This window comes from Peribacillus sp. NPDC046944, assembly GCF_050272735.1.
Taxonomy (GTDB): Bacteria; Bacillota; Bacilli; order Bacillales; family DSM-1321; genus Peribacillus.
The window spans coordinates 287573-344460 of the sequence record NZ_JBNNML010000001.1 but is presented as its reverse complement, the minus strand read 5'-3'; the positions used below and the strand labels follow the sequence as shown (position 1 = coordinate 344460).

The window sequence follows — 56888 nt, the reverse complement described above, 5'->3', positions numbered from 1 at the left end:
ACTTCTAACACCGTATATGGAGTATTAAACTCCATGCCTTTTTCCTGAAGCTTTGCCGTTAAATCGAAATTCCACAATACTCCGAACCCTTCACTTTTTAAATTTTCCTCTAATGAGGCAATGGTTTGTTCTAAGCTTTTCTCTGTTGAAACCGTATAATCGAACATCATTCACCCTCCGTTTCCTAATGGAAAAATAGTAGTTTTACATTCATTTATGGTATTCCCTATAGCGAAATTCATAAACGGGGAAATAGTCAGCTCCATTTAACTATTCATGAGGGGAATCTATGATTGTTGCTCTTTCTTCTAATGTTAAAGGATTGACATTCCTGCCAAGAATTCCTCGTCACAAATCCTTCTCCCGGGCATTAAATAACAGGGAGATGCCTAATTGAAAAAGGTTTGACACAGTGGGACAATCCGACTATACTAGCTAGTAATTACAAAACATAGTAAACTAATAAGAATAATTAGCTGATTGGAAAACCAAAGGCATCGTCTCATATTATTATATGGGCGATTTGCGTTTGGTTTTTTTTATTTTAAAAGGGGGATAAAGGCATGGAGGTTTTTTGGTTTTTACCGACGGCGGGAGAAGGCAGGTATTTGGGTACGGAGCATGGAAAGCGTGAGGTCACGTTTGATTATATTGAGCAGGTGGCAAAGGCTGTCGACACGCTCGGATTTGACGGTGCACTGCTGCCTACGGGGGTTGCTTGTGAAGATTCATGGGTGATCGCGTCGAGTCTTGTCCCAGTGACGAAACGGATGAAATTCCTGGTAGCGGTCCGCCCCGGATTCGTCGCTCCGCCCGTTGCTGCGCGGATGGCGGCAACTCTTAATAAAATTTCGGGAGGACGCCTCCTGCTGAATATCGTACAGGGTGGGGACCCCAAGGAATTGGCAGGGGACGGTCTCCATTTGACTCATGATGAACGCTATGAAATGAGCGGCGAGTTTTTATCTATATGGAATCAATTATTTAAGCAGGAATTCGTAACCTTTAAAGGGAATTATTTTAATATTGAGAATAGTCAACTCCATCCTTCCACTCCAAAGCAATCTCCGGCCTTATACATTGGCGGGACATCAGCTTCTGCTTATGAAGTGGCGGCGAAGCATGTCGATCATTATCTGACATGGGGTGAACCGGTCGATGTGGTCAAAACAAGAATCGACACGGTAAGGGAGTTGGCGAAACAACAAGGGCGAGAGGTGAAGTTTGGCATAAGGCTTCATGTGATCGTCAGGGAGACGGAGGAGGAAGCGTGGGCCGCAGCGGATGAACTAATCAAGTATGTAGATCAACATACAATTGATGAAATGAGAAAGAAGATGGCTGGCTTCGATTCCAATGCGCAGAACAGGATGAGCGATATCTCGTACAAAAACAGGGATTCGCTTGAAATCAGTCCTGGACTTTGGGCAGGAATCGGTTTGGCCCGGGAAGGGGCAGGAACGGCTTTGGTGGGAGATCCCGACCAAGTGGCTAGCAATATGAAAAAGTACCAGGAAGCGGGTGTAGACACTTTCATTCTATCTGGTTATCCACACCTGGAAGAATCATATAGGGTTGCGGAATTGCTTTTTCCAAAATTAAAGGATTGAAAAGAGAAGAAAGATAGGGGGGAATCACATGAAAAGAAAGTTTTCGGTTTTATTTATATGTATGATGATGGCGGTCCTTGTCATCGGATGTTCTTCGAAAAGCTCTACAGACGACGGCGGGAAAACGACAATCAGCTTCATCCACTGGCGTGGGGAAGACAACAAGGCCTTCAAGGAGCAAATTTCTAAATTCGAAAAAGAAAACCCGGATATCAAAGTCAATATGACGGTATACCCGTCCGAGGAATACCAATCTACTGCCCAGACCATCCTGAAGGACGGCTCGACGGGGGATGTCTTCACGGCGTTCCCGGGATCGCAATTTGAGATTCTGAAGAAAGCCGATCTATTCACGGATCTTAGCGGTGAAGAGTTTGTTGGGAAATTCAATGAAAGCCTGATTGAAGCCGGACAGGATGACGGGAAGCAATTGGCGCTTCCGCTTCAGCTTGTCTTCAACCAGCCCGTTTACAATGTCGGCCTTTTTGAAAAATTGGGACTAGAACCTGCCAAGGACTGGGATGGCTTCCTTGCCCTATGCGAAAAGTTGAAAAAGGCGGGCTACCTGCCCATCGCTTTCCCAGGAGCCGATATTGGCCCAGGTCAGCTGATCAACTCGATGGTCATGAACAATGCTCCGGACGAAGAAGTTTTCACAAAATTAGTTAATGGCGAGAATGAGCTGACTGAAGAATGGTGGGTCAAAACCCTGTCGCAATTTAAGGAGCTAGTTGATAAAGGATACATTTCAAAAGACTCCTTAAGCGTGAAGCATGACGGTGCCATTGCCTTGGTGGCACAGGAAAAAGCGGCGATGCTGGGGACTGGGTCCTTCGCGATGGCGAACATCCAGGCACTCAATCCGGATATCAAGCTGAAGATGCTGGCACCGATTACGGTTTCCGAGGATGAGGCAAAATTCGAAGGCGTCCATACGACAACCTTCATGCTGGCGGTGAACAGCAAATCGAAGAAACAGGAAGCAGCCAAGAAGTTCATCGACTTCTTAACAGAGCCTGAAAACGCGTCGGCCTATGCCAATGAAACGGGCCAGCTTTTAACACTGAACGATGTCGAGTATGAGTCCGATATTCTGAAGGATTCAACGGAATGGATGGATAAAAATACAAGATTCCAGCCAAGATATACCATCACCAACGCGAACGTGGAAAAAGCCGTCCTGTCTTCCATCCAGGCAGTCATCGGCGGCACGGAACCGGATAAAGCGGCAAGTGACGCCCAGAAAATCGTCAAACAAAATATCGATGAATGAAAAGCGTACGGAGGGAGAAGATCTTTCTCTCTCTCTTTCTTTTGTCTGTTAGGGGAGGTTGTGCATCGTGCTGAAGAAGAATAAACGATTGTTCCTGTTTATTGCACCAGGTTTACTTATGTATCTCATCTTTTTCATCTATCCTACGCTTAGCGCCCTTTTCTATTCCTTCACAAACTGGGATGGCATCACACCCGATTATCAGTTCGTCGGGTTCGATAACTATGTGAAGCTAGTGACCGAGGACAGCATTTTTGCGAAGGCCTTTACGAATAACATCAAGTTCATGCTGTTCGTCGTGATTTTCCAGACGATCCTGTCGCTGCTGTTCGCCTTATTTTTGATCAAAAACACGAAGGCCAATGTGTTTCTCCGGGCGTTATACTTTTTCCCGACGATCCTTTCCTCGGTATCGGTCGCGTTCATCTGGACCTTCATTTATGACCCGAACATGGGGTTATTATCAAGCCTGCTTTCTGGCCTGAACCTCGAGTCTCTTTCACAGAATTGGCTGGGAGATGAGGATATCGCCATCTTCTCGATTGCAGCCGTTCAAGTTTGGTTCCATACGGGGCAGATGCTGATCATCTTCGTCGCCGGACTTCAGGCGATTCCAAGCGAATTGTATGAGGTGGCAAAAATTGAAGGGGCCAACCGCTGGCAGACGTTCCTTACTGTCACCTGGCCGCTAGTCGCACCGGCAGCGACCATCGTCATTGCCTATACGACGATTCAGTCGTTCAAGGCGTTCGACTTGATCTTCGCGATGACCAAAGGGGGGCCAAACTACTCGACGGAAATTCTGGCAACCTTCATCTATACCACGGCGTTTCGTAGCTTCAAGTTCGGTTACGCTTCAGCTGAATCGGTCCTGTTCATGATTCTGATGGCAGTTATTACATATATACAATTCAAAGCCTTACGGGCCGATCGAGTAAACTATTAGGGGGGAGACCGCAGCTATGAAACTTTCAAAAACGGTACTGATGCTTCTCTATGCGTCATTGATCATCATTCCGATCCTGACGATCTTCCTGTCGACGTTCAAGCCAATGTCTGAAATGTACAGCAATGTGCTGGGGTTGCCGGAATCCTTTCAGTTCGATAATTATGTCAATGTGTTCATCGACCAGTCGATGGGAACCTACTTTAAGAACAGCTTGACCGTCACGTTGGTATCCGTCATCCTGACCTTGTTTTTTGCCAGCCTGATTGCCTTTTCAATTGTGAGGATGGGTGGCTGGGCCGGTGGGCTATTGTTCAGTTTCTTCGCACTTGGAATGATGGTCCCTGCCCAAACGAACATGATTCCGCTTTATCAGCTCATGTATGATTTAGGATTGACGAACAGCCTTGTCGGGTTGATGATTGTCAATATAGCGGTGACGATGCCAGTCGGGGTGTTCATCCTGACCGGATTCATGAAGTCCCTGCCGAAGACGATATTCGAGGCAGCCATCATGGACGGTGCTGGCAACTGGCAGATGTATACCCGCATTGTCTTGCCACTATCCCTGCCGTCCTTATCGGCAACGGCGATCTTCCTGTTCGTGATGCACTGGAACGATCTCTTATATCCGCTTCTGTTCATCACGCAAGACGAGTTCAAGACCCTGCCGCTTGCCTTACTGGAATTCCAGGGTGAATACATGACGAATTATCCGCTTCTGTTTACGGGAGTCATCATTGCTTCAGCGCCAATGGTCATTATCTATGTATTTTTGCAAAAGTACTTCATCGCCGGCATGACGGCCGGAGCGGTGAAAGGCTAATAAATAGGAAGAGGTGTCGGTTATGGAACGAGTTACACTGCAAGAAGGATTGTCTTTTTCAAGAATCGTCCACGGGCACTGGAGGGCGGCGGACTGGAATAAGTCCACACAGGAATTCTTAACTCTGACCGAGCAATGTCTCGAGTTGGGAATCACTACCTTCGATAACGCGAATATTTACGGTGATTACACATGCGAAGGGCTTTTCGGCAAGGTGCTGAAAGCGAAACCCGACCTTCGGGACCGAATGGAAATCGTGACGAAGTGCGGCATTAAGCTCGCCAATGGCAAAAATGGCTTCTCGCTCAATCACTATGATTCAAGCAAGGAGCATATCATCGAGTCGGCCGAGCGATCCTTAAAGGAACTGAACACGGACTATATTGATGTCCTCTTGTTGCACCGCCCGGATGTGCTCCTTGATCCTGATGAAGTAGCGGAAGCCTTTACACTTTTGAAAAAACAAGGGAAAGTCAGGCATTTTGGCGTATCCAACTATCTTCCATCACAGGTGAACATGCTTCAGGCATCCTTGGACATGCCGCTTGTGACGAACCAGGTAGAGCTTTCCGTCATGTACCGAGACAACTTCGAGAATGGCGTACTGGACCAGTGCATCGAGAAGAAGATGCCGCCAATGGCCTGGTCGCCGCTCAATCAGGGACTTATCTTCACCAGTGAAACGGAAAAGGCAATCAGGGTGCGAGACGCCCTGAAGAAAACCGCGGCTGAAATCGGGGCGAACGATATGGACGAAGTCATGTACGCATGGTTGATGAAGCATCCGGCTGGCATCATGCCAATCGTGGGATCCGGACGGATTGAACGCATTCAATCAGCGGTTAATAGCCTATCGCTTAAGATCGACAGGCAGCAATGGTATGAAATCTGGGTCAGCTCTCGTGGCCGGGATGTGGATTGATGCAAAAAAAAGGCAGGCGCCTCAATCGGTGCCTGCCTTTTTATTATGGTTAAAATCTGGTCATCAAGAACCAAGTGCCGATAGCCACAACGACAATGGCTAGTAATAATAACCCGTAGCCGAGTGGAGCGGATTTAAACTGTTTAAGATTTCCTTTATATAAAGATATCTGGTTGATCGTTCCAGCCGGGTCACACTTGATGAATAAGGTTCTGGCCTCTTCCGATTCTTTCATATAGTATCTCAAATACTTCTTATCATCCGTCAACGTAACCTCTATGTCTTTGTAACCCAACGATTCTAGAAAAGAAAGGAGATACTGCTTATTATAAGGCTTGTTTTTAAATTCTTTCACGATTATTTCGCGTCTGTTCATGCTCACTCTTCTCCTATCTAGCTCAATCAAAATACGTATTGAATATATACCCAAGAATAATAGTAAAACTCTTGTTGCCGTTTTTCCATACTTTTTGCAAGAAGTTTGAAATTTTGAGTGTGAAGGTACAAAGAAGTCAGGCAGGAGTGGGGGAATGGTCTTGGTTTCGAGGAGGGACTAACATCCTAAAAAATTCCGTTGACAATCAGTTTTAGTGTATGTTAACTTTAGTACATTAGTAAACTAAAGCATAGAGAACAACAATCAGCCAAAGGTGGTTTTTCTGAAATGAAACGTTCAAGTATATTCATATTAACGATAATCGCAATGTTTTCACTTCTTGCAGCCTGTTCCTCCAATTCCGAGGAAAAAGAAGACAAGCTGGTGATTGGAATCGATGATAAATTTGCCCCGATGGGATTCCGTGATGAGGATAATGAAATTACTGGTTTTGACATCGATTATGCCAAAGCCGCCACTGAAAAAATGGGTGTAGAAGCTGAATTTCAACCAATTGACTGGAAAACGAAAGAATCCGAGTTAAGTAGTGGACGTATCGACCTTATCTGGAACGGATACACCATTACGGATGAGCGTAAGGAAAAGGTCCTTTTCACAAAACCTTACTTGGAAAATGCACAGGTGGTCGTGACGCTTGAAGATTCCAAGTTGACTAAGCTTGATGATTTAGCAGGTAAAGTCGTCGGTCTTCAATCGCTTTCTTCCGCATCAGATGCATTGAATGCTAATCCGATTAAATCCGAGGTCAAGACGATCACGGAATACTCCGATAACGTCTTGGCCCTAAGTGACCTGAAGGCTGGCCGTCTGGATGCCGTAGTCATTGATGAAGTGGTCATTGATTATTATATGTCCAAAGAAGAAGCTACATTCAAGGTACTGGATGAATCACTTTCTCCGGAGCAATATGGAGTAGGCGTGAAAAAAGGAAAGGAAGATCTTCTGAAAGACCTTCAAAAAGCACTGGATGAAATGAATGAAGATGGCACTGCCGCTAAAATCTCTGAGAAATGGTTTGGCGAAAATAAGGTATTAAAATAAGAACGAACAATATTAGGCAAACAGGATTTCCTTTTGGGAACCCTGTTTTGTTTTTGGGGGAATCGATTCATGTCTATAGATTATCTTACTTCCATACTGAAGCCCATGCTAGAAGGGGCCCAAATAACGGTCCTCTTGTTTTTGATTGCCATTGTCGTTTCCATTCCACTGGGCTTCCTGCTAACCCTTCTTGTCAGGAGTAAATTCAAGCCTGTCGCCTGGCTTGCTGAGGGTTACATATATTTGATGCGCGGTACGCCGCTATTGCTACAATTGTTATTTATCTGCTTTGGATTGCCGATGCTGCCCGTAATTGGTGAATACATGGTGTTGGATCGTTTCGTTGCGGCTTGTTTAGGTTTCATCTTGAACTACGCAGCTTATTACGCCGAAATCTTCCGCGGCGGTCTGTTGGCAGTTGAAAAAGGTCAATATGAAGCCGCCCAAGTGCTTGGATTGAATAAATGGCAAACGATGAGAAAAATCATCCTGCCGCAAATGTTCCGTGTCGCACTTCCTTCGGTCTCGAATGAATCGGTCACACTGGTCAAAGATACCGCGTTGCTCTATGCCGTGGCTGTACCGGAATTGCTACACTTTGCCCAGACTGCGGTGAACCGTGACTTTACGATCGTTCCGTTCTTCTTGGCAGGGATCATTTATCTGTTGATTACACTCGTATTAACGATGTTCTTTAAATGGCTCGAAAAACGATACAAAATCGAATAGAAGGAGTGGTGAATGTGGCTATCCTTGAAGTGTCCAACCTCAAAAAGTCATATGGCAAGCTAGATGTACTAAAACGGATCACATTGGATGTGAATAAGAACGATGTAGTCGCCGTGATCGGTCCCTCGGGATCCGGGAAAAGCACGATGCTCCGCAGCCTCGTCCATCTTGAAGAAATAAATGGTGGCAGCATCGCTGTCTCCGGCGAATATATGGTGAAGGATGGGGTTTACTCGAATCCGAAAGAACTCAAGCAAATCACCTCCAAAATGGGGATGGTGTTCCAGCATTTCAACCTGTTCCCGCACTTAACGGTCAAAGAAAATCTTGAAATCGCTCCAAAAATGGCCAAAAAGGAATCTTATGACGTCATCCAGCAACGAAGCACCGAGTTATTGGGGAAAGTGGGGCTCTCGAATCGATCATCGGCACTTCCGGCCCAGCTTTCCGGTGGTCAAAAACAAAGGGTAGCGATTGCCCGGGCTCTGATGATGAATCCTGAAATCCTGCTGTTCGACGAACCGACTTCCGCCTTGGATCCGGAATTGACAGGCGAAGTATTGAAAGTTATGAAGGACCTGGCTGAAGAGCACATGACGATGGTCGTCGTCACACATGAAATGGAATTCGCCAAAGAGGTGGCCAATCGGGTCATCTTCATGGACAATGGGGAAATCATCGAATCCGGACACCCGGACGACGTCTTGACGAACCCACAGCATGACCGGACGAAAGCCTTCCTGAAACGCAGTTTTAAATAATTCATAGTATCGATCAGGGGCGTTTCCGATGGGGAGCGCCTTTTTCATGAACAATTTGTCCATCTTTCACATGCGATTATGCAGGATTTCTTATTTTTGAGTCGAATGAAACACGGGACAAACATAATAAGGAGCTTTTGCCGATGATCAAAGGGTTATTTGAAGCACATTTACCCGTTCGAGATTTAAATCGTTCCATTGAATTTTATGAAGGACTTGGGTTGGAGTTCGACCATAGAGTCGAAGATAGCTTGGCTTTCTTATGGATCGAAAAGGATAAAAGCTGGTTGGGATTATGGGAAACCGAGAAGGTGGAAGTGGAGTATCATCCTTCCATAAGGCATATCGCTTTTGAGGTATCCTTAGATGGATTAAAAGGATCGGTTGCTTGGCTGAAGAATAAGGGATACGAGCCAAGGGAGGCTTTTGGGTTTGAACCCATCGAACCTTTTGTGATGCCTCATAAAGATTATGCTCATGCCAAAATCCATTTCAATGATCCGGATGGAAACAGCCTGGAGTTTATTTGTAAGATAGGCAATCCCCAAGGAATTATGAAGCGAATGTACCTAAGTGAATGGGAACGGCTAAATTTGAAATAGAAGTACCCCATTCTTTAGTGACGGAAATCATTTTTTGCACATTTCTACATTTTATCTTCCCATCTCGGAATTTTATCTTCGGTTTCTACGATTTATCTACGCAAACCGAACTTTTATCTGTGGATATCGGCAATATATCGATTTTTCGACAAAAAACGATCAACCAGAAGTGTCCTCATATAAGGAGCAGTCCAAACAAAAGGTCATATCAACGACAATGGTATCCAACTGTCGTTGACATGACCTTTCCTTATCCATTATTTCTTTCCTCCACTATCATCCTCAATCCACTCTTTGGTCTGAGTGTAAGCAAGGGCAGGGGTTTTACTTCATGATGGTCAGGTGCGAGCTTGATACGATATTGTTGGGCAATGCAGGCCAGGACCAGCACGGCTTCCATCAAAGCAAAGTGATTGCCGATGCACACCCTCGGCCCTCCGCCGAATGGAAAGTAAGCGAACGGGGGAATCGTTTTCAAATAGTTGTTTTCAAAACGCTCAGGAATAAAGGATTCGGGTTGATCGAAATACTCTGGATTATGATGCATGACATAGGAACTTAACAAAAACATCTCGCCTTTTTTAAAATGGTAGTTTCCGATGGACACATCTTCTGCAGCTTTCCGTGATATGACGTAGAGTGGTGGATAGATGCGAAGCGATTCCCAGATAATATTCTGAGTGTATGTTAATTTCATGAAATCATCAGGAGTGGGGGTGCGGTTTCCGATTACGGTATCTATTTCATGGAAAAGCTTAGCTTCCACTTCAGGATTCTGCGATAGTAAGTAGAGTGTCCAGGAAAGTAAGGTAGCGGTCGTATCGTGACCGGCAAGGAAAATCGTCATTACTTCATCGCGTACTTGCCGATCTGACATCCCTAAACCATCCACTTCATCTCGGGCTTCCATCAGGATTCCCAACATATCTTCATGACTCTTTGCATCTTCTCTACGTCCTTCAATTATGCTATATATCACGGTATCCAGTCGTTCGAGCACCTTTTTATATTCCCGGTTGCTTTTTGTTGGAATCCATAGAGGCAATTGAAAGAGATTCCTCATTCTTTTGACAGCAACCTTCATCACTTCATCTATCGGCTCCCCAATCAGGTTATATCCATCTTTGAGTTCCGTGCTGAACATGGTCTTGCTGACTATACCAAGAGCAAGGCTCATCGTGTCCTCGGTGATTATTCTTTCTTCCCCGTTTTTCCAGGTTGAGATATATTCCTTGGTTATATCAATCATATCTTGTGCGTAATTGCTAATATGGGTCTTTTTGAAAGATGGTTGAATAAGCCTTCTCTGGCGCATGTGAAAATCTTTATCACTCGTAATGAGCCCTTCTCCAATGAGCGGCTTTAAGCTATCGAAGTCTTTTGATTTCAAAAACGACTTTTGTTTGGTTACAAGGATTTGTTTAATTAAATCCGGATCTGAAATGAGGTAAACGTTTTGGAAAGGCCCCAACCGAAGTTTTGCAACGTCCCCATATTCTTTAGCTAGCCGTGTAAGAAAACCAATTGTGTCTGATTGAAACTCCTTTGTATGACCAGTTATTATTTTCCCTTTTGGGCCAGTGGGAGAATCATGAGCATCTTTATCCAACAATGATTTGTTTCATTCCTTTCTATATAAGTAGTTATAATCATTCTATGTGGATTGCGCATATTGGTTTGGACAAGTATGCGAGAGGGCTAGCGTTTTTTACATATTAATAGAAGGAAAACCGTTAAAAATCGCGATCATAGGCTCTTCATTCCTTTTTTTAAACTCTAATTGTTTAATATTGGTAAAGTAAGGGTAAAAAGACTGGAACTTGAAATGAAATGAGTGCATCCATTTTCCTAACGGGAGCTATAAATAGCATACTTATCCCTATTTATCTCTCGGACTATATTCCTTATAATAAGAAAATATGAAAAATATGACAAATGGTAAAGCCGTTAACGAATGATGAGGTGATCCTGTTGGGACTTGTAGATGTAATAAGCGATTATAGCTCGGCATTTTCTAGTGGAATAGCTAATTTGGAAGAGCAAATTAGCCGATTGAAGCAGGCGAAAACACAAATCAGCAATGAACAGGAAGCAAGTCTTATAGAAATCAAAGAAATAAAAAAACCCGAGTTAGGAAAAAGTTGGACTGGTAATCGTGCAACGGATTTTAACGAGTCAAGAAGTGGTGCATACAAGGTCATGCTGACAATCGTTCAGGATGAGTATGATGACTATCAAGCGAAAATTGAAGAGAAAATCAATTCCTTGGAGAGGCAAAAAGCCATACTGGAAGCAGCCGTAGCTGCTGCCCGTGAAGCGAGCAACCTGTTGAGTAAAGGGGAAGAATTCCTTGACCAAGTGGAAAGTAAAGTATCGGATTTAAAGAAGTGGGTGTTTTAAATGACGACAATTAAACTGAATCATGCAGTCGTGACAAAACAAGTAAGCCAGGTAAAAACGGCCGTGGATGGGACGACAATCGGAGCACTGCCGGCCGACCAGCTCGGCAATAACGATCTGAGCTTCACATCGAAATGGGAAGAACGGGAGACCAATCTGGAAAAGACCTTCAATCAATACCTGACGATCGTCAAAAAGAACCTGGAAGACACCCAGGCGAACGTGGATTTACTGAAAGAGCAGGATGAAGCCATCACCCATACTGCACAGGGGTATCAGCCATTATGACAATCTTCGAAGCCAAACCTCTGAAGTCAGCAGTCAAGTCACGGGCCAAGCAATATGAAGACCTATTGGGGCAAGTAGAGACACTGAAAAAGGAATTTCAGGGAATCGTCGATTTGGATGAAGAGCTGGCCGGAGCCGGGGCGACGGCCATCAAGAACTTTTATCGAGCACAAGTAGAGGTGGCCAATGCCTGGATCGAATTATTCACGACCCAAATCAGCTTTCTGAAAGGGATTCCGGCCATATTGGAAGACGCCGACCTATCCGGTGAAACCGTGGTCGAGGTGCCGTTTTTAGAGGGGGAAGTGACCCACGGTCTCTCCAACGCCAAATCGATGGTGAACCAGCAGTCCACCGATCTCCAAAAGATATTCCAGAACATTGATGATATCCTCTCACTACAGGTGTTCGACCAAGGCGATTTCCATGAGAAAATGGAAAAGGCCGAAAAAGAAAAGAACGATACCATCAAGAAAGTGCACGAAGTAGATAATAAATTAGTAGAAGAATACCAAGTGACCGAAGCCCAGGAAAGTGTAGCCATTAGCCTTTTCCAGGCCTTACTTGAAGCCACCAGTCAGGATGGCACCGTTTCCCCGATGAACTTCAACCAAAGTGCCTTTCAAGCGAGTCAAGCTTATCAAGTGAAGGATGAAGTGGCCGAGAATATGCAAGGATACCGGGACTTCAAGAAGCAAGAAGAGGAAGCGCGGAAACTCGAACAGGAAATGGAAGAACTCGAGAACCGCCCATGGTATGAAAAAGCCTGGGACACGACAAAAACCTTTACAGGGGAAATCACGGGGTATTATGATTCAGTAAGAGCGACAACGGGAGTCGATCCCGTAACAGGCCGTAAACTTTCCGAAGCTGAACGAATCGCCGCGGGCGCGATGGCCGCGGCCGGATTCATCCCCATTGTCGGCTGGGCTGGGCGTGCGATCAAGGGTGGAAGTGCCGTCTACAAAACGGTGAAGGGACTCAACGCTGCAGACCATGCATTGGATGCCTATAAATCAAGTAAAGGGCTGGATGTCCTCAAGCAAACCGAATACGGTCTATACGGATTAACAACCGCCAACGGACTCAGCGAAGCCGTCACCGGCAAAGATATGTTTGGAAACGAACTCACGGATGAACAGCGCCAAAACAGCCTGATGAACGCCCTTGGTATCGCCGGAGTTGCGGGGGCAGCCAAGGTCGCAGACAAAATGGCAAGCGGAACAAAACTCATCCCCTACAGCAAGGAATTTGTGCAAAATCAAGTCCAGAAAGCCCAAGACTCGATCAAGGATATGGGCAAGGCCATCGGGAAAGTGGAAGTGCCAACTGGAGTTAAGGTTAGGACAGTCGCGGATACAACTGGAAATACTTACAAAAATATCTCGGTTGATAAGACGACGATAAAGGATCTTGCGCAGAAGATAACGGCGAAGGGTGAAGGTAGTAAGGGTACGGGTAATATTGGTAAGATAACTGAAATAAAAGAGAAGGATCTTGGGAAGCAAATTATCAAAGGGAAAAATGGAAGGAAAGAACTTGCGCCCAACGTACGCTATGTTACAGAGGATGGTTATAAATATACAACAGATGAAATTGGTAGAATAGTAGATGTTGAGGCAGAAGGATTGATACTTCAAAAAGGTACACGAAATCCGGGAATGCAAGTGGCAGCAGGCCGGGAAGATAGGTTAATGGATGATGATGGTGGGCACTTGATTGGAACCCAATTTCATGGCTCTGGGGATATTGACAATTTAGTAGCTCAAAATAGACAAATTAATCGCTCGGGTGGAGAGTGGTATAAAATGGAGAATGAGTGGGCAACTGCTTTGAAAGAAATTCCACCGAAAAAAGTATCTGTAAAAATTGAGCCAATTTATTCAGGAGAGTCACTAAGACCAAGTTACTTTGAGATATTATATGAAATTGAAGGAAAAGGGATATTTGAGAAAACGATTAGAAATAGTGCTGGGAGTTGATTGAAAGTGGAAAAAGAAATGAATAAATTATATAGAGAAATAGCAGAAACAGTTAATGAAATGATTCCAGAAGAATGGGATAAATTTTATTTTTATTCACAGATATCAGAAACCGGTGGAGGAACTTATTTTTTTTATAATACTCCTGAAAATAAAGAATTTTTTAATTATAGTGTGGAAATTCCATTTAACTATTCTATTGATAAAGAAGAATTCAAAAAGAATAAACGAAAGCTGTTTGAGTTGTGCGATGAACTAAGGAATATCTTTAAAAATAATCAGCAAGAGCTTTGGTACTCTTTTACAATGTCTCTTGAGAATAGTGGGAAATTTAAAATGCATTATGATTATACAAATTGGTTCGATACTGAATATAGTTTTAGTGACCAAATGATTATTTGGAAAAATAAATACTTAGATGAGGTGCCAAATGATGAAAATTATAAAGCATTAATCGAGAAGTACCATAATGAATTTCCAGATAATCCGATTTAATTAGAGAAGGATAGTAATACATCAGGAAGAGAAATGGCGGAATTCAAAAAAGAAATTAATTGCAAGAAAATTAGCTTGAGATGATGAAATGCTTATACTATCGATTCAAACAGGCATACAATTAATTGAAATTGTATGCCTGTTTAGAGTTAGGGAAGTACCGGATACGAAATACTTACAAACATATCTCGGTTGATAAGATGCCGATAAAGGATCTTGCGCAGAAGATTACGGCGAAGGGTGAAGGTAGTAAGGGGTCGTTAGTACCTGTTAAAGGACCCCAAGAAATTATAAAAGTGAAATATGGACAGCATTATACAAGAGATAAAATGAAGAAAGTACTAAAACCGAATGTTGAATATACATCACCTGGAGGTCACGTATATAAAACGGACGAAAAAGGACGGATATCAAGTGTCGAAGGTTCGCTTGACTTAGGCAGTGGTAAACGTAATAAGTATGCGCAACGCATTGCTGGAAGAGAAGATCGTTTACCTGATGATCAAGGGGGACACTTGATTGCTACAGGACAACTAGATAACCTTGTCCCTATGAATGCAAATCTAAATATGGGAGAATGGAAGAAACTTGAAAGTTCTTGGGCTAAAGCTTTAGATAGTAATCCTCCGAAAACAGTTGAGGTAAAAATAAGCCCTGTTTATAAAGACGACTCGATGCGTCCAATAAGCTTTAAAATAAATTATAGAATTGATAATAGTCGTTGGGAGAGAAGGGCATTTGAGAATAAACCAGGAGGTTAAAAAGAATGAATGAATTAAATCTTAATAGTATTTATCAAAAAATTGCCCAAACTATTAATGAGACTATACCAGAGAAATGGTCCAAAGTATTAATGTATGGTGAAATAGGCGAAGGAACGGGCACGGCTTTCTTTTTTTATTATCCTATTAATAATGAAAATCCTTGTTATAGTCATGATATACCGGAAATATATAATGTTTCTGAAGAGGAATATGATAAACTTTGGTATCAATTATTAGATGAATTAAAAGAATTACTTGCAGAGTTTTAAAAAAATAATCAAGATCTATGGACCAATTTAACATTTACTTTAGATAGTACAGGGAAGTTTAAGATTGACTATGATTATGAAGATTTATCTGAAGCAGATGATCATGAAAGAAGAATCATTTGGGAATATAATAGTTTGAATCTTTTACCTGAGTCTGAATATGATAAGAGTATTTTAGAAGAATATCTAAGAAAGAAAAGTGAAGATGTAGAGTAATGCTTTTCAATAATTAGGTTATATATGAGACTGTTCCAAGGGGAAATTAAGTAGGAATTGAATAAATAATGAAGGGCAGAAACGTTGTTTTTTTAACAGCATTTCTGCCCTTTAATTTTGGGGTTAATTTACTTTGATAAGTACTTATGAGACAGCACCTTTTTAAATGGAAATGAAATATATGAATTTAAATATTTTTTAAAGCAAAAGAAGAATGCTGGCCGTTACCGGCATCAGCCGACTAAAGGGGCTCAACGCTGCGGACCATGCGCTGGATGCCTATAAATCGACAAAAGCCATGGACATTCTCAATCAAACCGAAACCGGCCTCTATGGACTAACCGCCGCCAACGGCAAAGACATGGAAATAATCCAAACCCTAAAAAAGAGGAAGTAATAAATTATATGATTGAATTAGATAAGAAATATGGTGATAGTTTTAATTCACCAGTGACAAGGTGAGAATGGAGTGGGGAGAGAAAATTAATGATATTATATTTTTTAGAACCAGAAGTATCAGGTGGTCATGGTAAACATACCATTTATGGATCACAAGCGGATATTGCGTTAGAGGGTATATCAGGAAAGGTAAAATATTTACACTATGAGTTTGAAGGATGGCTAGTTAGAGTCAACACCAGCATTTATTGTTTCAAGTAAACTAGAAAAAGAATTAGAAAATAGTGATTTGAGAGATTACAAATTAGAAAAGTGTTTAATTACAAAGTCTGACGAATTTAAAGAAATGTATCCAAATAAAGAACTGCCTACATTCAGTAGATTTATTCCGCTAGGCAAAATTGAAGTAGAAGGAGAGAACTTCAAAAATTGGTCAGGAAATTCTTTCTGTTTATCACCAAAAGGTGAGTTAGTTGTTACTCAAGAAGCAATGGATTTTTTAAAGAAAAAAGTTTCATTAGAGAATTGTTATATTACACCACTAACAAAGGAATAAAGATGGATTAATCCCCAATTTACACCCTGTAATTCAGTTAAGATATGATTCCATGCCAAAAGAGGTTATGGATTCGTATAACTTTACAAAAGGTGCGGGCTCACATGCTGAAGTAAAAGCTTTGAACGCTGCGTTAAAAGCAAACCCTAATGCTAATTTAAATAATTTTACGGTTAATGTAATACGTACTGGTCAAAGTAAAATAAAGCCGGCTGGAACAATTTTTCCAAGGTGTCCTCACTGTGCTTATCTTACAGATGGATTTGAATTTATTACGGAGGTACCTAAAAATGTCAAATGAAATCTTATCGAAAGAATATATAATAAAAAATGGAGTTGAGTTTGAAGAATATTTAGGATATGGAGGACCCTATGATTTGGGAATAGTAGAGTATTCTCAAGAAGGGGAAGAAAAGTTATATACTGGATTGGCTTATGACTTATACGAAAATGGAAATATAGAAAGTTATCTTTTTGTGAAAGAAGGAGTAAAACAAGGAATGAATGTTTCGTTTTACCCAAGTGGGAATGTGAAAAGAATAGGAAATATGAATAAAGGTGCTGCAGAAGGATACCAAGTTGAATATTTTGAGAATAATGTAAAAAAATATGAATCTGAATGTTTTGCTGGGCGTGAAATGACTTTTACAAAGTACGATGAAAATGGTAATATCATAGCGCAAAAAATGAAACCGAACGAATCGGATATATTGTATGCTACAAAATTCAAGTAGGGTGTCAAATGAATAATCGACTCGAAGAAAAATTAAATACGATCCAAAATAATTTAAAAACAAATATCTGTTTGAAAAATAAATTTCAATTAGATGAAATAAACCAAGTGGCAGGAGTAGATATAGCCTATTGGTCAAATAATAATGTAGATTATGGTGTATGTTGTATTTGTGTATTAGATTATTCTTCGAAAGAAATCATTGAGCAAGTTGAGTATGTAGGGGAAGTTGAATTTCCTTATATCTCAGGTTATTTAGCTTTTAGAGAATTACCTTTAATTTTAAAGGCTGTTAAAAAATTAAAAAATAGTCCGGCTATGTATATGTTTGATGGGAACGGTTATTTGCATAGTCGTCATATGGGGATTGCTACACAAGCATCATTTGATTTAGGAAAGCCAACAATAGGGATTGCAAAGACGTATTTGAAAATAGGAAATGTCGATTATACGATGCCAGAAAATGTAGCGGGGGCATATACAGATATTATCATTAATGATGAAGTGTACGGACGTACTTTGAGAACCAGAGTGGATGTTAAGCCAATCTTTGTCTCATGTGGGAATTGGATAGATATAGATACAGCTACTAAAATTACCATGAATTTTGTTAAAAAAGACAGCCGTCTACCTATTACTATCAGATATGCAGATTTAGCCACACATGAAGCAAGAAGAAACTACCAAAAGTAAATAAAAATGAAACCTTGATTGGAATACCTTTCAAGGTTCTTTTGCGCCTGATGAACGCCCTTGGTATCGCCGGAGTTGCCGGGGCAGCCAAGGTCGCAGACAAAATGGCAAACGGGACAAAGTTCATCCCCTACAGCAAGGAATTTGTGCAAAACCAAGTCCAGAAAGCCCAAGACTCGATCAAGGATATGGGCAAGGCCCTCGGGAAAGTGGAAGTGCCAACAGGAGTTAAGGTTAGGACAGTAGCCGATACGACTGGAAATACTTATAAATCTATTGATGTGGATAAGATGCCGATAAAGGATCTTGCGCAGAAGATTACTGCGAAGAGTGAAGGTAGTAAGGGTACGGGGAAAGTGTATCCAACGAGAAAAATCGATTCAGTAGCAGAAGCACACATAGTTGATAGAGTGAAAGAGCTAAGAGGGAATTTACCAAGTAAATATAAGAAATCAGGTAATTTTGCATTAGCAGAAGTGAATGTTAGTGGAATAAATAAATCTGAATTTTATGCTCAGAGTAGGATAAATAATCTAAAAGGAAATCTTGAGGATAAGTACCTGATATATCTTTACAACCTGAAAATCCGATGTTTAAAGCTACAAAAGCAGTGGGGAAAGATGGGGAAAGTTATTTAAGGGATACTGATACGGAGTATAAGATACTAAATGATATTGCTTCTAGGCTTGGAGAAAATACTCAAGCTACTGGAAAAATTAAATTATTCACAGAATTAGATACCTGTGACAGTTGCAGTAGAGTTATAGCAGATTTTTCTGCTAAATATAAAAATATCAGTTTGGAAATTGTGCACAATGACGGTAACCGGATTATAAATTAAAATGTTGGAACGGAGGAGTTAGAAAAATGAAAGATTGGGAGTATAATGAATTGTTTGAGGCAATTCAGGAAACATATGAAGAATTACTAGAAGAAGATAGAGGATATAGGTATGCTATCGCAAAACTAGCAGAAGAATTTGATAATTTAGGTATGATTGAAGATGTTATTGTGGATACTGCGATTGGAGAAATTGCAATTAAACATGATAAGGTCTTTGTTGGACGAATTGAGGGAATAACTAGAAGGTTGAGTACTTTTAATCATTTAAACGTAGACGATGAATTAACTAAAGAAGAACTTAATGATTTATCGAACCGAATAAAAAAAGTAATAGATGGTCTTAGAAATGTAGAAGTTGACAATAATTCATCCGCAGAATAGTGAAATAATCAGGATTATAAAGAATATCCAAAGCTTATTATTTTGGAACTATTATTTAATATTGTGATTATATGGTATTTTTTTACACCACTTATCTGAGATAGCAATTTAAATGTATGATATTACGGAGATTAATTATAAATTAACAAGTTTATTATTTAAAATTTTCTACCTATTAATTGAAAATAACTAAGGGAAGCACGTGATTGCCTTTTAGGCAAAATGTGCTTTTTGTTATATAGAATAAGCTGTTTAAAAGCTCAAAGACGTGTTCGAAAACGAACTCACGGAAGAACAGCGCCAAAACCAGCCTGATGAGTGAATCACCAAGGCCGCAGGGGCAGCCATGTTAATCAAGAATGAATCAATAAGGAAGACGAACAATAGAGGAACAAGAAGATGATGACTTTTTTGCCAATGCAGTTAACATACAAACCGTGGTGTTGTTGGGTACCTGGTGGTCACTAGAGGCTCTCACCAAATGACTTTTTAGATGAACTTCGCATCTATCGAATCAGTCGAATATATATAATTGACATTGAGAATCATTTTCATTTATAGTAAGAGTAGATTGGTAGATGGAAAGATTAGATGCCGGAGAAGTAGACACTTTGACCTTTATCGGTTTATATACATGGAATAAAGAGGAATGACCTTGTGGAGCAATCGAGTAAATCTTGCGCGAAATGAAGATTATATGTTTGAGTTCGGGCGATTTGGGTTATAGAAATCCTTGTGACGCGATACAGATTTTTTTAGAAAAAATGAAAGAATGCTGTGGTCATAAATGGTGATTGGATTCTATAAGCCCATCATGTACCTACTGCATATAATTCAGTAAAGAAATTCGAAGATTTTGCAGATCATGCTCTTATATGGGGAAGAGAAAGTGGAGATTTTTCCGTTCAATCGAATATGATGTATCCCAACCTAGGAGAGAGTCTGTTTATTTATGAAGGAGGGTTTTCATGAGAACCCAAATAGATAAAAAGGGAGAAGCCATCAAAGATCAGCTTATCCAAGAACTATTGAAATTCGGCATTTTCAAGAAAAACGATAAACAATTATATGAGTTACCAGTTATTGTACTTCAAAAAGAATTCAATCAGCTAAGAGGTGAATGAAGAATGCCTAGAAGAACAAAGTCATTTAATCAACTGCTTAAAGAAAACCGAAATACTTTGCTTCAAGACAAACGTGAATTGGAGCGAATATATATCAAAATTGACCAAAAGGCAACGGGCGAGGTAAAAAGCGATCGACAAGTACACTCGTCATGATATCCTTTGCTCACATATATAAGGAAACCGATAACAGTCTATGTTTCGGTTTTTCATATGCTAGACACCATATTTCTGATTTTGATAGTTGATGTCCAAATCAAAACAAACAGTGTCATGAAAAATGGCGCTTCTGCAGCAGCTGCATCCGGTTCACCCCTTGTATTTACGATAGGGACATAGTAATGGTTCTAAAAGGAATAATGAAAGCATATAAAAAAGGAACGGGTTCTACTCATGTGTAGAGTCCGTTCTTTTTTGTCACGTGCTCCCATCACATCCAGGCATTATGGCAGAATATCAATGGACAGTACGTAGGAGGGATACCATGTTAGTCGGTCATATGAAGGAAATCGTGCGGCATCCTGTTAAATCGTTTCGTGGGGAGAGCGTCCAAAAAACGAATGTCATGCAGTACGGGGTATATGGGGATCGCAGTCATGCGTTTTTGGATGAAAGCAGGCCAGGTAAATTTTTGACCATCACTCAACACCAGAAAATGGTTCAATATCGAGCGCGATTTGTCGGGGAAGAGTCGATGATTGCTTATCCCACAGTGGAAATTACCTCACCGGAAGGAAAGGTCATGGCTTGGGGTGATGATGATTTACTTAGGGCTATGGAAATGGAATCGAAACGGAAGATATCCTTCATTGAATATTCACCTACCCATGTACCGTTGGGAGCGATAGAAGCGGAGCCTATTCAACTGGTGACGGATGCGTCCCTGAACGAATTACAAACGATATGGGGGAAAGACCATCTCGATCACCGACGGTTTCGGCCCAACTTCGTCATCTCATTAACCGATAAAATCCCATTCATTGAACAAACCTGGTTCGGAAAACGGATAAAAATAGGCCGGGATGTGGAAATCGAATTGAGAAGGCCCTGTGAAAGGTGCATGATCATCACGGTGAATCCGGACGATGCCGAGCGGGACCCAACTTTGCAAAAAACGGTCCAAAAGAATTGTGCTAACCATTTTGGCGTGTATGCCTCTGTCACTCGAACAGGTGAAATAGGGGTCGGAGATGAAGTATTCCTTCTAGACTGAAAATAGGAACACTGCCTACTAATGATAAAAGGCAGTGTTATTTGTTATTATCTCAAATCACACTAATGTACTATTGGTAAAAATGGTAAAATGAAGGTGGTTGTATAGAGGGGGAGTTGTTGAGATGCGTCCTTATCCTACTTGGTTTACTTATGTGGTGAAAGTACTTTGGTTAGCGGGGTTATTTGTCCTGCTTGTTGGCAGTTATACCCTTGGATTGACCATCCAGAAGAAAGTCGAGGCCACTTTTATCATCGAGCCCTTATTCTGGTTCGATAGCATGGTACCCTTTGTATTTGGTCTATACGTGTCCCTGCTTTTCGTGAAGGGATGGACCTTCAAGCTCCATATGCCTCTTTTTATCTGCATCACCCTTCCATGTCTGATTCTATCCTTATACGTACCAATCGTGTACACCTTTCTTCCAAGCGCAGCCTATTTTCCCGACCCATATTGGCTGCTTTCAAGAGATAGCTTCAGGATCATACCGGTCGTAGCTGGTTTGACACTATTCACCAGCCTGTTCGGAATGAAGCGAGATTCCATGTTTTATAAATGATGTTTAGGTGAGTGGTTGAATTATCGCGTTGGGCGGTTGAATAAATGGAATCCGTGGTTGAATACTTACGTTGTGTGGTCGAATTATCACCTAGCATGGTTGAATTCCTACCCTTTGGAACGATTTCTCAGCTATAATTAGCACGGTTGGCTAGTTATCTAACTAGTAGCTTAATGGGGAATTGGAAAGAGGGAAAAGATGAAGTTTAAACCAGCTTTTTATTACTTTTTAATCTTGTTGATACTTTTAAATGCTAAAGCCATTACATTTCATAATACGCATCTTTTTTCACTAATGATTATCATGGTGTCGATCTTGCTTATTTTAATGAGTAGATTGAGGGTCTTGGAGGAAGATGGTCCTAAATCTAGACATATAATTTTAGGCTTTGTATGTGCCCAAGGAATTTATTATATGGAAAATTTTTTAATGAATTAAATGTAATAACGCTTACGAAAAAGGTACACCTATATGCCATGTGAAAAATGAGCTTGGAGCTAGAGAACCAAGCTTATTTTTTTGTATCTAATTCTATTGATTAACATGTTCTTCTCATCTTCTTCCTCAGCTTCTGTAGGTTCGTTAATAGTATGTTTGCTCGGATTGTAAAAACGATCCACAAAAATCCCATTAATGGTAAAATTGTTAAATAATCGACTTTTTTACTTACATAGAGGAGGAACAAAATCGAAAAGCAGAATTCTATTTGTGGGCATGCTGTGCTTACTCTTTCTAATTGGCTGTTCAAAGTCGGAAGAACCTTCATTCGAGGATTTTTTTCACGCCGAAATGGAAAAAACGAAGGATGAGTATGGGGATGAATTTGATTATGCCTATTCTCTCGTATAAACAAAAGTCCATTCAATGAACCAACATGATGATGCTATCGCCATTTTTACGAGCATAATCCAAATGGAGACCAAATCTTTATTGCCTATTTAGAAAAAGAAAATGGGAAGTGGGAGTGGAAGCAAACAAGAGGTGCAGAATGGGATGATCCTGTCCAATGGTCTGCGATGAACGAAGAACCATACATTTACTCTGGGACGCTTACCGATGACTCCATTTCACATATGTTTGCAGGAGATGAACCTGCTGAAATCATCGAAGTGGAGAAGGGGAAAAGATTCTGGTACGCCATTAGCGATGTGCAGGACGTAAAAGTGAAAGCGGTCAAAGAAGACGGAACCGAAGAAAATGTGGAAGAAATAGATGAAGGGAGAGTGAAAAAAGTTGAGTGAGGATCAATGCCCGAAATGTAACTCATACTCGATTAAGAAAGGGATACTTGGGACAGGGTTCAAATTTGTTCAAATGTTCTCCTATGATCATTTAAAGAATAAGCCGTCCAAGATCACCTCTCATTATTGTTCGAATTGCGGGTTCATCCTTGGTTCTTATGTGGATAAGCCGTCCAATTTAGAACCAAAGGGGGAAAAGTGAAGCTGGATTGCTTATGTGCACGACGGAAACCGTCCATCTTGAAATTGGAAGCAGATACCGGCGCAGATCCGATATGGTGCCATCTCTGTGGCTGTAATCTGGATTTAGATGAAGTCCCCATTTCAGATGAACTGAAAATGGAGCTATCAGATTGGGTGAGAGAGTATGGATACTGGATTGATTGGGATACGGATACCATGCTTCCAGACGGAATGACTCTTGAAAAAGAACATAATGAAAAGGGATTACGATTAACGGAAAAAATCAAAGAAGAGCTGGATGGAAAGTATAGAATTGTATTTTTTCCATCCAAAACGACCTGTATGGATACTCCCTGATCAACATGCTCCTTTAAGGGAGTATGGATTGACTGTTCTTTACTAAGAACAATTTGTCTGGCATCTTTACTGTTCCTTCTTGATAAGGTATGTTCCATTCGTACTTTTGAAAAGATAGTGGTAGGAGGAGATCATGGTGGATGAAGCAAGGATTTCGAAAGAGAAGATGAAGAATATGCTCGTATGGATTTTCGTGCTATGTCTGTTCGATGCTGTGGTAACCGATTTTGGCATCCAGGCAGGATACATAAGAGAACTGAACCCCCTCATGAAAGAAGTGTATCATTGGAATCGCTCCTTCTTCTACGGATGCAAACTGTTCCTTCCTTTGCTTCTCTTGTGGATCTATCCGCAGTTAAAACGTAGAAAAGTGGTGAATGGCGGAATCTTGCTTTGTTTGGTAGCGTATGCCGCCGTCACGGTATACCATTTCTTCTGGATGTTACTGGTGATGAAAGGCAGTTAGACTGATAAAAAGCCGGAATTGACCGATATATCATGTGAATTGACCGATAAAAGCAATAAATGACCGATAAATACCAAGAATCGACCGATAAAAACAAAACAAACAAAAAAAACGAATAATTGTCCGTTAAGACAATTACTCGTTCTATGGAATGGTTTAATTGTTATTGTTGTCGCTGCGGGCCTTGCCGCCCTTTTCACCGATTTCTTGGTAAAACTCTTTGTCATGATTCTTGGAGGTCGCTTCTCCGCCTTTTTCACCAATCTCTTGATAAAACTCTTTGTCGTGATTTTTTGAAGTTGCTTCTCCACCTTTGCGACCTGCTTCTTCCCGACTCATTTTGTTATTGTCAGCCATGTTAATCACTCCTATAAAAGTTTTTTGTGTTGCTTACAGTATCATGTATATCCTAATCCACACTCTAGTAAACTAGTATTTTGAAAAAAATATATATTATAGAAATGAAAGTCGATTTTTAAAATAGAAACGTTTAAATGGCGCTCATTTGAGCGCCATTGTCATTTTTCAGATTAAAACTAATTGTATGCTAGTCCAGTTCGTATAAGTGAAAAAGATGACCAGTACATTCTTGGTCATGTTGATCAGAATCCGATTATTCCTGAACTCCATTTCCTTATTCTCTTGAAGAAAAAAAGGCAAGGTAATGCGATGTGGGAATCTTTCAAGGACCGTCAAGCCAATCCAGATGATCAGACCAAATAGCGGAAGGGCAAGTACGCTTTCCTTTGAACCCAAAATACTCACTTTCCCGAACGAATTAAATTGAAAGGGTATTTGACTTGGTAGAGAAGACCATTCCGTCATTATGTATACAACACTTGAAATAAGAAATAAGAGCGAAATGATATCTAATATCATTTCTATTAGCGTCCTTTTGCGTTTAACTACTAACCGCTGCTGTTTAATCTCCCTCATCTCCGTTTCAAAATAATAAACTTCCCGGCGTCTTTCTTAAAAGTGGAATGTAGCGGACCACTCTCCTATTTTAGCACGGGGGAAGGGACGAAGTATGATGTAAACCTCCCAATCAAAAAAATAAAGGGACCATATGGCAACCTTGTTCAATTAAAAAAACAAAAAACCTTAGGAGAGGGGGCCTAAAAAGGCGGTCACCTAAGGAATCGTGAGCAGGTAAATACCTGACTCTTTTTCCATTATACTCCTTTTGAATCGGAAGATAAACACCCCTTCCTCTAGGTTACAATAAAAAATATATTTTCTGTATGTTCATCACTCCATTTATATCTGTTATGGTGCGAATGGATGGTATTTTTGATGCATGTAGCCTGTGTTTTTCATGGAAAAAAGGACTTGGAATTAATTTGGGAAAAGTGATAAACTAGCTATATCAGTGTGTAGAGATATTGGTCTTTCTTTTTGGGGGGCCAAAAATATATGTCTCATGATACGTCTGCCATCTGAAATATTTTTTTATATGGGAGATGGATCGATATGCACGGGGAAACAAGATTACCAAGAGGCGGAAAAGAATTTATATTGTTTTTAGTCATCATTTCCATTCTTTCTGTCAACATTATCGCACCACTTATTATGGCATTTAAATTTGGATTCACGAAGGACGTGTATGTTGATACGTTAAAAGTGATTCCGTTTGTTTGGGTTTGTGTCATTATATTGGTACCATTTGTGGTAAATCCACTTGTTACTAAGCTTGTACAAAAGTTTGCTGGACCGACGGACGGCTTTAATGCACGGGTGCTGTTCACGATATTATTTAGCGTGACCATCTTGTCCGTTTTACTGACAGTTATCGGATCTTGGATTGGCATGGGGGAAATTAGCTGGAAGCCGATTTATACGTTCTTTTATGACTGGCCACGTAACTTCTTTATCGCATTCTGGGTTGAAACGTTGATCGCTCAACCAGTAGCCAGGTTTGCCATGAAGAAATTGCATGAAAGTCAAGCACGTAAAGCCGTAAATGCTTAAATCCCATACAGTACCACTCATATAAGCCGATTGATTTTATTTTAAAATCAGTCGGCTTTTTTGATGGGGTCTTTAGAAAAGGTATGGAGAACCCGTCCATCGAGCGTATAATAATAGAAGGTATTGTGTAGAGTACAAGCTATCCATACAGGGATTGCAAGAGTGATTGGGGGAGGCAGATCATCATGGAATTGTTGATTACCATGACGGAACGGCTCGGGATCATCGTGACGATTGCCTTTATCGTGACCCGTTTTCGTTTCTTTCGACAAATGTTGAATGAGGATCATTTTAACCGGAAGCAACAGGTCAAAGCCATTTTGTTCTTTGGGGTGTTCGGCATCATTGGCACCTATACCGGACTGACATTGAGTCCCGAATCACTTGAGTTCAACCGATGGGTCGGGTCTGTCGGGGAAGATGAGGCCATTGCCAACTCCCGCGTGATCGGCGTTGTACTTGCCGGTTTATTCGGGGGATGGCGCATCGGACTTGGTGCTGGGATCGTCGCGGGGATTCATCGTTTTGCATTGGGAGGATTCACGGCGCTTTCCTGTGGGGTCGCCACGATTCTTGCCGGGCTGCTTGCGGGTCTTTTTTATAAGAAAAACAAACATGTTAAACTTTCCAAGGCTTTAATGATCGGGGCCCTCGCCGAAGCGATGCAGATGTTCATCATTCTTCTTCTGTCGAAACCGACCGAACAGGCCTTTTCCCTTGTCGGGCATATTGGTATTCCGATGATTATCGCCAATGGCCTAGGCAGCGCCTTGTTTCTATTAATCATTCGAAGCGTTCTGAATGAAGAGGAGAAGGCTGCTGCTTTGCAGGCACAGAAGTCATTGAGGATTGCAAGGCAAACCCTCGGGTACATGCGCCAAGGTATGAACGAAAAGTCGGCTGCTGCGGTATGCCGGATTTTGTTTGATGAAGTGAAGGCAAGTGCCATCGCGATAACCAATGAAACGAAGATCCTCGCCCATATCGGTTTGGGGGATGACCATCACTCGCCGGGACGGCCGCTCCAGACAGAAATCACGCGCCAGGTGATCGAAGGTGGGGAACTGATCGTAGTGGGAAAACGGGATATTCATTGCCAGGTTTCCGATTGTCCGCTAGGGGCGGTCATCATTGGTCCTTTAAAGAAAGGGAATCAGACAGTCGGGACGTTAAAGTTATATTTTCGCCATGAAAAGGAAATCAACAATGTGGATGTCGAGTTGATGTCAGGGTTGAGTATGCTCCTTAGTTATCAACTGGAAGTGTCACAGCTCGATGATGCACAGAAATTGGCACAAGAAGCTGAGATTAGAGCCCTTCAGGCCCAAATCAATCCGCACTTCCTATTCAATGCTTTAAATACGATCAACTCGTTAATAAGGATTGATCCAAACAAGGCAAGGAAAATGCTGCTTCATTTATCCCAGTATTTCAGAAAGAACCTAGCCAGTACGACGGTGGAGTGGACGACCTTATCGGAGGAACTTTCACATCTTCAAGCGTATGCGAATATCGAAAAAATGCGGTTTGTCGATAAGCTGCACATTCATTATGAAGTGGGTGAAGATGTTCTCCATGCGAAGATCCCGCCGCTCATCCTCCAGCCATTAATCGAGAACAGCATCCATCATGGGTTTAAAAACAAAACGGAAAACTGTTCGATACATATTCTTCTTGAAAAAGAAATGGAAGCCTCGATTAGAATCGTCATAAGGGATAATGGGGCTGGTATCGAGCCAGGTCAGTTACAAAAGCTTGGCCAAGAAATCGTTGAATCCAAAAGCGGGACAGGCCTTGCCCTTTATAATGTGAACAAACGGCTTACGATGATGATGGGGCAGCAATCGGCCTTGAAGATTCGGAGTGAACCAGGAAAAGGCACGGAAATATCCTTTCGCATTCCAAAGTAAATGAAGAAAGTGGGGAAGAACATGAAATCGGTCATTCGGACACTTGTCATAGATGATGAACGTTATAGCCGCGAGGAATTGATTCATCTGTTGAAGCAGCATCCCTCCATCGATATAATCGGCGAGGGTGAATCTGGGGAACAGGCCATCGTCTTGGCGATGCAGCTGCAGCCTGATGTGATTTTCCTCGATGTGGAGATGCCGCTCATGAATGGGATGGAGGCAGCGAAGGCCCTCCAGGAATTGAAGAACGTCCCGAGAATCGTCTTTGCGACTGCCTATCCTCAGTTCGGTGTGGAAGCCTTTCGTGTGGATGCGGTGGATTATCTATTGAAACCGTATGATGAAGAACAATTGGCAGAGACGGTCAGCCGCCTTGAAAAACTATTCTTAAAGAAAGAGGAGAATAGGCCGGTCAAAAGCGCCGGAAGACTGGCTGTCGAAGTGGAGGGGGAAATCCTCTATGTTCATCCTCATGACATCATGTACATTTCACGGGAAGAAAAGGTATCGAAGATCGTCACGGTCGACCATGAATATGAAGTGAAAACGACGATGAAGGAATTAGAAGAACGGTTACATGAATTCCCGTTTTTCAGAATTCATAAAAGTTATCTGGTGCATTTGAATTATGTATTGCGTCTTACCCCCTGGTTCAATGGGGCGTACCAGCTTGAATTGAAAGGACGGGATGAAATGCTGTCCGTCAGCCGGACGTATGCCAAAGCTTTTCGAGCGGCCTTGGAGTTATGATAGGGTAGGAAGAATCTGATATGAATCCAAGCGAGACTCTCAGATTCTTTCTCGTATACATGTGACAAAATTTTGAACATTTTACACGTTAATTCGACATATGAACCTCTTACCCTCCGAAATCGACATGATAATAAGAATTCAATCTTTTCTGTCAATTCATCGTTTATACTATATGTAAGCGATTCCAAGGAGGGCATAGACAGATGTATACATTTTTAGGTGGAGTCATTCTATTACTAATCGGATATTTTACATATGGTAAATTCATAGAGAGAATGTTTGGTGTCAAAGCGGACCGACCGACACCGGCATATGCGAATCAGGACAGCGTCGATTACTTGCCGATGAGCACGAGTAAGAATTCTTTGATCCAATTATTGAACATCGCAGGGGTCGGACCCATTTTCGGTCCAATCATGGGAGCTTTATATGGACCTGTTGCGTTTATCTGGATCGTGCTTGGTTGTATCTTTGCAGGGGCGGTTCATGATTACCTAACTGGCATGATTTCAATCCGGAACCGTGGAGCGCATTTACCGGAACTTGCGGGTAAATTCCTCGGCAGAGTGATGAAGCATGTTGTCAATGCATTCGCCATCCTGTTATTAATTTTGGTGGGCACGGTGTTTGTCACGTCCCCAGCATCCTTGCTTCATAACTTGATGAATGGCACGGTGAGCCTGACGCTCATCACGGTAGCCATTTTCCTATATTATATTCTGGCGACACTTCTGCCCATCGATAAAATCATCGGACGCTTTTATCCGATATTCGGGGCTTTATTATTAATCAGTTCCGTCGGAGTGGGTGGAGCCTTGATCATCCAACAAGCGCCGATACCGGAACTAACGTTATCCAATCTGCATCCTGATAACCTGCCGATTTTCCCGTTATTGTTCCTAACGATTTCATGTGGGGCACTATCAGGCTTCCATGCAACACAATCACCGATCATTTCACGTACGACTCAAAATGAAAAACAAGGCCGGAAAATCTTCTATGGAATGATGATTGCAGAAGGAATCATCGCCATGATCTGGGCCGCTGCTGCCATGAGCTTGTTTGATGGACCAGTCGGCTTAAACGAACTTCTTGCAACAGGTGGAACAGGATTGATCGTAAGTGAAGCGGCAAAAGTAACGCTTGGAGCGTTATTCGGCACCATCGCCGTACTGGGTGTCATCGTCTTGCCGATCACGTCCGGAGATACGGCTTTCCGAAGTGCACGGATGATCATTGCCGATTATGTGAAATTCCCGCAACTGAAAATGAGCAGCCGCTTAGTCATCGCGGTTCCGCTGTTCGTCATTTCCATTGCTTTGACGCAAATCGACTTCAACATCCTATGGCGCTACTTCTCATGGGCCAACCAAGCAACAGCCGTCATCGCCCTATTCGTAGGAGCCATGTACCTGTACATCGCGAAGAAGAATTACTGGGTGTCCTTACTGCCAGGAACCTTCATGCTATATACGGTGTTGGTCTATATCCTAAACGCCCAAATCGGTTTCCGATTATCGATGGATACCTCCTACATCATCGGAGCCATCGTCAGCGTCATTTTGGTCATCACCTTCTTCGTCGCAGCGAAAAAACAACGAGCAGCCAACATCCCGCTCGAAGAAGACCTTTCGTATTATAAGAAAACTGCTTAAAGAAAAAACGCCATTTCGGCGTTTTTTTATATATTCAGGAAGGATTTTCGAGATAGAATAGATTGACAAAAATATTTATTTATGCTATAATTTACAGTTAAAATTTTTGTGTGTATAATGAGATTCTCCTGGCCAGGGGAATCTTATTTTTGTTATACGGGGGATGAATGTATGAAGAAGAACGAATCAAGTATGACTTCCTTAATATCAGCCTTTGGTCGGGCTTACCATAGTCAATACGACACACCCAAAATTTTTGATGATTTTATTGTAAAAGATTTAATTAGCCAAAAAGAATTTGCGGATATTCAAGAGAACATGATTAAAGGCATTCCATTCTTTAATGATAGCATAGCAAAGAAATTTCGAGATGACCCAGATGAAATTTTAAAATGGATTACACAAGTTCAACTTTCTCCAACTCCTTTAGCACGTGCTGCCTATTGCGAAAATGTATTACGCCATGAAATCGTGCTGGGCGTTCAACAGTATGTCATCTTAGGAGCGGGATTAGATACCTTTTGTTTCCGACACCCGGAATTAAACGAAAGCATCGATATATTTGAAGTGGATTATCCAGCTACACAAGACTTTAAAAAGATCAGGCTAGAAAATGCAAATTATCAAATCCCGGATACCCTTCATTTTGTTCCAATGGATTTCACCCGACCATTTGCCATTCAAGATCTTATTGGAAAAGGTTTCATGCCTAACAAAAAAACCTTTCTTAGTCTTTTAGGTGTTTCATATTATTTAACAAAAGAAGAACATGCCAATTTGATTAATGAATGGTTTGCCAATCTACCTTCAGGGAGTTCGATCGTGTTTGATTATGCAGATGACAACCTTTTTGAAGAAAAAGGGCTGTCCAATCGAGTGCAAAATATGGTTCAAATGGCATCAGCTAGTGGTGAGCCCATGAAATCATGTTTTACTTATGAAGAAATGGAGAAAATGTTAGAAAACTCAGGTTTACTCATTTATGAACATTTATCACCTGTTGCCATTCAAAATAAATTCTTTGGTGGTCGAACAGATTATTTGTCTGCATTCGAAACCATTCATTACATCCATGCTGTGAAAAAATAGTATGTCGCAAGAACTAGAACCTCCCAATCTCTCTATGATGGGGAGGTTCTTAGCATTTATATCTGATATTCCTTTGACATTCTTTTTTTGAATATCATAACCTTCTGCGGTTCCTGCCGGTATTTACTTTTACCCAAGGAAGTTTTGTATTTGATGGATGGTCAAAATCGTGGTAAACAAGCACCCGAAGGAAGTTAAGATTATAATTTTTCTATTGTTTTGCTTTTCTTCAGGTTTAATGAATTCATGAATTTGTACAATCCATAACGCCATAGTGACAAGGGCAAGAATTCCAATGGACAAAACACTCACCTCCTAAAGACTGTTCATACGTATGTTTATCTTTAGTCTAAAATTCATTTCACCGTGTGACCCAACTATTTGGTGACTAAAATTCCAATTAACGTGTATGTCTTTCCTTGTCATTAATTTAACATAAATATCCATTTGTTGCTAAGTCTATTTAAATCAATCTTTTCCTTGAACCTAGCCTTAAAAATCGTTTAGCGAATTAAAAACTATTCTCTTTCATTTGGATAAAGTTTACAATCGTTATAACCGTTAATGGCAAGTGAATGGGGATGGGGGAATGATGATGAAACAAGTTTTATACATAGGGGCAATACTAGGAACGGTCCTTCTAACGGGATGTAGTGCAAATGAGGAAGCGAATCAGACAAAGAGTGAAGAGGCGTCTAAAGTGTTAGCGGGTGAACAGACTATAGAAGGTACACCTTTATCCAATCCTCCAATTGATGTTGTGGAAACAAGGGGTCCCCTGCAATTGACGAAGGAACAAAAGGAAGACTACCACAAGCAGTATGAGGAAATTGTCCATCAGGCGAATGAGACCAAAATAGGGATTAATCTGGGCGTACCTTCGATTGAGGAGTTTGAACCCCAAGATTGGGCTGAGCCAGAAGACTATAAGCAGAGGATCCAAGAACATATGGATTTCTTCTTGGCAAGTGAACGTGAAGCATTAAGTAATCTACCTTCACAAACTAGTGAAGTCGTTATGGGTTCGAATGGAGAAAGGAAAAAAACGGCCCATCTTTATGTTAGCGATAAGGTTTTTTCAGTAGAGGTTTCAGGTATGTTTGAAACACAATATAATGAAAATCGGAAGGGCCAAGTGTTTTCAAATGTAGATGAGATTACATCACATATAGCCAGTTCTTCGAATGGAGAATGGAAGCAAACCTTCTCGGAGGCCAAACTTGTGGATAATGGCCGTACCTATAGCCTTTTGATTGAAGGGGTGTATACTTTACATCGGATAGCCACAATGAAAGCCTTCACGATCGAATTCAGTTGCAATGAATTTGGTGCTATTCTTTGACTCAAGCATTTTCTTACACGACACCAAGCTTATAAAAGAAGGGATCAACACTCATGAGTATCGTACAATTTTCGAAATTCGAGCAATACAAGGATCTGCTGTATAGCTTGCCGGCCTCGTATACAGTGGACATGATCCGAAACGAGCAATTTCTGCTTGATCGGGATGAGAAGAAAAACCTCGAAATCTATTATGCTCCTTTTGAATATGTGAATGAACGTGCCAAGGTCGTGATCGCCGGAATCACACCAGGATTGCATCAGATGAAGAAATCCTTTTCAACCGTCAATGAAGTCAAGGATCACATAGAAAGTGAGGAAGAAATTCTTCACGAAGTAAAGAAACAATCCAGCTTTGAAGGACCGATGCGAAAGAACCTCGTCAAGATGCTGGATGAGCTGGGTTTACATGAATACTTGGGGCTGTCTTCCACGATCGAGCTTTTCGCCGAGGCCAATTCCTTGGTCCATACAGGATCCGTCCTGAACTATCCGGTGTTTTATAAGGGAAAAAACTACAGCGGGACGACGCCGGACATCTTAAAGACGGAGCTCCTAAGGAAGCATATCATGGAAGGGTTTGCGACCGAAATCAGCAACATGGACCAGCCCCTCATCATTCCGCTAGGCATCAACGTCTCAAAGGTCCTCACCTACTTGGCGGAACAGAATCACCTCGATGCTAGCAATCTGCTACTAGGATTCCCGCATCCTTCCGGTGGCAATGGACATAGGCACAGGCAATTCGCGGAGAATAAAGAACAGATGCAAGAGATGATCCGGGATTACTTCTCGAATCATCCAATCCAGTGAAGCTGTAAGTTTGTGATTGTTCCGTGATCAATGGAATGAGAAATTCAAGGGCAGCCAGAGAATTTGTAGAATCATGATAAAAGCCACCTGAGGAGGGAGTCCCTTCAAACAGGCGGCTTTTATTGGTTTGCATTTTACACAGATATATTAAAAATGTGAGGAGTTCGATGTCGCGATGGCCCTACTAATTTTGGCTGCCGTGTCTAATAGCAATGGAAGAAATTCTTCTTGGAGAACTTCTTCACTGATTCTTCCAGCATGTGCGGAACAATTGATGGCGGCAATGACTTGTCCTTCAGAATTTTTTATGGGTACAGCGATGGATCGGAGTCCTTCTTCGAATTGCTGATCAACCCCTCCCCAGCCCATTTCACGGACCTGATCCAAGGTGCTCAGTAATTGCTGCTTGTCCGCAATCGTTTTTTCTGTAAACGACTGAAGCGTAATTTGATCCAACCGTTTCTCTAGTTCATCTTTCTGAAGATTAGCTAGAAGCACGTGTCCCATGGACGTCGCATAAGCAGGGAGGCGGGATCCGACATCCAGATTAATCGACATGATTCTTTTCGTAGGAACACGGGCAACATAGATGATTTCCGTGCCGTCCAAGACAGAAATGGAACTGGACTCACCTATTTGGGCAACAAATTCCCGCATGATGGGATAGGCCATATTCCAAATGTTCTTCGAAGAAATATAGGCATAGCCTAATGTCAGGGTTCGGGCTGTTAAGGAAAAGGATCCATTTATCGACTCTGCAAACCCTAGGTGAACCAAAGTAAGTAAGATCCTGCGTACAGTCGGTCTGCTTAAACCGGTTATTTTCGCCGCTTCACTTATGGTCAGTGTCGGAGTTTCCTGTGAAAATGCCTGAATAACAAGCAGCCCACGTTCTAGGGATTGGATATAGTCGCCACTTTTTATATTTTCTGAATATTCAGTTGACACGAATGATACCCCCTGTGTAAAATAAAGTTGTACGAATAGAAAATTTATGTACGGTTATCGTACAATTTGTTCATTCATTTTGCAAGTCCTCCAAGAAAAGATTACCTATACGATTCACTTGCAAATGTATGCGGTTACAAAGTGTAAATATAGTTGGCCATTTAAAATCTGAGGGGGAAACAATGATGTCAGAAACAATTGTACAAAATAAGCGTGTATTAGAAGCGTATGAAAGCTTTGCTAAGCATCTGAAGAATTTTTTAGATGAACAACAATTTAATCATGAAGAGTATACGAATTTCGTGAATTGGGCAGATCGTCTGGGTAAAAGTGGAGAAATCCCGCTGTTTTTGGATGTCTTCATCGAGACCTATGTATTGGAAGCTAAATATAAAGGGTTGCCTGGTACAGAGCCTTCCCTTCTTGGACCTTACTTTGTGGAAGGTTCGCCGTTACTAGAAAAGCAACCGTTCATTATACCGGAAAGACCGGATGAAGCAGGAGATAAGTTGGTGTTTTATGGAAATGCAAGTTCTGTTAACGGACAACCATTGGCCAATACAAAAGTGGAATGGTGGCAGGATGACAGCGACGGCCTATACTCGAACTTTGATTCAAAAGCACCTGACTTTAACCTAAGAGGTCATTTCTATACGGACGAGAACGGAGACTTCGAGGTGCATGCGAGAGTTCCTATTCCTTACCAAATCCCTACGAGTGGTCCAACAGGTGAATTTGTAAGAGCGGCTGGGTACCATGCATACCGTCCTGCCCACATCCATATGAAACTCGAGCATGAAGGTCATGAAACACTGATCACTCAAGTCTTTTTTGAAGGGGATGAGTGGTTAGAAACGGATGTAGCCAAAGGCGTTCGAACTTCCTTGTTAACGAAACTTGAACAAGTGGGGGACCATAAAGAGGCATCCTTGAATTTTGTATTGAGAACCCTCTAATACTTGATGAATCGAATTCCTAGGCTGTCGAGAGCATTTCGGCAGCCTTTATTTCATAACACTAAAGATTCCTTCCATACGTATAACGGATAAAGGTGAGGTGCCAATACATGAACTCTTATAAAAAAATGATCAACGGGAACGAAATCCAAGTGGTGGATTACCCGGGGGAAAAAGGTCCGATTATCGCAATTCATGGACTAACAGGTACACATAAAAACATGCACCATTACGCGGATGCCTATAAAGGGGAATACAGATTCATTTCGGTCGACCTGCGGGGACGGGGAAATAGTGCGGATACAGATCCCGAGCCTTCCATCTTTCGTCATGCCGAAGATATCCTGGCATTAATAGAAGAAATGAATATCGAAAACCCTATCCTCTTGGGTCACTCCATGGGAGCTTTTATATCGGCCATTGTGGCCAGTAAATTAAATACAGTAAAAGCCGTCATTTTGCTGGATGGTGCTGCTACAATGTCCGAACACCAAAAAAGGATTGTTCAGCCTTCGTTGGGACGATTGAGTAAAGAATACGAATCTCAAGAACATTATGTCGAAGAAATCAAAAGGATTTACGGAAACCTAGGAATCACGTGGACAGAAACACTGGAGGATGCCGTCGAGTATGAAGTGGCTCCAGTAGCTGACCATTGGGAGAATAAATCAACCGAATCAAGAATCCTCGCTGACTTTGAAAGCTTTTATACCTTTAGTCCAAAAGAGATTTGTTCACAGATCCAATGCCCCGTATTGCTTGTGTATGCTGAGGGCGACATCGGGTCCATGCCTCCGTTATTCCTTCTGTCCGACTATGAGGAAACGCAGAAGTATACGGAACGAATCGAAACGGTCGTTTCGGACTGCAATCACTACACCATGGTTTTTGAAAAGCGTGATGACATCAATCGGGATATTAAATCCTTTTTGAAGAGGGTCGAACAAACACCTTTTACGTTTTTGAAGCAGTAAAGAAGTGAGGAGACCTACCTGATGCGAGTGGGGGATAACCATCAAACTATAAAAATGGCAATCTACATAAGAAGGGAGAACGATGAATGAGTAAAGGGTTGGATTATTTTAAGGAAGTTTATGATGAAGTACCGGGCTGGGTGCAAAAAATGCATGATTACAGTCCGGTTGTCTTAGACCACTATACGGGGTTGCGCGGTGAAATTATGCAGGATGGCGCGTTATCACGTAAAGAGAAGGATGTACTCGTGGCCAGCATGAACGCAGCAAGACTATATCCACGTAGCATGGTGTATCACACCAAGGGCGCCATGGATTATGGTTCAACGATTCCGGAACTAGTCGAATACCTACTAGTTTCCTATTTATATAAGGGGCTTCCGTCACTTAAAGTGTCGCTTGAGTCTTTGGCATATGCCCTGGAATTATCGGGTACACCAGTTGAACAGCCAGCAAATGATCCTGAAACGATTGAAGACGTGATTTCTACGATGATTGCCTGGATGGGAGAGCTGGATACACGTTTTTTAGTAGATACATGGAACGTCATTCAAACGAATGAAGCCGAGAGGATCGAGGAGAAAATCCTTAGTGAGGGAACCGTGTCTTCTAGATTGAAATACCTGAACATGGTGGGCAATTACATTACCGAATTGAGGGGTGAGGAGGCCATTGCCTGGATAGAAAGAGCGAGACAGGCCGGAGCTTCAGAGGCGGATCTAGCTGATGTGGGATACATATGCATTCTGACGGCCGGCATTCCAGCCTGGTTTGAAATCAGCGATTCCCTGAAACGGGCAAGGGAGGGACAGGCATGACGAAAGTGACACAAGATCTGCAAGAAGCCTTATCATACGTCAAAAGCGGTCAAACGATTTTGGTGGGGGGCTTTGGATTAGTGGGTGCACCACTTACGCTAATTGAAGGATTGACTAAAAAAGACGTGAAGGATTTGACGATTGTCAGTAATAATCTCGGGGAAGCAGGAAAGGGTTTGGGAATCCTGCTCAACCAAAACAAAATCAAAAAGGGGATTGGCTCTTATTTTACAAGCAACCGTGATGTGGGTGCCAAATATCAAAGAGGGGAAATTGAACTGGAAATTCTGCCACAAGGGACATTGGCAGAATCCTTGCGTGCGGGTGGGGCGGGCCTCGGCGGGTATTACACCACCACAGGCGTCGGCACCGAGCTGGCAATCGGAAAAGAAGAGCGCAATATTGATGGCGTGAATTATATTCTGGAAAAAGCGATTCGCGCGGATGTTGCCATTATCCGGGCGCATAAAGCTGATACCCTAGGGAATCTCGTTTACTACAAAACGGCTCGTAATTTCAACCCATTGATGGCAACCGCTGCGAAAAGAGTCATCGTAGAAGTGGATGAGATCGTCGAGTCTGGTGAATTGGATCCAGAGGAAATCGTAACACCCCATCTTTATATCGATACCATTATCCAAGCACAGCAAATCTTGACAAAGGTAGGGGTAGTGAGCAAATGAATAAACAAATGAGCAAACATGAGGTGCAGCATCTGATTGCGAAGCGTGTGGCCAAAGAATTGCACGGTCCTTGTACCGTCAATTTAGGAATCGGCATCCCCACACTAGTAGCCGAATATCTCGAGGATGAGAACGTGTTCCTGCACACCGAGAATGGCATGTTGGGTGTAACGGATGTTGAAGAGGAAGATATCGACCCTAACCTTGTCAATGCAGGCAAACTACCAGTCGGTGAAGCGGTGGGGACCTCCTTCTTCGATAGTTCCGATTCATTCGCGATGATCCGCGGCGGTCATGTCGATGTGGCGATACTTGGTGCCTTACAGGTTGCACAATCAGGAATCATTGCGAATTGGGCAGTTCCAGGTAAGAATATCTTGGGGGTAGGCGGTGCCATGGATCTATTGGTAGGTGCGAAAAAAGTCATTATAACGATGAGCCATACTTCGAAAGACGGCCAAAGCAAAATTCTGAAAGCATGCACCTACCCGATTACATCGACCAGAAGCGTGGATATGATCGTGACAGAGTTGGCGGTATTCGAAGTGGTCGATAAACAATTGAAGCTGGTTGAACTAATGCCAGGTGTAACGCTTGCAGAAGTGAAGGAAAAAACAGAAGCCGATTTTATAGTGTGAAAAGGTGAGAGTGAGGTAACTATGAAAATACGTTCAGTAGATATATATATACTAGATTTACCGACAATCCGTCCGCATCAATTGGCGATGCATACCATTGTTGAGCAGACGCTTGTTGTGGCCTGCCTAACGGATGAAGCGGGAAATGAAGGATGGTCGGAAGTCGCGACGATAGGCGGCGCTTCATACGGGGAATCCACGCCGGAAGCGATTAAGGTCAATATTGACCGTTATATATCCCCTTTGATTATCGGTAAGGAACCCGTACACTTTGACAAAATCATGTATGACATCTCGAAACACGTAAGGGGCAACTACTTCGCCAAATCCTTGATAGAGACGGCGATGGTCGATTTAACGGCTAGAAGTAAAGAGGTGCCTGCCTTTGAGTTATTTGGCGGCCAGATTCATAAATCGCTTCCAGTCGCCTGGACTTTGGCGAGCGGTGATACGGATAGAGATATTGAAGAAGCGAAGGAACTCTTACACCAGAAACGTCATAATATCTTCAAATTGAAAATCGGTAAAGGCGATCCGATTAAAAACGTTGAACATGTATTGGAAATTAAAAAAGCCGTTGGGGACGAAGCGCGCCTTACTGTAGATGTGAATCAGGCGTGGGATGAAGATACGGCGAATGCCTGCATTGCACGCTTAGAAGACGGTGGCATCTCTATGATTGAACAGCCACTCCCAACATGGAACAACGAAGGAATGGCACGCCTAACGAGCCGATTCAAGGTGCCGATCATGGCGGATGAATCGGCGAACTCCATACAAGATTGCTTCCAAATCGCCAAACATAGAGCAGGCAATTCAATCGCCCTAAAAGTGTGCAAAGCGGGTGGAATGACTCAAACGAAAAAAGTCGCAGCCATTGCCGAAGCGGCTGGAATCGGCTTATACGGGGGGACGATGATCGAATCCAGCTTAGGGACGGCCATCTGTGCACAATTATATTCAACGATACCGGAAATGAAATTCGGTACGGAATTATTTGGCCCATTATTGTTCAAAGATACGATCACGGTGAATGACATCCAATATGAAAACTTTGAAATCATCATTCCAGATGGAGTTGGATTCGGGGTGGAAATCGATAAAGAGAAAGTACAGCACTATTCGAGAGAAATTTGATAGATAATGTGACTTTGACTGAGGCCCACCTTGATGAAGGGGGGCCTTAGTTTTGACTAAACGATTCATAGTTGTAGGAAAATGTCGATTGTATAGATGGATGGTCATATTTTTAGAGGGGCTATTGCTTTTGAATAAAGGGAAAACTGGCAACCATGGAGAAAGTAAAACAGGACGTATCGATGTCGACGCGTTAAGGTAAACGAAAACTCGCAGAGAAAGGGATCCTTCCTATGAAGAAACTTTGGTATGGCGGCACAATTTACACAATGGAGAAAGAACATGAAACGGTTGAAGCCGTCCTTGTCGAGGGTGACAACATACTCGCTACGGGATCATTCGATGAACTGAGCGTCGAGGCAGATGAGCGAATGGATTTGAAAGGGGCCACCATGTATCCGGGGTTCGTTGACAGCCATCTTCATATGCTCTTCCAAGGCGAAAAGTTAATTCGTCTTGATTTAACAAAAGCCCGTTCGGCAACCGAGATGCTGGAGATGGTGAGCGAGTCAGCGAAGACAGCCCCAATTGATAGCTGGTTGTATGGGGAAGGCTGGAACGAAAATAACTTCGCCGACCAGCGCATTCCGACAATCGAGGAACTTGATGCGATTCGGAAAGAACCGATCCTGTTGACCCGAGTGTGCCATCATGTCGTGTTGGGCAACTCAGCGGCCCTAGCAGCAGGTGGCATCACATCAGACAGCCAACCTCCAGCAGGCGGGGAAATCGGGAGAGATGCGGATGGCAGGTTGAATGGCCTGTTGTTCGACCAAGCGATGAACCCTGTTACAGAAGCTGTGCCAAAAGAAGGGGAAGCGTACATAGAATCATTGACGAACACACTGAAGCTTGCTGTGGATAACATGCTTTCTTATGGCCTGACGGGTGGGCACACAGAGGAAATGAATTATTTCGGAGACTTTCGGAATCCACTCACGGCGTTTCATCGCGTCGTCGGCAAGAAGAAGCATTTCCGCGTGAATATATTGCGACATAACGCCGTATTTGAAAAAATGATCGAAGCCAACGCAGAGTTTGACGAGCCCTATGTAGAACCGGGAGCGATGAAGATCTTTGCCGACGGGGCCCTTGGGGGATCGACGGCGGCTCTATCCCAGCCATATGCCGATCAACCGAATAACAAAGGACTCTTCATCCAAACCGATGAAGAGTTGGAGACGTTGGTGAAATTGGCACGCAAGCATAACGAAGTCGTGGCCGTCCATATGATTGGGGACGCGGCGACAGAACAAGTCCTTCGGGTCATTGAAAAATACCCGGCACCAAGCGGCAAGCGGGACCGCTTCATCCACTGTTGCATATTGCGAGAGGACCTAGTCGAAAGAATGGCCAAACTACCGCTTGTCGTGGATATCCAACCGGCATTCGTCCCATCCGACTTCCCGTGGGTCATCGACCGCCTCGGGGAAGAGCGTCTTTCCTTAGCTTATCCATGGAAAACGTTGCTGGACCGGGGCATCATGTGTGCAGCGGGAACGGATGCACCAGTAGAGGACATCGATCCACTCGTAACCATCTATGCAGCAGTCGAACGAAAAAAACCAGGCGCCGAGCATGATGGCTACATACCTGAACAAAAGCTATCCCGTTTCGAAGCCATCCAACTGTACACGATCGGCAGTAGCCAGGCAATCAACAAAGAGCATGAGCGTGGCTACATCAAACCAGGCTACGTCGCAGACTTCACGATATTCGACCGGGACCTATTCGATGGCACGACAGAGGAGATGCTGACAGCCAAAGCCGTAAAAACGGTCGTGGCGGGAAGGGTCGTATTCGAAAGGGAAAAATGAGACAAGAGGGAGATGCTTCGGTTATGGAGCATCTCCTTTTTACAAGATTGCGAGAAATTTTCAATACTCATAATTATTGTTTTACAATAATCCTTTATTGTTTTATAATAAAAAGGAAATAAATGTAAAGTGATAAAGGAGGGCTATATCTAATGAGTCTTTTTACCAAGTCTGTTTTGAAATTCTTATCAATTATGTCTCTGATTGCTCAATTTTTATGTGCGTTTGCCGGATTAATGCTACTATTTGGGACTGGAGCTGTATTGTTAGTTCCGAATGGAGTTAAAAAACAATTACTACAGTATGTAGATGTTAACTCAAACTTAAACACAAACCCATCAGTATGGTTTTTAGTACTTTCTTGCTTAGTGGCGCTAGCAATCATTGCTTGTTTGTTTATCATTATGTATGCGCTTCGTAAAATGATCGGTAATATTTATATACAAGACTTCTTTGTTTACCAAAATCTTACGTGCCTCAAACAAATCCTAATCGCAATCACAAGCTTCACCATTTTGCAGTTCATCAGTCAGGTGTTCTTTGCAAAACTACACGCTTACAATGTCAGTAATGTTTTTTCAAATTCCAGTCCAGGTTTACTAGGAAACATTCTTCTATTAGCTATCGTATATACGCTTTATGTGGTTTTTAAATACGGAATATCCTTGCAAGACGATTCTAACAACGTGATTTAAGTGGGAGATCCTCATGATAAAAATTAATCTAGATCGAGTCATGCTAGAAAGAAAAATCTCTTCAAAAGTGTTAGCGGAAAAAGTTGGAATTACCCAAGCTAACTTATCCATACTAAAAACAGGTAAAGCGCGTGGTATTCGCTTTGACACATTAGAGAAAATCTGCCAGACATTACATTGTCAGCCTGGTGACATACTCGAATATGAAGAAAAAACTGGCATATAACAATGGTTATATGCCAGTTTACAACTATTCATTAATATGGACTGAGAGTTAACTACGCCACACGTCTCTAAAATATTCGGATAGGACACCTTCTCCTTGAAATCTATCTTCAAGAACCGCTTTCACTTGATCTTTCACCTGATGAAATTTCCCTTTAAGTTTTTGATCAGTATTGGGGAAAGATGCTAAGTATGAATATGTATATATGGGGTCATCAGGGCATCGTTCATAGGCACTTTTGTTCATCGAAATACCTTTCTCCTCCCAATATTCATAGTCACCGAAATAATAGGGAAACAGCGAAATCATATAACCAAAACACCAAAGAAAATCCTCATTAGTAATAAAATTAGCCATTCCACAATGCGTAACTTCCTTTAACACAGCTTCTAATTCATTAAAATCTACATCTTTAATCCCTAAAGGTCCCTCTTGGACTAAGACATACCAGCAAAAGAAACCAAGTCGAATAGCCACTTTCAAGTCTTGGGGATTCTGCCGCCAACTCTTTATCAGGAGCGATTTTGCTTCATTCCATTTTTCTTGCCTTTCTAATGTATCAACTTCAACCCATTGCCAATCAATCACAATGGTTCACCACCTAACTTGGATATGTACGAACTTCAGTGGAACAAGACTCAGGCATTGAATATGGACGACGACTGTATGACTGATTCCGCTAAAGCCCCCGTTACTTGAATAACTTATACCAGTATAAAGTGGTTTCAATATCAGGATTATAGGACTGCTTGAGTGTGTCCACTCCGCCTAGCATGAATCCTTGTTTCACATAAAATCTGCAGGCACCTAGATTATCATCTTGGGTTTCCAAGGACATGCCTATCAGGTTTCTTTGTATTGCCCAATCTTCTGCTTGATGTAAGAGCAACGTTCCGACGCCACTGCCTCTATACTCTTTCTTAGTCGCAATGTTTTCAATATAACAGAAGCGATTCCAATCCTGAATGATTCTAATTTGCCCTATGCACGTATCATTCAGATAAGCTAAAAACAACGCTTTATCCTCTTGGTTTATATAGTGACTCCAATCAAGTTCGTCATCTGGAAAACGTGTTTCTCTAGCTTTATCAAAAAGAACTTCTTCATAAGACCACTTTCCTGCTTGTAAACGGGGGACAACTCTACCAAATAACGTAAAATAATCATTTGTCAGATTGATGTCCTCTATTAAGTCTTTATTTAATGGAGAAATAATGAATTTATCTTCACTACCCAATCTTAAACACTTCCTTTTATGATGTATTGAAAATATTTTAGGATCATTAAACCACTGCACGTTAGCTGAATAAGCCTCTCTTTATATACTACCAAAAAAAGTAAATTGGATTATGTGAATTTATGCTAAAGTGGTAATACGTAAAAGTATTTTTGCAAGGTAATGGGGGATGAAGCATGAATATTGAACAAAGACTGTATCAAGCAGCAATCGAATTGATCACAAATAGATACCCTTCTGGATGGGGTGGTGCTGCAGCGATGTATACGGAAGATGGTAAGGTCTTGACAAGCGTTGCGCCGGAGGTCATAAATGCATCGACAGAATTGTGTATGGAAACGGGGGCAATCCTTGAAGCACATAAGCTGAACACAAAGATTACACATTCCGTTTGCGTTGTAAGAGATGACGAAAAGGCTGAATTTAAAGTCTTAACTCCTTGTGGGGTATGTCAAGAAAGACTTTGGTATTGGGGTCCTCATGTAAAAGCCGCTATTACTAACCCAGATCAAAGACTTGTATATAAAACACTGGAGGAAATCCAACCATTTCATTGGTCTAAAGCCTATGATAATCAAGATCCTTCTTGAACCAACGGGGTCTTTGAAAAAAAATGAACAGTAAGCACATTAAAGTTGGTGAATACATGTGGAATATCCAGACAAAACAGATTATGCAGGTTTTGACATCATTGAGTATTTCGGTTCTTGAATCATTTTTACATATAGCTTAAGTTTTGGGAGTCCAAACATTAGTAACATGAATATTGAACAAGAAAAGGATAAAAATCCTATACAAGCAATAATCAACCATGTATCATGTGTCATGAAAGAAAATATGAACGTATAGGAAGTGGAAGCAATGGGGAAAAGCATCTGGTTAGAAGATGTAGAAATAGAGAAGTTAGCACCATTAACAGATGAAATGGTCAAACATGCAGAAAAACACTTTAAAGTAACATTACCGCAAGCATATCTGACGCTCCTGAAAGAACAGAACGGCGGCTATATCGAATGCAACGCCTATCCGACTGACGTTCCGACATCATGGGCGGATGACCATGTGAACGTGGACTATATCAACGGAATTGCCGAAGAAGATGGCATCCTGGATAGCGAATATTTAATCAAAGAATGGGACTTGCCGAAAAACCTTGTCCTTATCTCCGGCGATGGACATACATGGACGGCCCTCGATTACAGAAAGACGAAAGAAAACCCGCCTGTTATATTCGTTGATGTGGAAGATGAGAAGATCATTAAATTAGCTCCCGACTTCGAAACGTTCTTAAGCGGATTAACCGTGTGGGAAGACGAAGAAGATGAAGATGAGTGACAGCCACCAGCTGAACTGCAAAAAAAGCCTCATTACATGCGACATGTAGTGAGGCTTTTACGTTTATAGTTATTAACATCATCCTCATACCTATTAAATCTTAATGGCCACCCTTTTAGTAAATTGCCGAATGATCCAAAGGATCATTCCTACTATCACTAGCACCACGAAGACGGATGCATACAAAGGCATCGTGAAGGTATAGTTATACATCCCAATTCCGAGTCCGGCATGAATGAGAACGTCTTCCATATAAAGAACTAAGCCCCCCAATGCAATACTGCCAAGGCCGGCAATGGTTCCAAACCGGTAGAAGGCAGCCCCGATGAGCCATCCTACAATATAATAGGTGAGGATATTTAATGAGAAGATCAATAGGGCTAATAGCGGGTCACTGTGAAGTTCTACAATCGGTGTCAAAATAATGGATTGGATCATATCACTAATGAGGTTTCCGCCATCATCTATATGCTCCGACTTATACCCTTGAAAAACGATCGGTAAATCAGCAAGCTTGATGATAAACGAAATCACCTGAGTAATGATTGCTGACATTAAGGGAATGATGATCGACAAGGTGACGGAAGCGATAGTGGCACCATAAAAGAAATCTTTCCTGGTGATTCCATGGCCTACATAGTGTTTGATGAAACTAGATGAAGAGATAATCCCGATGACAAGCATAAATATATTGGAAGTAATGGAAGACGAGGCGAAAAATGTACTTACTTCATCCTCGCTAAACTGAGAAGTGGTTATTTTAATTACATGGATAAGCAACATGACGCCAAAGAAGCTGAGTGTCCAAACAAACTGCATCCAAAACATATCCCTCGTTACTTGTAAGTAAGGCTTTTGATTCATTTCAGACATCCTCTCCAGTCAAGTGAATGAATAAATCTTGAAGCGAAACGGGTCCCACTTCGAGTCCCCGTTGCTGCGCCTCTTTTCGTTTGGCTTCACTAAGTTCCCCGAAAACCATTACAGACTTGGTGCCGCCCAATTGCTGTACACTTAACTGCTTCAATTCAAGGCCACGCACAAAATCATCTACCTCATCAGTTTCTCCGGTGATCGAAGCGCCCTTCGTGATGAACGATTCATACTCTTCTTGAAGTAACAGCTTTCCTTCATGCAGAATCAATACTTCATCAAACAAATAGTCCATTTCCGAAACTAAATGAGTGGAAAGGATGATAATCCTCGGATGGTGAGCTTGATCCTCTAACACTTCCCGGTAAAATATTTCACGTGTCGGCGCATCCATCCCTTGATAGGCTTCATCGAATATGGTAATCGGTGCCCTACTAGCCAAGCCGGCAACCACATCAAAGGCAGATTGCATCCCTTTTGAGAATTTCTTCAAAGGTTTATTGACCGGTAAATTGAACTTCTTGAGGAGGGTGTCTGCATAGTCACGATCAAAATTCGCTCGATACCTTTCGACATCCCGGAGAAGGTTTTTAGCGTTTTCGGATTCTTCCTTATAATCCTTACTGTAAATGAAATTAACCAATGACATGACCTTTGCATTCTCAAAAGGTTCTTCACCATTGATTGTAAGCATACCCTCCGTTTGAGAGCGGAATGAGGAGAGAATGGACAATAAGGAGGTTTTTCCTGCCCCATTTCTGCCGAGAAGACCGTAAATTTTCGGTCCAGACAGCTTGAAATCAATATGCTGCAGGGCATGGTGCTCCCCGTAGCGTAAACCAAGATTATTCACAATAACCTCTACTGTCAATTCAATCCACGTCCTTTCACCATTTTAATGAACTCCATTATTTCAAGTTCACTGATGCCTAGATTATCTGCTTCCTGGACCAATCCGATGACATACTGATCGACGAACGCCTCTTTCCGTTTTTGAACAAGCTTGCTTTTAGCACCTTCCGCTACAAACATGCCAATCCCCCTTTTTTTAAAAAGAATCCCTTCCTCCACCAACTGATTAACTCCTTTGGACACCGTAGCATGATTGATCTTATAAAAGCTGACGAGTTGGTTCGTGGAAGGAGCCTGGTCGCCTTCTTTTAACTGATCATTCACAATCTGATCCTCGATTTTCTCGCGTATCTGTAAATAAATCGGTTTATCCTGATGGAACGGTTTCATTTCCCTCACCACTTTTCAGAATCACCATAATAAAACTTATATGGTTATATACTTATGTGTATAACTATAAAAGGTTAACCAATATTTGTCAATAACTAATTGGTGGGAGCTCCATGTCTGTAAATTTCATGAAATTGTCATTTTCAAAGAAGCCGGACCTAAAAGTTCTATTAAACTTCACAAAATGACAAGAAAATCAGTAAAAATGAATGAATCTTCATTAAGAAAATGAAAAATTAGGCCTTTTTGGGTCTGTTTTTTAAAGAGTAAGTTCATTTAACTGGAATATGAATCAAAAAGAACAAGTTTTTATAGGTCTAAATAATTAGGTTGATTTTACAAAAAATACATAAAATAGGATAATGGTCTCGGTGGTGTTGGGCAAAATACATACTAGATAGTCAACAAGATTGGACACTGAACCGGATTCAGGGGTTAGTCACTATAGAGCATATAGGGTGATGGAAGAAGAGTAAAAATCTACTTTAGAAAGCGTAGGGAATCATTACATAATGGCATCTAGCAGGAATACACCTGATCCTATGTCCAGTAAATCTTGTTATAGAAAAAATTATTAGATGGGGGCAGATGAAGTGGTTATACGAAAAAGGTACCTAATAAACCAGAAAACAGAAGCAATGGTAGGGGAATACCACGTAAACGGAGAAGAAATGACTAGAGTAATAGAAGGAAAAGAGATGTTTCTGGTGAAAGAAAGTCCTCTGAACATCTTAAATAATACATTCATCTATTTAGGCTATAATCTGGAGGGCGCCCTTAAAGGGGCCAAGTCTGTCCTTGGAGAAAAATACCGGCTACCAGTCTGTATTAACGCCGAACTTGGGATGGTCTGGTTCTCATCCAACTCTTTCAGGAAAACCGGAGGCATCTGGTTTTCCTATATACACATACGTGACTTAATACCAATTAGTAAAAAAGAGACCATGGTCCTTACAAATTATGGGCACCGTATATCCGTACCAATGAGTCTCAATCAAATCGATTTCAAGAAAAATCAATCTGCCTTCCTGCATACAACCTTAGCTGCACGCACGCAAAGAATAAAGACCTTTTTATTTGAACCGGAAAGTGGCTTTACCTTATGTAAGGATTCTGGTGATATTAATTACAGAGTGAAGGAAAAGGAGGAGAAATAAGATGGAGAGCAGCTGACCTTGGGTTGGCTGTTTTTTGGTATGAATTGTATGATATCATATAAAATTTGACTAGCTCCTGACCTTAAAATTTTTAATCAATTAAATATTTAGAGATCACAAATTAGAATATCCATAGCCTCTTAAGTGATAACTTACTTGATTATTCTTTTACTACCTTCAAAAGCTTCATCAATAAATAAAATTTTCAAGTTGATACGAACTGTTATTACCAATTCTCGACATGGGGATTTCAGCAGGTGTCGTTTATTTTCTATTTATTGATAAGTACTCCTTTTATGAATTAAGTCAAGTGAAAATATGATAAAATTGAGTAAGATTAGATTTTTTTACAAAATATAGATTTACACTAAAATAGAGTGAATTATTTAGAATCTGGAGGCAGGATTATGGAACAAAATAAATTTTTTCCTAAGATTCCAAATGATATCCAAGTGAGAGAATATCAACAAGAAGCAATCCGAAGTTGGTTTAAGAATAAATGCCAAGGTTTACTAGAAATGGCTACTGGAACTGGGAAGACAATAACCGCCTTAACGGCAGCTACAAAACTCGCAGAGGTAACTAATCGATTAGGGATTATAATTGTATGTCCCTATACACATTTAGTTGATCAATGGGTAGAAGATATTAAACGGTTTAATATCTCACCTATTGTTGCATATCACTCTAGAAAAATATGGGAAGAAGATTTATTTAGAGAGGTTAATGGCTTTCAGTTAGGTTTTATAAATCATTTTTGTGTTATTACGACGGTTACTACATTTACCTCAGAGGCAATGCAAGATATATTTAGTACCTTAAATTCAGAGGTTCTATTTATTGCGGATGAGGCTCACCATTTAGGTGCAACAAACAATCGAGAATTTTTACTTCCTTCATTTCCTTATCGCTTAGCATTATCTGCAACTCCTAATAGATGGCACGACGAAGATGGGACAGATCAACTTATTGCATATTTTGGAAATTCTATCGTTTATCAATATGGGTTAGATAAAGCTATAGGAACATTTCTAACAGAATATTATTATTACCCCCATATTGTGTATTTAGATCAGGATGAAAGTGAATATTATTATGAGATTACAAAGAAAATTTCAAAAATGGCTCATCAGACAGAGGATTCAAAGAAAAAGGAAACATTACATTCACTTCTCATTGAGCGCTCTAGAATTTTAAGTAGAGCTCGCAATAAATTAGTATTGCTTAAAGAACTAATGGAAGGTCGGAAAGATACAAAATTTAATATTTTCTATTGTGGTGATAGTACGTTAGATGGAGAAAAACAAATTGATTCTGTGGTAAAGCTCCTGGGGAATGATTTAGATATGAAAGTGCATACTTTTACATCTAGGGAGGATAAAGAACAAAGAAAACAACTTCTTAATATGTTCGAAAAAGGAGATCTTCAAGGGTTAGTTGCTATCAGATGTCTAGATGAAGGGGTAGATGTACCGGCTACCCAGACTGCCTATATTTTATCGAGTAGTACGAATCCTAGAGAATTTATACAAAGAAGGGGTAGGGTATTAAGGAAGCATAAATCAAAAAAATATTCACACATACATGACTTTATTGTGGTACCAAGAAAATTAGATGATATAGATAAAGTCGGGCCATCAGTATTTAATATAGAAAGAAATCTGATTAAAAGGGAACTTCTTAGATTTTCAGAGTTTGCCAATTTAGCAATTAATGGACCCATAGCACATGAGGAATTAAATAAACTTAAGCAAGATTATAATTTATTAAATATATAAAGGAGTGAATTTTAGTGAGTATAGAAAGAGAAGAAGTGCAGAATATACTAGCTGCACTACCAGAAGAGTATGTTTTTATTCTTAAAGATATTTTAGAAGCCGAAAAGGAGATATTACATCGTAAGAATCTACAAGGTACAAATATTACTGGTGTGATAATGGATATTGTTAAGGAACGGGTGAAATAAATGTTAATTGAAGAAATTGAATTAAAGAACTTCAGGCAGTATCTTGATACTCAAACTATTATATTTTCAAAGTCTCCAACAAGAAACGTAACAGTTATCCATGGAGAAAATGGATCGGGTAAGACAGCTTTATTAAATGCTTTTAGCTGGTGCTTTTATGGAAAGATAGATTTGCCAAATGAAAAAAATATTATTAATGAACATGCTATTAAAAGTGCAGATCCGAGAGAAGAGGTAGAGGGCTCCGTAACCATTAAATTTAGTGACCATGAAAAATTGTATATATTGAGTCGTAAAATTACTGCTCGAATAGGTAATGGTGGAGAGATTACTTATACAGAACCTGAACTCCAATTAGATTATAAAAATAACGGTAATTTAGAAAATATTTCAAATCCTACAAATGAGATAAATAGAATTCTACCTGAAAACTTAAGAAGCTATTTCTTCTTTGATGGAGAAAGAATTGATAATTTATCAAAGGATAATAGTACTAATGAAGTTAAGGATGCAATTAAAAATATTATGGGTTTAGAAATACTGGAACGTGCTGTAAAACATACTAAAGATGCAAGCACAAAATTCAGATCTGAATTGAAAAATTACGGGGATCCTCAGACTGTTCATTTGATTGAAGAAATAGAAGAATTAGAACTTAAGAAAAGGGATTTAGAAGATAGAAAAAAACTGTTATTTAGCAATTTAGATGCAACAAAAAAACAAGTAAAAGAAATAGAAAATAAGTTGAAATTAATAGAAGGATCTCAAAAATTGCAAGAGGAGAAAGAAAAGAAAGATATAGAATTTGAAAATATTCAAACCGAATTGAATAAGCTAACAAAGGAAATCACAGAATTTGTTAGTAGGAGTGGTTATATAGCATTTAGTTATACGCCTATTAATAAATCTGAAAGTATAATTAATGAAAAAGAATTTGAAAGTGGAGGATTACCTGGGATACGTTCTTCTGTATTAATTGATGAATTAGTTGAACGCGGAGAATGTATGTGCGGAACAGAAATAAAAGAAAATTCTTCCTCTTATGCACACTTAATGAGAGTGAAAGAGACATTACCACCGCAAAGTTTGGATAGTGCAATTGTAAACTTTAGATCAAATATAAAGACTATTAAAAGTGAACGATCGCGGTTTTATGTGCTTTTGAAGGAAATGAAACAAAAAGAGATAAGTTTACAAGGCGTTAAGCGTAGAATTAATGAAGAAATCCTAGAGATTAAGTCAAAACTAAATGAAAAAGATTCGGAAGAAATTTCTGACTTATTAATAAAATTAGAAAAACTTGAGATAAACCAAAGTTCAATAGAAAGGGATATTGGCGGAGTTGAAATTAAATTGGGTCAGGTAACAACACAACTTCACGAAAAAGAAAAAGAACAGAAAAAAATAAATTCTATAGCTGATAAAGCTCAACTAGCACAGAAGAGGATTGATGCTTGTCAGGTACTGGTACAGTCAATGGATAGTATTTATCAAATCCGTGAAAAACTGGTTAGAATACAATTACAAGAAAAAATTTCTGATGTATATAAGCAATTTCTAAGAAAAGGCTATCATATAAGACTATCAGAACAATATGCATTAAACGTTTTTAATCAAGATGACAACAAGGTAGGGATGTCTCAAGGTGAGAGACAAATTACTAGTCTTTCTTTTATAGGAGCTATTGTAGATCTTGCTAGAGATCAATTTAACAAAGAAATTAAAAACTCATTTGAAGAAGGAGGTATTTATCCTCTTGTAATGGATTCACCCTTTGGTGCGCTAGATTCAGATCATAGAGAAAGAATTGCTAAGGGAATTCATAAATTGTCGGATCAAGTGATTGTAATTGTCTCAACTTCACAATGGCGAGGAGAAGTTGAAGGACAAATGAAAGAATTTATTGGTAAGGAATATCACTTAAAATATAATGATCCAAGAATAAATAAGCATGAGCCATTTGAATATACTAAAGCAATTGAGGTGGATTAAGATTGTATAGAAGATTAAGAAGACCAAAAGATCAAGAAGAGTATTATATAAAATTAACTGATCAAGAAGAATTTGGAATATTCACTACGTACAAAGATGTCTTTATGGCAGCTGGAATCTTAGGATTCATGGAAAAAAAGAAAAGAGAATTCACTGCGTCATTAGAAGGTTTAAATTGGAATGTTTTCAATCTTGAAACCGATGAGACTGTAATTAATGCTATTGCAGTCAGTGAGACAAACGATCCTAAGCTTATTAATACTGACGAAGAAACTTTCGATAAAAAAGTTCAAATATTTGAGGAATATGCAGCAGGAGGAATAGAGATTTTATATAAAAGGGTTATGGAAGATCCAAAAAAGGCATTGAATCTTTATATAGATTATATTATGTCAATGGAATCAGAAACAACAGCACAAGAAAGAAATTTGAGGGATATTGCTGACTTATTAACATTTTAAATTAAAGGCGGTATATCCGCCTTTTTTATTATTAGAAGTACTTTTTGAGAGCCTTTTCAATAATTTTGGAACGACTTAATCCTTCTATTTCCGAAGTATTTGTTAATTGAGTTAATAAACTTTGATTAATAAAAATACTAAGTTCTAGCTGCTCATTATTATTTGAGGCATGTCTTTGAACATTCCAATTATGAATGAGCTCCTTTAATGTGTTAATTTCTTCTGTATTGAAAATAAGCTTTTCATTTTTAATTAATCTATACTTTTTATTTGGTGTTTCAATAGGTATGCTTAAATATGAATGTGGTTCTTTATTATCAGCATTAAGAGAATTATTAAATGATTCTTGGGAATAAATAAAATCATGTTTATCAAGTTCGTTTAATAAACTTTTAATATTTATTTCTCTTTTTTTAAGTTCTTCGATGGTAGTGGTTCCTTCAAGAAGTTCAGCTGCAACATTTTTTAATAAGTCAATCTGATTTTGTTTAGTCCAAATATTCAATAGATGATTATAATGATAATTTTCCTTTTTAAGAGTAAAACGCAATGCACTTGGTTGTGTTTTAAAGATTACAGCAACATCCTTCATTGATTTACCGCTATTTATTAGTTCAATGATTTTAGGGATATTTTCAAAAACATCCTCCTTTTCCCACTTTTTATTTTTTGAGTTATAATTATAATTATAGTTGTTTAATAATTTCTCTAGAGTTGAAACAAACCTTATCCTATTTTTAGAGCCCCTAACGTACTTACCTGATAAATCATAAATAGTAAGTCCCGTGTCTAATAAATGTATTAATTCTTCAAAGAGTTCTTTTTCCTCAAGTTTAGACCAATAATTCATAAAATCATAATAATAATATTGATTAGCTATTAATAAGTTTTTTAAGTCGGATACTGTCATATTATTTTGTTTACTAATAAAATCAATTGAAATACCCTCGTTGATTGAATTACATATTTTTTCTAAATCCAAATTTTCATACTGCTCATTTTTATTAGTACCAGGAATGCCTTTTTCTTGGGTATTAACAGAAGCACTGTCAGAGAAAAAAACTTGGTTTTGTTCTAGAAAGTTCTTTTTTTTATCAGTTAGTGAAGAATCGTAATTTTGTAACTCCCATAAACCTGTTACTTTATCATAAAAGTAATTAGATTCCTCTAAAATTTCAACAATCTTTTCAGAAGGATAACCATATTGGGATGATATTGTTTCAATTGCTTTTCCGCCATTTAACAAGTCAGCAATTTCTGAAGAGGGGTGTTTATAATCATCTTTCTTTTTTTCTATATATCCATTAATTATATTTAGAATATCCATATTTTTATAGACCTCCTTTTATCTAGAATGGTATTTTATGTTATTGTATCAATTTTTTGAAGACTTTTATACCTTAAACTAAGACTCTGTTATGAGGAAGGGGAAAAGATAAGCATAAAAAAACAATTGTAGGGAACCCTACAATTGTTTAAATACATTTAGCTCTTCTTCCATAATAGAGCTAGACAGGGAAAAGCGAATAGTAGATCTAACTTCGTCGATGGTTAACCCTATTGCAGATAATACGTGAGATGGTTTAGTTGAGCTGCATGCAGACCCTGTAGATACAGCCATTAGTGGAGCTAATTTCTTCACTAATAATTCGTTATTTATTCCTTTGAATTGAACACTTATGACCCCAGGTATTTTATTTTTTGAATCGTTATTAAACTGAATTTGTTCTTGGAATTTTTCTGAAAGGATACCAACTAATTTTTTTTCCAAATTAATAAGCTTCGTATAATTGCTTGTTAATGAGTTGTAGGCTATTTCCGCTGCTTTGCCTATTCCTACAATATTGTGAACAGCTAAGGTACCACTTCGAAGACCCTGCTCTTGTCCACCCCCATGTAATAAAGGTGTGAACTTGGTCAATATATCATACTGATCTTTTTTTATATATGCTGCACCGATTCCTTTTGGTCCATGGAATTTATGTCCAGAACATGATAAGAAAGTGATACCTGGATAGTCAGATAAATTAATGTCTATCTTTCCAGTCACCTGTGTTGCATCTGTGTGTAAAAAGATTTTCTTTTCTTCACATAATTGAGAGATTGAAAGAAGGTCATTTAATGAGCCTAGTTCATTATTCCCCCAAATAACGGAAACAAGTATTGTGGACGTTTTAATCTCTTTCCTAAGTTCCTCTAATGAAATTCTTCCATACTGATCTACTTCTAGGTATGTAACTTCATACCCCTTTTTTTCTAGGTATTTACATGTTTCTAATACTGATGGGTGTTCTACTGCTGTAGTAATAATATGATTACCTTTATCGGAATAATAATCAGCGACTCCTTTTATGATCATATTATTACTTTCAGTTGAACCACTAGTAAAGATCACTTCTGAATCAGAACATCCAAGTAAAGAGGCAAGAGATTGCCGGGCCTCTTTGACAGATGTTTTTGCGTTTTCAGCTACGGAATAATATTTACTAGAAGGGTTACCGAACTCTTCCATTAAATAGGGGAGCATTGCATCTTTTACTTCTGGATGGAGCTTGGTTGTTGCGCTATTATCCAAATAAAGCATACTTATCACCTAATTTTCCATTTTTAATAGATTAATTAAAAGCTTTTCATAATTACCGGCATGTTTATATTCGCTATCTAGAATTTTTATACCTCTTTCTAAATGAGCATTAAATAGATCAGGAAAGTACTCTTCATCTGGAATATTTCTCTTTGCATGCTGTTTTATTAATGCTTTAAATAAGTAATCATTCTCCCCAGTTAGTGCATTACGGTGAATATCTACACCCGATTTATTTTCCACTGCATTAGGAAGACAGGGGTCTTTTAGAGAAAGCATTATTGCTATACGGGCTAATACATTCCAGGTTAATCCTGTACTAGCTTGTAAGTCTATTAATGTGTCTCCAGTATATTTGGAAGTCTTTAATCGGAAGTTCATACACTTTCTCCAATCTTTTTAAAAGAAAAATAATGATCAATGATTTTGGTCTTTTTATATTCGACATTAAATTCCAGCATATATTCTTTGGAAACGAAAGGTTTCAATATTTCATAATGCTCTGTATCAATTTCACTATCCGTTGACAAGATAATAGCTTGTTGTCCACAATTAGGAATGAAATACTGAAGAACAGCAGTTTTATGAGTCTTGTCTAAACGACCAAGTAACGTATCAAAGATAAATGGAACCTTTCTTCCAGAACTCTTGAAAATGGCCCAGATTAACGATATCAGAAGGATTTGTTTCTCTCCAGCCGATAGTGTCGTTTTTTCAATCGAATCCTTATTAGAATCTAATAGTATAATGTCGTAGGTGTTTTCATCTATATGGATAGATGAAATATAGTTTTGTTTTCTTAATATTTTTCTTAACATTGTGGTTGCTGCAATTTGTACTTCTTGTAGTTTTTTCTTTAATTGTATTTGCCTAAAACGTTTACTTAAAGTAATGATTTTTTGTGATTCTAAGAAAGAACTTTGTGTTTTTTCATTATCTTTAAGCTGAGAATGGATTTTTTGTAAAGCATTGGATGTAGATTCATAAGAACGATTTAACTCCATCAATTTTTCTTCAGATTCTATGACCTTTGCATCTAATTCAAAAATAACTTTTTGTAATTTCTCCATTTTTTCTATCATTTCACTAAATTCATTTGTAGTGTCATTAATTTTTAGTGCTGATCTCAGCTCATATAAAGATTTTAATTTAACTTTATTATCTTCAATAATGTTTAAGATATCCTGTTTAGTATAATGACTTATCTTGGTGTACATACTTTCTATCAAGCTGCTCTCAGAAAATGAAGCATCATGTATCAGGATTAAATTTTCTTCTGGCTGAACTATATTTAGTATTTTTTTCTTGAGCATTTCCTGATTATTTTCGGGGCTAGAGATAGATT

At 40.2% G+C, this 56888-nt stretch carries 67 protein-coding genes and 3 pseudogenes (2 of these 70 running past the window's edge); 54 read left to right on the top strand and 16 right to left on the bottom strand.

Annotation, left to right across the window (positions count from 1 at the left end; genetic code table 11):
- Positions 1-167, bottom strand: the beginning of a protein-coding gene (locus ACQKIC_RS01795) for a DUF302 domain-containing protein (RefSeq protein ID WP_427590853.1). Its footprint begins 217 nt before the window's first position; 167 of the gene's 384 nt are visible here — the first part of the coding sequence; it begins with the start codon at positions 165-167; the stop codon falls past the left edge of the window.
- A 396-nt stretch (positions 168-563) separates the two neighbouring features.
- Here ACQKIC_RS01795 and ssuD point away from each other — a divergent pair, with 396 nt between their 5' ends.
- The 5 genes from ssuD (at position 564) to ACQKIC_RS01770 (ending at position 5577) form a co-directional block, all read left to right on the top strand.
- Positions 564-1610: an FMNH2-dependent alkanesulfonate monooxygenase gene (ssuD, locus tag ACQKIC_RS01790; RefSeq protein WP_427590852.1), complete on the top strand. Its 1047-nt coding sequence runs from the start codon at positions 564-566 to the stop codon at positions 1608-1610.
- 28 nt (positions 1611-1638) lie between these two features.
- Positions 1639-2883 (top strand): ABC transporter substrate-binding protein, encoded by a 1245-nt coding sequence (locus tag ACQKIC_RS01785; RefSeq protein WP_402957373.1) that lies wholly within the window; start codon positions 1639-1641, stop codon positions 2881-2883.
- A 70-nt stretch (positions 2884-2953) separates the two neighbouring features.
- Entirely contained in the window at positions 2954-3829 is an 876-nt protein-coding gene (locus ACQKIC_RS01780; protein WP_402957677.1) for a carbohydrate ABC transporter permease, read from the top strand.
- Between the two features lie 190 nt (positions 3830-4019).
- Complete coding sequence (locus ACQKIC_RS01775; RefSeq protein WP_427651164.1) at positions 4020-4655, top strand: carbohydrate ABC transporter permease; 636 nt, start codon at positions 4020-4022, stop codon at positions 4653-4655.
- Between the two features lie 22 nt (positions 4656-4677).
- Positions 4678-5577, top strand: coding sequence for an aldo/keto reductase (locus ACQKIC_RS01770; RefSeq protein WP_427590851.1), 900 nt, complete (start codon positions 4678-4680; stop codon positions 5575-5577).
- A gap of 49 nt (positions 5578-5626) precedes the next feature.
- On the opposite strand, the gene ACQKIC_RS01765 is transcribed toward ACQKIC_RS01770, so the two are convergent.
- Positions 5627-5953 (bottom strand): hypothetical protein, encoded by a 327-nt coding sequence (locus ACQKIC_RS01765; protein ID WP_402874247.1) that lies wholly within the window; start codon positions 5951-5953, stop codon positions 5627-5629.
- A gap of 288 nt (positions 5954-6241) precedes the next feature.
- Between ACQKIC_RS01765 and ACQKIC_RS01760 the strand changes: the two genes are divergently transcribed.
- The 4 genes from ACQKIC_RS01760 to ACQKIC_RS01745 all read left to right on the top strand — a co-directional run bounded on the left by ACQKIC_RS01760 (position 6242) and on the right by ACQKIC_RS01745 (position 9107).
- Positions 6242-7015, top strand: coding sequence for an amino acid ABC transporter substrate-binding protein (locus tag ACQKIC_RS01760; protein ID WP_402987076.1), 774 nt, complete (start codon positions 6242-6244; stop codon positions 7013-7015).
- Positions 7016-7084: 69 nt separating this feature from the next.
- Complete coding sequence (locus tag ACQKIC_RS01755) at positions 7085-7744, top strand: amino acid ABC transporter permease (RefSeq protein WP_427590850.1); 660 nt, start codon at positions 7085-7087, stop codon at positions 7742-7744.
- 14 nt (positions 7745-7758) lie between these two features.
- Positions 7759-8505, top strand: coding sequence for an amino acid ABC transporter ATP-binding protein (locus ACQKIC_RS01750; RefSeq protein WP_402957679.1), 747 nt, complete (start codon positions 7759-7761; stop codon positions 8503-8505).
- 143 nt (positions 8506-8648) lie between these two features.
- Positions 8649-9107, top strand: a complete 459-nt coding sequence (locus tag ACQKIC_RS01745) for a VOC family protein (protein WP_402987074.1) — start codon at positions 8649-8651, stop codon at positions 9105-9107.
- Between the two features lie 250 nt (positions 9108-9357).
- On the opposite strand, the gene ACQKIC_RS01740 is transcribed toward ACQKIC_RS01745, so the two are convergent.
- Positions 9358-10716: a cytochrome P450 gene (locus ACQKIC_RS01740; RefSeq protein WP_427668508.1), complete on the bottom strand. Its 1359-nt coding sequence runs from the start codon at positions 10714-10716 to the stop codon at positions 9358-9360.
- Positions 10717-11042: 326 nt separating this feature from the next.
- Between ACQKIC_RS01740 and ACQKIC_RS01735 the strand changes: the two genes are divergently transcribed.
- From ACQKIC_RS01735 to ACQKIC_RS01635, 21 genes and pseudogenes are all read left to right on the top strand, one after another.
- Positions 11043-11507 carry a YwqH-like family protein gene (locus ACQKIC_RS01735; protein WP_427590848.1) on the top strand — a complete coding sequence of 155 codons (465 nt, stop codon included), beginning with the start codon at positions 11043-11045 and terminating at the stop codon, positions 11505-11507.
- Positions 11508-11795, top strand: coding sequence for a YwqI/YxiC family protein (locus tag ACQKIC_RS01730; protein WP_402874275.1), 288 nt, complete (start codon positions 11508-11510; stop codon positions 11793-11795).
- Positions 11792-13777, top strand: a complete 1986-nt coding sequence (locus ACQKIC_RS01725; RefSeq protein WP_427590847.1) for a T7SS effector LXG polymorphic toxin — start codon at positions 11792-11794, stop codon at positions 13775-13777. Before ACQKIC_RS01730 ends, ACQKIC_RS01725 begins: the two co-directional genes overlap by 4 nt.
- 6 nt (positions 13778-13783) lie before the next feature.
- Entirely contained in the window at positions 13784-14272 is a 489-nt protein-coding gene (locus ACQKIC_RS01720) for an antitoxin YezG family protein (protein ID WP_402876146.1), read from the top strand.
- 200 nt (positions 14273-14472) lie between these two features.
- A complete protein-coding gene (locus tag ACQKIC_RS01715) occupies positions 14473-15033 on the top strand; it encodes a DNA/RNA non-specific endonuclease (protein ID WP_427590846.1) in 561 nt (186 codons plus the stop codon).
- A 5-nt stretch (positions 15034-15038) separates the two neighbouring features.
- Positions 15039-15521, top strand: a pseudogene (locus ACQKIC_RS01710) (antitoxin YezG family protein).
- A 214-nt stretch (positions 15522-15735) separates the two neighbouring features.
- Positions 15736-15918, top strand: coding sequence for a hypothetical protein (locus ACQKIC_RS01705; RefSeq protein WP_427590845.1), 183 nt, complete (start codon positions 15736-15738; stop codon positions 15916-15918).
- Between the two features lie 291 nt (positions 15919-16209).
- The gene (locus tag ACQKIC_RS01700; protein ID WP_427590844.1) at positions 16210-16476 is read left to right on the top strand and encodes a hypothetical protein; all 267 of its coding nucleotides are present in this window, start codon (positions 16210-16212) and stop codon (positions 16474-16476) included.
- Between the two features lie 52 nt (positions 16477-16528).
- Positions 16529-16777, top strand: a complete 249-nt coding sequence (locus ACQKIC_RS01695; protein WP_427590843.1) for a YwqJ-related putative deaminase — start codon at positions 16529-16531, stop codon at positions 16775-16777.
- Positions 16767-17210, top strand: coding sequence for a toxin-antitoxin system YwqK family antitoxin (locus tag ACQKIC_RS01690; RefSeq protein ID WP_427590842.1), 444 nt, complete (start codon positions 16767-16769; stop codon positions 17208-17210). Before ACQKIC_RS01695 ends, ACQKIC_RS01690 begins: the two co-directional genes overlap by 11 nt.
- 8 nt (positions 17211-17218) lie before the next feature.
- Entirely contained in the window at positions 17219-17902 is a 684-nt protein-coding gene (locus ACQKIC_RS01685) for an endonuclease V (protein ID WP_427590841.1), read from the top strand.
- Positions 17903-17952: 50 nt separating this feature from the next.
- Positions 17953-18743: pseudogene (locus ACQKIC_RS01680) on the top strand (deaminase domain-containing protein).
- 26 nt (positions 18744-18769) lie between these two features.
- Positions 18770-19126 (top strand): Imm3 family immunity protein, encoded by a 357-nt coding sequence (locus ACQKIC_RS01675; RefSeq protein ID WP_427590840.1) that lies wholly within the window; start codon positions 18770-18772, stop codon positions 19124-19126.
- Between the two features lie 968 nt (positions 19127-20094).
- Positions 20095-20250: a Fur-regulated basic protein FbpA gene (locus tag ACQKIC_RS01670; protein WP_402873264.1), complete on the top strand. Its 156-nt coding sequence runs from the start codon at positions 20095-20097 to the stop codon at positions 20248-20250.
- Between the two features lie 3 nt (positions 20251-20253).
- Positions 20254-20406, top strand: a complete 153-nt coding sequence (locus tag ACQKIC_RS01665; RefSeq protein ID WP_403122555.1) for an FbpB family small basic protein — start codon at positions 20254-20256, stop codon at positions 20404-20406.
- 57 nt (positions 20407-20463) lie between these two features.
- Positions 20464-20589: a hypothetical protein gene (locus tag ACQKIC_RS01660; protein ID WP_427668506.1), complete on the top strand. Its 126-nt coding sequence runs from the start codon at positions 20464-20466 to the stop codon at positions 20587-20589.
- 145 nt (positions 20590-20734) lie between these two features.
- Complete coding sequence (locus ACQKIC_RS01655) at positions 20735-21463, top strand: MOSC domain-containing protein (protein ID WP_427590839.1); 729 nt, start codon at positions 20735-20737, stop codon at positions 21461-21463.
- Positions 21464-21587: 124 nt separating this feature from the next.
- Positions 21588-22022, top strand: a complete 435-nt coding sequence (locus ACQKIC_RS01650) for a hypothetical protein (protein ID WP_427590838.1) — start codon at positions 21588-21590, stop codon at positions 22020-22022.
- A 1016-nt stretch (positions 22023-23038) separates the two neighbouring features.
- Positions 23039-23263 carry a hypothetical protein gene (locus tag ACQKIC_RS01645; protein ID WP_402987061.1) on the top strand — a complete coding sequence of 75 codons (225 nt, stop codon included), beginning with the start codon at positions 23039-23041 and terminating at the stop codon, positions 23261-23263.
- Between the two features lie 198 nt (positions 23264-23461).
- Positions 23462-23803: a hypothetical protein gene (locus ACQKIC_RS01640; protein ID WP_427590837.1), complete on the top strand. Its 342-nt coding sequence runs from the start codon at positions 23462-23464 to the stop codon at positions 23801-23803.
- A gap of 136 nt (positions 23804-23939) precedes the next feature.
- On the top strand, positions 23940-24269 hold the full coding sequence (locus ACQKIC_RS01635) for a DUF5658 family protein (RefSeq protein ID WP_427668504.1): 330 nt from the start codon (positions 23940-23942) through the stop codon (positions 24267-24269).
- A 162-nt stretch (positions 24270-24431) separates the two neighbouring features.
- Here the strand turns inward: ACQKIC_RS01635 and gsiB are convergent.
- Positions 24432-24626, bottom strand: a pseudogene (gene gsiB, locus ACQKIC_RS01630) (glucose starvation-inducible protein GsiB); the annotation flags it as partial.
- Positions 24627-24794: 168 nt separating this feature from the next.
- The gene (locus ACQKIC_RS01625; RefSeq protein WP_402873283.1) at positions 24795-25205 is read right to left on the bottom strand and encodes a DUF1648 domain-containing protein; all 411 of its coding nucleotides are present in this window, start codon (positions 25203-25205) and stop codon (positions 24795-24797) included.
- Between the two features lie 537 nt (positions 25206-25742).
- Here ACQKIC_RS01625 and ACQKIC_RS01620 point away from each other — a divergent pair.
- From ACQKIC_RS01620 to ACQKIC_RS01600, 5 genes are all read left to right on the top strand, one after another.
- Positions 25743-26240: a hypothetical protein gene (locus ACQKIC_RS01620; RefSeq protein WP_403080206.1), complete on the top strand. Its 498-nt coding sequence runs from the start codon at positions 25743-25745 to the stop codon at positions 26238-26240.
- A gap of 182 nt (positions 26241-26422) precedes the next feature.
- Entirely contained in the window at positions 26423-28150 is a 1728-nt protein-coding gene (locus ACQKIC_RS01615) for a LytS/YhcK type 5TM receptor domain-containing protein (RefSeq protein ID WP_427590986.1), read from the top strand.
- Positions 28151-28171: 21 nt separating this feature from the next.
- The gene (locus tag ACQKIC_RS01610; RefSeq protein ID WP_402987052.1) at positions 28172-28903 is read left to right on the top strand and encodes a LytR/AlgR family response regulator transcription factor; all 732 of its coding nucleotides are present in this window, start codon (positions 28172-28174) and stop codon (positions 28901-28903) included.
- 206 nt (positions 28904-29109) lie between these two features.
- A complete protein-coding gene (locus ACQKIC_RS01605) occupies positions 29110-30561 on the top strand; it encodes a carbon starvation CstA family protein (protein WP_427590835.1) in 1452 nt (483 codons plus the stop codon).
- Between the two features lie 171 nt (positions 30562-30732).
- Positions 30733-31650 (top strand): class I SAM-dependent methyltransferase, encoded by a 918-nt coding sequence (locus ACQKIC_RS01600; protein ID WP_427590834.1) that lies wholly within the window; start codon positions 30733-30735, stop codon positions 31648-31650.
- Positions 31651-31779: 129 nt separating this feature from the next.
- On the opposite strand, the gene ACQKIC_RS01595 is transcribed toward ACQKIC_RS01600, so the two are convergent.
- On the bottom strand, positions 31780-31953 hold the full coding sequence (locus ACQKIC_RS01595; protein WP_403080210.1) for a hypothetical protein: 174 nt from the start codon (positions 31951-31953) through the stop codon (positions 31780-31782).
- A 292-nt stretch (positions 31954-32245) separates the two neighbouring features.
- Here ACQKIC_RS01595 and ACQKIC_RS01590 point away from each other — a divergent pair, with 292 nt between their 5' ends.
- Entirely contained in the window at positions 32246-32992 is a 747-nt protein-coding gene (locus tag ACQKIC_RS01590) for a hypothetical protein (protein ID WP_427668502.1), read from the top strand.
- Positions 32993-33045: 53 nt separating this feature from the next.
- Entirely contained in the window at positions 33046-33804 is a 759-nt protein-coding gene (locus ACQKIC_RS01585; protein WP_427590832.1) for a hypothetical protein, read from the top strand.
- A gap of 147 nt (positions 33805-33951) precedes the next feature.
- Here ACQKIC_RS01585 and ACQKIC_RS01580 read toward each other — a convergent pair whose 3' ends face one another.
- The gene (locus ACQKIC_RS01580) at positions 33952-34752 is read right to left on the bottom strand and encodes an IclR family transcriptional regulator domain-containing protein (protein WP_402873301.1); all 801 of its coding nucleotides are present in this window, start codon (positions 34750-34752) and stop codon (positions 33952-33954) included.
- A 185-nt stretch (positions 34753-34937) separates the two neighbouring features.
- Here ACQKIC_RS01580 and ACQKIC_RS01575 point away from each other — a divergent pair, with 185 nt between their 5' ends.
- From ACQKIC_RS01575 to ACQKIC_RS01530, 10 genes are all read left to right on the top strand, one after another.
- Positions 34938-35708 carry a dioxygenase gene (locus ACQKIC_RS01575; protein ID WP_402873304.1) on the top strand — a complete coding sequence of 257 codons (771 nt, stop codon included), beginning with the start codon at positions 34938-34940 and terminating at the stop codon, positions 35706-35708.
- A 110-nt stretch (positions 35709-35818) separates the two neighbouring features.
- The gene (locus ACQKIC_RS01570) at positions 35819-36682 is read left to right on the top strand and encodes an alpha/beta fold hydrolase (protein ID WP_403080211.1); all 864 of its coding nucleotides are present in this window, start codon (positions 35819-35821) and stop codon (positions 36680-36682) included.
- An 86-nt stretch (positions 36683-36768) separates the two neighbouring features.
- Entirely contained in the window at positions 36769-37500 is a 732-nt protein-coding gene (locus tag ACQKIC_RS01565; protein ID WP_402873309.1) for a carboxymuconolactone decarboxylase family protein, read from the top strand.
- The gene (locus tag ACQKIC_RS01560) at positions 37497-38183 is read left to right on the top strand and encodes a CoA transferase subunit A (RefSeq protein WP_403080212.1); all 687 of its coding nucleotides are present in this window, start codon (positions 37497-37499) and stop codon (positions 38181-38183) included. Before ACQKIC_RS01565 ends, ACQKIC_RS01560 begins: the two co-directional genes overlap by 4 nt.
- Positions 38180-38821: a 3-oxoacid CoA-transferase subunit B gene (locus tag ACQKIC_RS01555; RefSeq protein WP_427590831.1), complete on the top strand. Its 642-nt coding sequence runs from the start codon at positions 38180-38182 to the stop codon at positions 38819-38821. The genes ACQKIC_RS01560 and ACQKIC_RS01555 overlap by 4 nt, the downstream gene beginning before the upstream one ends.
- 21 nt (positions 38822-38842) lie before the next feature.
- Positions 38843-39958 carry a muconate cycloisomerase family protein gene (locus ACQKIC_RS01550; RefSeq protein WP_427590830.1) on the top strand — a complete coding sequence of 372 codons (1116 nt, stop codon included), beginning with the start codon at positions 38843-38845 and terminating at the stop codon, positions 39956-39958.
- Positions 39959-40010: 52 nt separating this feature from the next.
- The gene (locus ACQKIC_RS01545; RefSeq protein WP_402987033.1) at positions 40011-40160 is read left to right on the top strand and encodes a hypothetical protein; all 150 of its coding nucleotides are present in this window, start codon (positions 40011-40013) and stop codon (positions 40158-40160) included.
- Positions 40161-40191: 31 nt separating this feature from the next.
- Positions 40192-41775, top strand: coding sequence for an amidohydrolase (locus ACQKIC_RS01540; RefSeq protein ID WP_402987031.1), 1584 nt, complete (start codon positions 40192-40194; stop codon positions 41773-41775).
- A 152-nt stretch (positions 41776-41927) separates the two neighbouring features.
- Positions 41928-42470 carry a DUF2975 domain-containing protein gene (locus tag ACQKIC_RS01535; RefSeq protein ID WP_427590829.1) on the top strand — a complete coding sequence of 181 codons (543 nt, stop codon included), beginning with the start codon at positions 41928-41930 and terminating at the stop codon, positions 42468-42470.
- Between the two features lie 13 nt (positions 42471-42483).
- Positions 42484-42696, top strand: coding sequence for a helix-turn-helix domain-containing protein (locus ACQKIC_RS01530; RefSeq protein WP_402873324.1), 213 nt, complete (start codon positions 42484-42486; stop codon positions 42694-42696).
- Positions 42697-42744: 48 nt separating this feature from the next.
- Here ACQKIC_RS01530 and ACQKIC_RS01525 read toward each other — a convergent pair whose 3' ends face one another.
- Entirely contained in the window at positions 42745-43284 is a 540-nt protein-coding gene (locus ACQKIC_RS01525) for a hypothetical protein (protein WP_427590828.1), read from the bottom strand.
- Positions 43285-43387: 103 nt separating this feature from the next.
- Positions 43388-43933: a GNAT family N-acetyltransferase gene (locus tag ACQKIC_RS01520; RefSeq protein WP_427590827.1), complete on the bottom strand. Its 546-nt coding sequence runs from the start codon at positions 43931-43933 to the stop codon at positions 43388-43390.
- A 176-nt stretch (positions 43934-44109) separates the two neighbouring features.
- Between ACQKIC_RS01520 and ACQKIC_RS01515 the strand changes: the two genes are divergently transcribed.
- Positions 44110-44523: a cytidine deaminase gene (locus ACQKIC_RS01515; RefSeq protein WP_427590826.1), complete on the top strand. Its 414-nt coding sequence runs from the start codon at positions 44110-44112 to the stop codon at positions 44521-44523.
- 271 nt (positions 44524-44794) lie between these two features.
- A complete protein-coding gene (locus ACQKIC_RS01510; RefSeq protein ID WP_427590825.1) occupies positions 44795-45268 on the top strand; it encodes an SMI1/KNR4 family protein in 474 nt (157 codons plus the stop codon).
- Between the two features lie 93 nt (positions 45269-45361).
- Here ACQKIC_RS01510 and ACQKIC_RS01505 read toward each other — a convergent pair whose 3' ends face one another.
- From ACQKIC_RS01505 to ACQKIC_RS01495, 3 genes are read right to left on the bottom strand one after another with little or no spacing between them, the layout of a single operon-like run.
- Entirely contained in the window at positions 45362-46132 is a 771-nt protein-coding gene (locus tag ACQKIC_RS01505; RefSeq protein ID WP_427590824.1) for a hypothetical protein, read from the bottom strand.
- 1 nt (position 46133) lies between these two features.
- Complete coding sequence (locus ACQKIC_RS01500; RefSeq protein WP_427590823.1) at positions 46134-47012, bottom strand: ATP-binding cassette domain-containing protein; 879 nt, start codon at positions 47010-47012, stop codon at positions 46134-46136.
- Positions 47009-47383 carry a GntR family transcriptional regulator gene (locus ACQKIC_RS01495; protein WP_427590822.1) on the bottom strand — a complete coding sequence of 125 codons (375 nt, stop codon included), beginning with the start codon at positions 47381-47383 and terminating at the stop codon, positions 47009-47011. The genes ACQKIC_RS01500 and ACQKIC_RS01495 overlap by 4 nt, the downstream gene beginning before the upstream one ends.
- Before the next feature lie 593 nt (positions 47384-47976).
- On the opposite strand from ACQKIC_RS01495, the gene ACQKIC_RS01490 reads away from it, so the two are divergent.
- From ACQKIC_RS01490 to ACQKIC_RS01470, 5 genes are all read left to right on the top strand, one after another.
- Positions 47977-48540, top strand: a complete 564-nt coding sequence (locus ACQKIC_RS01490) for a competence protein ComK (protein WP_427590820.1) — start codon at positions 47977-47979, stop codon at positions 48538-48540.
- A gap of 407 nt (positions 48541-48947) precedes the next feature.
- A complete protein-coding gene (locus tag ACQKIC_RS01485; protein WP_427590819.1) occupies positions 48948-50318 on the top strand; it encodes a DEAD/DEAH box helicase family protein in 1371 nt (456 codons plus the stop codon).
- Between the two features lie 14 nt (positions 50319-50332).
- Positions 50333-50506 (top strand): hypothetical protein, encoded by a 174-nt coding sequence (locus tag ACQKIC_RS01480; protein WP_402873352.1) that lies wholly within the window; start codon positions 50333-50335, stop codon positions 50504-50506.
- On the top strand, positions 50507-52498 hold the full coding sequence (locus tag ACQKIC_RS01475) for an AAA family ATPase (RefSeq protein ID WP_427590818.1): 1992 nt from the start codon (positions 50507-50509) through the stop codon (positions 52496-52498).
- A gap of 2 nt (positions 52499-52500) precedes the next feature.
- Positions 52501-52959, top strand: coding sequence for a DNA phosphorothioation-associated protein 4 (locus tag ACQKIC_RS01470; protein WP_402873358.1), 459 nt, complete (start codon positions 52501-52503; stop codon positions 52957-52959).
- Positions 52960-52990: 31 nt separating this feature from the next.
- Here ACQKIC_RS01470 and ACQKIC_RS01465 read toward each other — a convergent pair whose 3' ends face one another.
- From ACQKIC_RS01465 to dndD, 4 genes are all read right to left on the bottom strand, one after another.
- Positions 52991-54286, bottom strand: a complete 1296-nt coding sequence (locus ACQKIC_RS01465; RefSeq protein ID WP_427590817.1) for a hypothetical protein — start codon at positions 54284-54286, stop codon at positions 52991-52993.
- 138 nt (positions 54287-54424) lie between these two features.
- Positions 54425-55543, bottom strand: a complete 1119-nt coding sequence (locus tag ACQKIC_RS01460; protein WP_427590816.1) for a cysteine desulfurase family protein — start codon at positions 55541-55543, stop codon at positions 54425-54427.
- Between the two features lie 9 nt (positions 55544-55552).
- Positions 55553-55924, bottom strand: coding sequence for a DNA sulfur modification protein DndE (gene dndE / locus ACQKIC_RS01455; protein ID WP_427590815.1), 372 nt, complete (start codon positions 55922-55924; stop codon positions 55553-55555).
- Positions 55921-56888: the 3' end of a DNA sulfur modification protein DndD gene (dndD, locus tag ACQKIC_RS01450; protein WP_427590814.1), read on the bottom strand. The gene runs 1012 nt beyond the window's last position; the window shows 968 of its 1980 coding nt (coding positions 1013-1980); its start codon lies off the right edge, out of view — the gene reads right to left on this strand; it ends in the stop codon at positions 55921-55923. The genes dndE and dndD overlap by 4 nt, the downstream gene beginning before the upstream one ends.

Excerpts from the sequence above, each read along its gene's own strand:
- ACQKIC_RS01725 (WP_427590847.1), top strand. The coding sequence starts at position 11,792 with ATGACAATCTTCGAAGCCAAACCTCTGAAGTCAGCAGTCAAGTCACGG.
- ACQKIC_RS01775 (WP_427651164.1), top strand. The coding sequence starts at position 4,020 with ATGGGAACCTACTTTAAGAACAGCTTGACCGTCACGTTGGTATCCGTC.
- ACQKIC_RS01540 (WP_402987031.1), top strand. The coding sequence starts at position 40,192 with ATGAAGAAACTTTGGTATGGCGGCACAATTTACACAATGGAGAAAGAA.
- ACQKIC_RS01585 (WP_427590832.1), top strand. The coding sequence starts at position 33,046 with ATGAGTATCGTACAATTTTCGAAATTCGAGCAATACAAGGATCTGCTG.
- ACQKIC_RS01620 (WP_403080206.1), top strand. The coding sequence starts at position 25,743 with ATGCACGGGGAAACAAGATTACCAAGAGGCGGAAAAGAATTTATATTG.
- ACQKIC_RS01655 (WP_427590839.1), top strand. The coding sequence starts at position 20,735 with ATGTTAGTCGGTCATATGAAGGAAATCGTGCGGCATCCTGTTAAATCG.
- ACQKIC_RS01715 (WP_427590846.1), top strand. The coding sequence starts at position 14,473 with ATGCCGATAAAGGATCTTGCGCAGAAGATTACGGCGAAGGGTGAAGGT.
- ACQKIC_RS01600 (WP_427590834.1), top strand. The coding sequence starts at position 30,733 with ATGAAGAAGAACGAATCAAGTATGACTTCCTTAATATCAGCCTTTGGT.
- ACQKIC_RS01465 (WP_427590817.1), bottom strand. The coding sequence starts at position 54,286 with ATGGATATTCTAAATATAATTAATGGATATATAGAAAAAAAGAAAGAT.
- ACQKIC_RS01590 (WP_427668502.1), top strand. The coding sequence starts at position 32,246 with ATGAAACAAGTTTTATACATAGGGGCAATACTAGGAACGGTCCTTCTA.
- ACQKIC_RS01510 (WP_427590825.1), top strand. The coding sequence starts at position 44,795 with ATGGGGAAAAGCATCTGGTTAGAAGATGTAGAAATAGAGAAGTTAGCA.
- ACQKIC_RS01690 (WP_427590842.1), top strand. The coding sequence starts at position 16,767 with ATGTCAAATGAAATCTTATCGAAAGAATATATAATAAAAAATGGAGTT.
- ssuD (WP_427590852.1), top strand. The coding sequence starts at position 564 with ATGGAGGTTTTTTGGTTTTTACCGACGGCGGGAGAAGGCAGGTATTTG.
- ACQKIC_RS01675 (WP_427590840.1), top strand. The coding sequence starts at position 18,770 with ATGAAAGATTGGGAGTATAATGAATTGTTTGAGGCAATTCAGGAAACA.
- ACQKIC_RS01650 (WP_427590838.1), top strand. The coding sequence starts at position 21,588 with ATGCGTCCTTATCCTACTTGGTTTACTTATGTGGTGAAAGTACTTTGG.
- ACQKIC_RS01660 (WP_427668506.1), top strand. The coding sequence starts at position 20,464 with ATGCTAGACACCATATTTCTGATTTTGATAGTTGATGTCCAAATCAAA.
- ACQKIC_RS01755 (WP_427590850.1), top strand. The coding sequence starts at position 7,085 with ATGTCTATAGATTATCTTACTTCCATACTGAAGCCCATGCTAGAAGGG.
- ACQKIC_RS01770 (WP_427590851.1), top strand. The coding sequence starts at position 4,678 with ATGGAACGAGTTACACTGCAAGAAGGATTGTCTTTTTCAAGAATCGTC.
- ACQKIC_RS01730 (WP_402874275.1), top strand. The coding sequence starts at position 11,508 with ATGACGACAATTAAACTGAATCATGCAGTCGTGACAAAACAAGTAAGC.
- ACQKIC_RS01515 (WP_427590826.1), top strand. The coding sequence starts at position 44,110 with ATGAATATTGAACAAAGACTGTATCAAGCAGCAATCGAATTGATCACA.
- ACQKIC_RS01495 (WP_427590822.1), bottom strand. The coding sequence starts at position 47,383 with ATGAAACCGTTCCATCAGGATAAACCGATTTATTTACAGATACGCGAG.
- ACQKIC_RS01535 (WP_427590829.1), top strand. The coding sequence starts at position 41,928 with ATGAGTCTTTTTACCAAGTCTGTTTTGAAATTCTTATCAATTATGTCT.
- ACQKIC_RS01785 (WP_402957373.1), top strand. The coding sequence starts at position 1,639 with ATGAAAAGAAAGTTTTCGGTTTTATTTATATGTATGATGATGGCGGTC.
- ACQKIC_RS01485 (WP_427590819.1), top strand. The coding sequence starts at position 48,948 with ATGGAACAAAATAAATTTTTTCCTAAGATTCCAAATGATATCCAAGTG.
- ACQKIC_RS01695 (WP_427590843.1), top strand. The coding sequence starts at position 16,529 with ATGCCAAAAGAGGTTATGGATTCGTATAACTTTACAAAAGGTGCGGGC.
- ACQKIC_RS01475 (WP_427590818.1), top strand. The coding sequence starts at position 50,507 with ATGTTAATTGAAGAAATTGAATTAAAGAACTTCAGGCAGTATCTTGAT.
- ACQKIC_RS01685 (WP_427590841.1), top strand. The coding sequence starts at position 17,219 with ATGAATAATCGACTCGAAGAAAAATTAAATACGATCCAAAATAATTTA.
- ACQKIC_RS01760 (WP_402987076.1), top strand. The coding sequence starts at position 6,242 with ATGAAACGTTCAAGTATATTCATATTAACGATAATCGCAATGTTTTCA.
- ACQKIC_RS01570 (WP_403080211.1), top strand. The coding sequence starts at position 35,819 with ATGAACTCTTATAAAAAAATGATCAACGGGAACGAAATCCAAGTGGTG.
- dndE (WP_427590815.1), bottom strand. The coding sequence starts at position 55,924 with ATGAACTTCCGATTAAAGACTTCCAAATATACTGGAGACACATTAATA.
- ACQKIC_RS01505 (WP_427590824.1), bottom strand. The coding sequence starts at position 46,132 with ATGAATCAAAAGCCTTACTTACAAGTAACGAGGGATATGTTTTGGATG.
- ACQKIC_RS01560 (WP_403080212.1), top strand. The coding sequence starts at position 37,497 with ATGACGAAAGTGACACAAGATCTGCAAGAAGCCTTATCATACGTCAAA.
- ACQKIC_RS01745 (WP_402987074.1), top strand. The coding sequence starts at position 8,649 with ATGATCAAAGGGTTATTTGAAGCACATTTACCCGTTCGAGATTTAAAT.
- ACQKIC_RS01550 (WP_427590830.1), top strand. The coding sequence starts at position 38,843 with ATGAAAATACGTTCAGTAGATATATATATACTAGATTTACCGACAATC.
- ACQKIC_RS01610 (WP_402987052.1), top strand. The coding sequence starts at position 28,172 with ATGAAATCGGTCATTCGGACACTTGTCATAGATGATGAACGTTATAGC.
- ACQKIC_RS01565 (WP_402873309.1), top strand. The coding sequence starts at position 36,769 with ATGAGTAAAGGGTTGGATTATTTTAAGGAAGTTTATGATGAAGTACCG.
- ACQKIC_RS01735 (WP_427590848.1), top strand. The coding sequence starts at position 11,043 with ATGGTAAAGCCGTTAACGAATGATGAGGTGATCCTGTTGGGACTTGTA.
- ACQKIC_RS01705 (WP_427590845.1), top strand. The coding sequence starts at position 15,736 with ATGCTGGCCGTTACCGGCATCAGCCGACTAAAGGGGCTCAACGCTGCG.
- ACQKIC_RS01765 (WP_402874247.1), bottom strand. The coding sequence starts at position 5,953 with ATGAACAGACGCGAAATAATCGTGAAAGAATTTAAAAACAAGCCTTAT.
- ACQKIC_RS01605 (WP_427590835.1), top strand. The coding sequence starts at position 29,110 with ATGTATACATTTTTAGGTGGAGTCATTCTATTACTAATCGGATATTTT.
- ACQKIC_RS01670 (WP_402873264.1), top strand. The coding sequence starts at position 20,095 with ATGAGAACCCAAATAGATAAAAAGGGAGAAGCCATCAAAGATCAGCTT.
- ACQKIC_RS01530 (WP_402873324.1), top strand. The coding sequence starts at position 42,484 with ATGATAAAAATTAATCTAGATCGAGTCATGCTAGAAAGAAAAATCTCT.
- ACQKIC_RS01625 (WP_402873283.1), bottom strand. The coding sequence starts at position 25,205 with ATGAGGGAGATTAAACAGCAGCGGTTAGTAGTTAAACGCAAAAGGACG.
- ACQKIC_RS01460 (WP_427590816.1), bottom strand. The coding sequence starts at position 55,543 with ATGCTTTATTTGGATAATAGCGCAACAACCAAGCTCCATCCAGAAGTA.
- ACQKIC_RS01645 (WP_402987061.1), top strand. The coding sequence starts at position 23,039 with ATGAACGAAGAACCATACATTTACTCTGGGACGCTTACCGATGACTCC.
- ACQKIC_RS01665 (WP_403122555.1), top strand. The coding sequence starts at position 20,254 with ATGCCTAGAAGAACAAAGTCATTTAATCAACTGCTTAAAGAAAACCGA.
- ACQKIC_RS01555 (WP_427590831.1), top strand. The coding sequence starts at position 38,180 with ATGAATAAACAAATGAGCAAACATGAGGTGCAGCATCTGATTGCGAAG.
- ACQKIC_RS01575 (WP_402873304.1), top strand. The coding sequence starts at position 34,938 with ATGTCAGAAACAATTGTACAAAATAAGCGTGTATTAGAAGCGTATGAA.